Raw genomic sequence first — 57,671 nt, forward strand, 5'->3', positions numbered from 1 at the left:
CGCGCTGATTTGACCGCCGAGTGCGGTGGCAGCGCCGATAATGGCAACAGCAATCAGAGCCGCGATCAGGCCGTATTCAATTGCAGTGGCGCCAGATTCGTCTTTCAGAAAACGTGAGACTAAATTTTTCATTTCGTGTCCTCCAGGAATTACTAAGGGCCCAGGCGCACCGTCTTGTCCCGACCGCCTTGAACATGACGCTAATAAACACAAAGAAGCTTGAGAAGTCGTGAAAAGACATGATTAATTATTGATAACCATGCATATTTTTTCTATAGTTAATTTAAATAAAGATTTTTATTCTCTTAACACGAAATATTTACACTGCGTTAATGCTCTCCCATCTTATATATAAGGTGTAAAACCCTCGCCTTTACCCTTCATTCACCGCCCTAAGTCATGATAGCGCCAACCCATCTATTGAGGCAGGCTATGATCCGGCATTTCGCACTTGCAATTTTGACCCTCGTTTTATGCAGCGCAGGCGCTTTGGCCGCCCCGATTGAAGCGCCGATATATAAAACGACCCTGTTGCGCCTGCCTGAACCCGCCACCACCTTAGCGGTGGGCAATACCAGCATTGCCAGCATCGCCCTGCATGACGACCAAACCGTATTGATTACCGGACATCTCGCCGGCACAACCAATATGTTAGCGCTCAACGAAGCTGGCCAGGTGGTTTATGTGGCCGATATTCATGTCGCCGCGTCCGATGAAAACGCGCTTCGCGTCTTTCGCAATACCCGCCGGGAAAGCTATAATTGTGCACCAGACTGCGTCGCCAATCCAGAACCTGGTGATGACAAAGACTGGTTCGACGACATGAATGACGAAATCAATAAAGAACGCGTATCGCTGACACCGCGCAACTAAGTCTTAACCACTCGCTTTCACATCGCTTTAAGCACATGGCGCTAAAGTCACGTCTCAAATGACGAAGGGGCTGGCGCGGTGTTGAAACGGCTGAAATCCAAACTCGAAGGCTTCAAACACGCCCAATCGGGGGCCGCTGCGGTTGAGTTCGCGCTCATCGCACTGCCCTTCTTTGTGCTGTTATTTGCAATTCTAGAAACAGCTTTGATGTTTGCGACCAGTTCTATCGTTGAAAACGCGACCCAGATTGCCGCGCGCACCATTCGTACCGGTCAGGTGCAAAATGCCAATTCTCCCGACCCTGCCGGTGCGTTTCACAATACGATCTGTCGGCGTATCGAAGTCATTGCCGATTGTGCCCGGTTAAGTGTGGATGTGCGCCAACTCAATGGCTTTGGCGGCGGCGCGCCCGCTATCCCCATGGATTCCAGCGGCAATCTCGACACCGGTTCCATGCAATTTGATCCTGGTGATGCCGGTGAGGTTGTGCTGGTCCGGGTCTTTTATCGGTATAAATTCCATACCCCAAATGTTGGTCAAGGTTTGGCCAATCTGCCGGGCAATGAACATCTGATCATGTCGACCACCGCGTTCAAAAACGAACCGTTTAAGTAAGGGGAAGATGACCATGTTCACACGTCTTACCTCTCTACTCAAACGCTTCATTCGCGATCAAAAGGGCTTATCCGCGCTGGAATTTGCCTTGATTGCACCGGTCATGCTGGGGTTGTATCTGGGCTCGGTTCAAGCCACCTTGGCGCTCAATGCAGACCGTAAATTGGCCGCAGCGGCCAATACAGTCGGCGATCTGGTGACCCAGGATGACTTCATAACCACCAATGAAATGACGCAAGTCTTTCAGGCCGCTGATCTGATCTTTGCGCCCTATAGCACCGACAGCTTGGCCATGGTCGTGACCTCGGTCGTGCTGGATTCTGAAGGCGATCCGATTGTCCATTGGAGCTCTGCGCGCGGCACGAATGCGCTGCTTGTTGGCTCTGATGTGGACGCCCCGGCCAATTTAATTGATCCGGGCGGGTCCATCATCATGGTCAAAGCCGATTACGCCTATCACAATCTGATTGGCGGCAGTGAGCTGGATGATCTTCATATGCGCAAAACCGTCTATCTGCGCCCACGCATCTCGCGCATTGTGACCCGTATCCCTTAAAGCGCGCAGGTTAGCGCTAAGATCTGATCACGAAGCGGGCAGATTTGATCCAAAGCGCGCCCGTGATAGGACTGCGCCGCCATCATCCCGATCAAAGCATTGGTAAGCAGGATCGCGCTGGCCTGATCGAGCACGGCAGGCGCAAACGTGCCTTCTTCAATCTCCAGGCCCGCTTGCTGAAGAGCGGCCATCACCCGTGCGCGCATTGTTCCGGGCATCGCCCCGGTGGAAAGCGCCGGGGTATAAATCCGCTCATCGGTAATCCAGAACACATTCGCACAATCGGCTGAAGCGATATGGCCTTGAGGTGAACCGATGAGCGCCATGGTGCCGCCGCCCTGGCGGGCGAGATGCCGCGCGGCAATCATTTCGCCATAGCTGGTAGATTTAAACTGACTAAAGGCGCTGGCGCTATTGCGGCAAACATCCTTGACCCAGATCAGATGCGGGGCCTGCATTCGCGCCAAGGGGGCCATCTGCATCACCACCCGGCTGTCAGAGAAGGGCTCGACTGAGAGCCCTCGGCCCAAGCTGGCGCGTGTGACACTCAAACGAAGCACACCGGTCTGCCCCTTCAACGCTTCAGCCAGGCGCGGCAAAGCGCCCTGACAGGCCGTCCAATCGGGCGCATCCAGCCCCATCAGCGCCAAGCCGCGCCTCATGCGCGCTTGATGGTCCGGCCAATGGCGCGCCTCACCGCCCTGCCAGCGCAAGGTTTCAAAGACGCCATCACCCAACAGAAATCCGCGGTCGGTAAAGGTTAGGCCCGCCTCATCGGCAGGGTAAAATTCGCCATCGCAATAAATCTCGCTCATCACCCCTCCAGCGCCGCGCGGATCGCGGCCAGCTTGGCATGGGTTTCATCCAACTCGTGCTGGGGCTGAGAATCAATGGTAATCGCCCCGCCTGAGCGCGCTTCTAAAGTCCAATCCGCGCCATGACGCACACAGGATAAAGTGCGGATCATCACGTTTAAATCAGCAGAGCCTGCCCCATCCAGCCAGCCCATCGCGCCACAATAGGCCCCACGCGACACCCCTTCCAGCTCAGCGATAATCTCCATCGCGCGGCATTTGGGGGCCCCGGTGATCGAGCCCGGTGGAAAGCTGGCCGCCAGAAGATCATAAACATCGCGGCCCGGCTGTAACTGACCTTCGATGGTGGAGACCAGATGGTGGACATTGGCAAAGCTTTCAACTTTGAAAAGCTCCGGCACTTTTACCGATCCGGCCTGACAGACGCGCGCCAGATCATTGCGCATCAGATCGACAATCATCAGATTTTCTGCGCGGTCTTTAAGACTGGCTTCTAACGCTTCGCGCGCGCGTGCATCGGCTTCAGGCGTTTTCCCGCGTGCGCGCGTGCCTTTGATGGGCCGCGCCTCAACCCTTCCCGTCTCAAAGAATTTTAAAAACCGCTCCGGCGAATTGGTAACGATGACGCGGCGCTCATCCAGACAGAAATAGGCGGAAAACCCGGCTGCACTGGTCTGGGCTAAGCGTCGAAACACATCATAGGGCGCGGCCTCGCCTTTGATCGCGCCTTGAAAAGCGTGTGACAGATTGACCTGAAAAATATCACCCGCACGCACATAATCACGCGCACGCGCGGCGGCGTTCAAATACTGCCCATCACTCCAAACCTGATCAAGCTGGCCCGTGGCTGTGGGCGCGGGCAAGGCCGCCGCCCCCAAGGCATCGGCCAGACGGGCGCAGGCATCAGGGTCTACGCCGCGCACGATCAAGCTTTTCTCATCATGATCAAAGACCGCCACTGCGCCATACCAACCCATGGCGATTTTCGGCCAGGCGCTGATCCCATCGCTTAAACGCGGGACCGTTTCAAAGGCTTGACCCAGATCATAAGCCATCAGCCCGCAATAACCGCTGTGAAAGCCTTCACCCTGTCCCCTTAAAGGGCGCGCCTGTTCACGCAGGCGAGAAAAGCCGCGCGCAGCGTCTTCATCCTCAATCGTGAAGTCGGGAAAGGCACAAATATAGCTGAAACGCCCGCTCGCCTTGGCCCCACCGCCATATAAAAGCTGGCTATAGGCCACCCCCTTCAAGGGCGCGAAGGCCACCAAAGGACATCGCCAAGAAAGCTCGATCACACTCATGACCTGGCGATATAGGCTTAGCCCGCCTTGATCACCAGACGTTCGCGCAGCTTTGCCAGATCGGCCTCACTCACTCCGACCGCATCACGCCAGTATTCACTGGCATCTTTGATCTCATCAAAGGCGGCGTCCAGATATTCGCCCTCAACGCCCAAGAAGGCGCGCATCGCCTCATCACTCATCGTGCGATCAAACTCAGTTTTGATGCGCTGATGATAGCCCGGCATGATCACGTCGAAATCGACGGCGGTATTCGTCATCATATAATCATCGAGAATATCTTGATAGGAGACACCCAGCTCCGCCTTCAAGAAGGCACAAAACAGCCCCGTGCGATCCTTACCTGCCGCGCAATGGACGATGAAACCACTGTCGGCGGGCGAATGGGCCAAAGCCTCAATCGCGGATTTAAAAATCGCGATATTGCCCGCATCAAAGGGCAAGCGGCGATAGGTATCACGCATAAAGCGCTGAATATTCTCAACGCTGAGATTAGATTCGCGCAGAAACACAAAATGCGGCGGCTCTTTATCGCCGACATGATCGGAGGCGAGCACAGTGACGCCCGCCTTCTCGCCCCACCATGAAGGCTCAATCTCACGTTCTTTGGGCCGGCGCAAATCCGCCACCACGCCAATGCCCAGCGCCTCTAAAGTAGCGCGATCGGTTTGCGAGGCGCGCGAGAATTGGCCGGAGCGATAAAGCCCATCTACCAGCTGGCCATCCTGACAGGCATACCCGCCAAAGGTCCGAAAATTGTGAACACCCTCCAGGGGGGTATGGCGCGCGCTCATGGTCTCGCTCCTCATCGGGTCCGACATAAAGCCCTGCCTATAGGCCGCTTTGGTCAAACCCGCGAGCGATAAAATATGATGCTTTTTTAAAATTCCAAGGGTTCGCGAGGCTTAACGGAAGGGCGGCTCGTCAAAACTGCGCAATTTTCGCGAGTGCAGCGCGCCAGAACCTTCCTGCTTGAGAAGCTCAATCGTTTCAACCCCCGCGCGAAGATGCTCTGACACCGCGCGTTGATAAAAGAGGTTCGCCGCGCCCGGCAGCTTCAACTCCCCATGCAGCGGCTTATCCGAAACGCACAGCAAAGTCCCATAGGGCACACGCAGGCGGAAGCCATTGGCCGCAATGGTCGCCGATTCCATATCCACCGCGATGGCGCGTGATTGGTTGATGCGCCGGGCCTCTTGCTGGTAACGCAATTCCCAGTTGCGATCAGCATAGGTCACGACCGTGCCGGTGCGCATGCGCCGCTTCAAGGCCTCACCAGTATCCCCGGTGACTTTACGCACCGCGCTTTGCAAGGCGATTTGCAGTTCTGCGATGGGCGGGATCGGAATTTCGCGCGGCAGATCGCGGTCCAATACATGATCATAGCGCAGATACGCGTGCGCCAGCACATAATCGCCCAGGCGTTGGGAATGGCGCAGCCCCCCGCAATGGCCAACCATCAACCAACATTCCGGGCGCAACACCGCCAAGTGATCGGTGATGGTTTTGGCATTCGATGGTCCAACCCCGATATTGACCAGGGTGATCCCGCGCCCGCCCGGGGCCTTCAAATGATAGGCCGGCATCTGGAAACGCCGCCAGGGTGCATTGCTGACCTGGGTCACCGGATCTTCACTGGTGCCATCTACGCTGACAAAGCCGGCCGCGCTTAAGGCGTTATATTCATTGTCCGCGCCCAGTTGATCGACGGCCCAGGCGACGAATTCATCCACATAGCGATGATAATTGGTGAAGAGGATATATTGCTGAAAATCCTCAACCGGGGTGCCGGTATAATGCTGGAGCCGTTTGAGCGAATAATCGGTTCTGGCCGCATCAAACAGGGATAGCGCGCGCACTTGATCGGCATCAAACAGCTGCGCCCCATTGGGCAAGCTATCATCGACCAGGCTGAGATCGGCATACGGGAAATGGCGCACCAGATCGGCGACCTCCACCCCATCCAGATCTAAATCCGCCGCCCCATCCAGCACATAGGAGAAGGGGATTTCCTGGGTTGAGAGCCCGGTCTCAATCGCGATCGGATATTCCCCGGCCAATAACGCAATCTGCTCCGTCAAATAGGCCTGAAACAAGCGCGGCTGAGTGATGGATTGGGCATAGACCCCACTTTCGGAGAATTTCCCGAAGGCGCGGCTGACCGGCGGGACGGAGCCTTCCGGGCGATAGGTAATGCGCAGTTCTGGATAGGCAAAACCGCCTGAACGGCGCTGCGCGCCATCAGGCAGTTCACCATGATCGAGATAGGCCCGAAGGGCTTCACGCAAATGGGACACCGATTGATCAAACAATCGGATCAGCTCGCTGACCGCACTTTCAGCACTAAGGTGAGTGGTAAAACTCTTTGAGACATCGTGTGGTGCGACCGTGGCAATACCCATTTTTTCCTCGTTTTATTATCGGGTTAGCCTCCATGATTTTTGACGAAGGTGACACTGAATAACGGCTTACCCTCAAAGGCGGGAGCCGTTTTGCCATCTTCATCAATCATCTGGAAGGTAGAGGGCTCAATACGCCCTTCCATATGATAGCCCCTTTTTGCCATCTGTCCGCGGTGAAATTCAAGCGCGGCGGCAGAAAAAGTGTGGGCCAGATAGGTAATACGATGGGGTTCGTCGTTCATGGGGGATCTCCCTCCTTATGGATTGTTTTCCTCTAGGAGAGAGATCCTTCCAAATTCAACGCGTACTGAAAAGTCTAAAATTGTGAAATTATAGTCCTAGTGAAAGCTGGGGCAGCTTTGGCTCAGCAAGCTTTCCACCAAAGCGGCATCGCCATCGGTCTGCGCAGGCTCCAAGCCTAAGATACACGCAATCATCAGATAGACATTGACGTTTTCAAAGCTGTCCGGACGGGCACCCACCGGGAATGCCGGACCCTGGCCGATGAAGGTCGCATGCATATCTTTTTCGCGGTTATCATAGCCATGATTGCCAGGAATGGGCGTCGGCCATTGCGGCTCTGGCGCGCGCAAACGAATAGAGCGGCCCAGATCGGCTTCGACAAACAGATCCGCCCCGCGATCTGGATGGTTGAAATGATAGGTCTCTGGCAGAGCATCCCGGCGATAGACCTGCATGTGCGGGTTCACACCGTTCAACGCATCATAAACCGCATCCATATCCTGGCCATCGTGTTCGGCAAAGATCTGCACAAAGGGATGATAGCTATTGCCATAGCGCCCTTCCAGCTCGGGCACATAAATCCCGTCGAGCGAGACATAATCATCCAAATAGATGTAGTCGCTTTGCAGAGTATGGGTCATGCCGTGGTCAGAAACGATAATGATATTGGCCTGATCGCGAAGGCCCAAAGCCTCTAACCCGTCTAAGAAAGACGCGATGGTTTGATCGACCAGAGCAATCGCCTCACCTTCTTCTTCGCTTTCAGGGCCGAACCGGTGCGCGGCGGTGTCTACAGCCGACATGTAGAAGGCGACAAAGCCCGGACGCTCATCGCCTTCGCGCGCCAGCCAGCCGAGCACTTCTTCAACGCGCTCATCATAGGGTTTATTCTGATCAAAAGGACGCCATTCTGTGGGACGAACGCCCTTGATGGGCGCTTCTGAGCCCAGCCAGAACATCACACCCGTGCGCACATCTTGTTGCTCGGCGGTGACCCAGATCGGCTCTCCCCCCCACCAGCGCGCTTCGCCGGGGCTGGTCTGATTGACGAAGCCCTCACCGAAGGCGCGATCATAGGGCGCGTTGGTCACAATCCCGTGATGTTCAGGATAAAGCCCTGTGGCCAGAGAGTAGAAATTGACAAAGGTTTTGGTCGGCATCACCGGGATCATGCTCTCAGGACGCATGCCATTTTGCGCTAAGCTCTGCAAAGTTGGGGCATTATGGCGATCAATCGCATCCCAACGCAGACCATCCACGCCAATCATCACGACAAGCGGTGCCGCATTGGCGTGCATATCCGCCACACTCGCAGTGTCCTGACCATCTATCTCGTTTTGCGGTTCGTGAGCACAAGAGGCCACCACCAGAGAGAGAAAACTCAACAAAATCCGACGCATAACCACCTCCCAAAAGTTGTAGGACGCACCTTAGCGCTTCCACACGACAGGTCCATGACATGATGAAGCTTTTGCGCATGCGAAGACAACGCGCTAGGACAAGCCGCCCTTGGCCTTTTGCCCAGGGCTTAGTGTTTGAAGGAATGAAAAAGGATGACTACGCTGACTTCGCCTTGGATCGTCATGAAATTCGGTGGCACCTCTGTGGCCCAGCCGAAAACGTGGGGTCTGATTGCGGAGCTGGCGCGAAAACGGATCGAGGACAAGCGAAAGGTCCTCATCGTTCATTCCGCGCTGTCTGGCGTATCTAATCTTTTGGAAGCCTTGCCCGAACAGGCCCTGAAAGGCCATGGCGAGGCCAGCGTCAAAGCGATCAAGCTGCGCCATCTCGATTTTGCCCGCGATGCCAAGCTCGAGGGTCAGGCCTTGCTGGCCGAGCATTTTTCGCGCCTGGATCAGCTTGCCGCCGGGATTGCCCTGATCGGTGAGGCGAGCGCACGCGTACGCGCTGAACTGATGGCACTGGGTGAGCTGATGGCCTCGGCCCTGGGATTGGCCTGCCTCAAGGCCCATGGCCTCAAACCCTATGGTTTGGATAGCCGTAGCGTGATGAAAGCCGCTTTTGAGGGCGAAGATGCGCGCGCCTATCTCGATAACGCCGTTGAAGATGGCCCCGATAGCTATCTACAAACGCGCCTGGATGATTATCAGCTGGTGTTGGCCCAGGGCTTCATCGCCTCGAACGCGCACGATGAAACGGTGCTGTTGGGCCGCGGCGGGTCTGACACCTCGGCGAGCTATTATGCCGCCAAGTTAGAGGCACAAAGCGTTGAGATCTGGACCGATGTGCCAGGTCTCTTCTCCGCCGATCCTCGCCTCACCTCCGGCGCACGGCTTCTGTCCGCGCTCAGCTATGAGGAAGCCCAGGAAATCGCCACCATGGGCGGTAAAGTTCTTCATCCGCGCTCTATTGGCCCAGCCCGGCGTGCGGGCATTCCCATGGTCGTGCGTGACACCTTCCGCCCGGAATTACCCGGTACGACCATTACCGAAAAGCCCGGCGATGATGCCCCGGCCCTCAAAGCCGTTTCGGTTAAAACCGGCGTGCGCCTGGTGGTCATGGAAGGCTCCAGCATGTGGCGCCAAGCCGGCTTCCTGGCCGAGATTTTTGCCTGCTTCAAACACTGCGGCGTCTCGGTCGATCTGGTTTCAACCTCTGAAACCAATGTCACGGTCTCACTTGATCCCGATCCAGGTCTGGATGAAGCGCGTTTGCAGCGCTTGAAAACGGCGCTGGAGGCCTATTGCCGCGTTCAGATCGTGGAAAACACCGCCGCCGTCAGCCTGGTCGGTTATGGTGTGCGCCGGATCCTGCATAAACTCGCGCCCGCCCTGGAAGTCTTTCAAGATAAGCCAATCCGGCTCGTCTCTCAGGCGGCCAATGACCTCAATTTTACCGTTGTCGTGGATGAAGATGAGGGGCGCGCCCTGGCCGTACGCCTGCATGACGGCCTGATCGGGGATGCAGACGGCCCGGTCTTTGGCCCCAGCTGGGCGGAAATCACCGCGCCGGTCAAAGCCAAGCCCCAGCGCCCCGATCCCTGGTGGCGGGCCAAACGCGAGCAACTTTTGCAAAACGCCCCGCGTGAAGGCGGGCTTTATGTCTATGACCGCGAAACCGTTCATGCGCGCGCCCGCGCCATTGCCGGTTTGAAATCGGTCGACCGCGCCTGGTTCGCCATGAAGGCCAACCCTCATCCTGAGCTGCTGAAAACCGTTGAGACCACGGGCGTTGGCTTTGAATGCGTCTCCCTGGGAGAGGTCAATCGCGTGCGCGAGGTCCTGCCCGATCTGCCCATGGATCGGATCTTGTTCACGCCCAATTTTGCCGCGCGCAGTGAATATGAAGCCGCTCTGGCGCTAGGCACGCATCTGACTTTGGATAGCCTGCACCCGCTGCACCATTGGCCCGAATTGTTCAACGATAAAAACGTGATCGTGCGCCTTAATCCTGATCGCCCGCGTGGCCATCACCAGCACGTCAAAACGGCTGGACCCAAGGCCAAGTTCGGCATTCCGCTCGATCAGCTTGATGACTTAAAAGCTGCGGTGGCGAGCAGCGGGGTCAACGTCATTGGCTTCCATTGCCATGCGGGCTCCGGCGTGACCGAGCCAGATCACTGGAAAGAATTGGGCGCTATTCTCGCCAAGGCGGCCGAGCATTTCCCCGACATCCGCATTTTGAATGTGGGCGGGGGCCTGGGCATTCCAGAAAGCGCCGATGCGCCAATTTTGGATCTGGAACTGGTCGACCAAAATCTCGCAGATTTGCGTAAAGCCGTCCCCGATTACCAAATCTGGATGGAGCCGGGCCGCTATCTGGTGGCTGAAGCCGGCGTTCTGCTCACACCCGTCACCCAGATCAAAATGAGCTTCTCTACGCGCTTTATCGGTACTGGCACGGGGATGAACAGCCTTATTCGCCCTGCGCTTTATGGCGCGCGTCATGAGATTTATAATCTCTCCAAGCTGGATGAGGCCCCTTCCGGACTGGCCTCTATCGTCGGGCCGATCTGCGAAAGCGCCGACCTTTTGGGGGCCGACCGTCTGCTCCCCGAAACTGAAGAAGGCGATATCCTCATCATCACCGAAACCGGGGCCTATGGCCGGGTGATGAGCTCGCATTATAATCTGCGCGAACCCGCAGGCGAGCTGGTGATTTAATCACTCACGACTTCGCGTAAATGATCAAAGGCGGAAGGGGGCCCCTTCCGCCTTTTTTATGCTTTCAAAGCGCTATGACTTGGCGCGCGCCCTTTCGGGCACCGCATCATCCTTGATTATTCCTGCGGGCTTAGCGCGAAGACCGAGCCGTCTTCCTCCAACCATACCGGTTTTGACCATAATTGACCGCTAGGCCCGTTTTACGCTGACCCTCTCAGCGCGAAATGGAGCGCCCCCATGTCCTCTGACGCCTCACTTGAGCCCAAACCCATCACCCATGGCCAATTGTTTCGCCAAAATTGGCTGAAAATCACCGGCACCTTCGCCCTTCTCGCCTTCGAGAACCTCTTTACCTTGATAGAGCCTCTGGTCCTGGGCATCGCGATCAATGGCCTGATCGCCAAGGAATGGACGGGCTTTGCCCTCTTGTGTGCGGTCATGGCTGGTAGCCTCACCGTTGGCACTTTGCGCCGCGTGTATGATACACGGGTGTATGCAGGCATTTACGCCAAAGTCGGCGCGGATCTGGTCGAGCGTGAACAGGCCAAGGACGCCCCCCTCTCGCAGATCAGTGCGCGCGCCAATCTGATCCGCGAAGTCGTCGATTTCTTTGAAAACGAACTGCCCATTGCCTTGACCGCCGCAATTAGCCTCTTCGGGTCGGTGATCATGATCGCCTTCCTGAACGGGCGGGTATTCTGGGTGACACTTGGCGCATGCCTAGCTGTCACTGCGATTTTTGCCATCGCCAGCCCGCGCATTAAACGCCTGAACAAAGCGCTGAATGATGAAATAGAACAGCAAGTTGCCATCTTCGAAAGCCGTGAAAAGGCGCGCCAGCGCAGCCATTTCAAAACGCTCGCACGCTGGCGGATTTCTCTATCAGACCTAGAATCGCGCAATTTCGGCCTGACCTATCTCTTGATCATCCTGGCCATCCTCTTTGGGCTGTATGATGGCATTATGCGCCTTGAGGCTCCCGTCGGAACCGTCTTTGCCCTGATGACCTATCTGATGCAATTCGCCGAAGGCGTGGTGATCCTGCCTTATACCTATCAACAGCTCTTACGCACCCAGGACATAACTGGCCGGGTCAATGGGTAAGCCTGTTTAGGGCGCTAAACTGAAGTGGACGCTCCCTATGTCACCCCAAACTTGATTTGGGGGCCATGCCGAGCGGGTGGAGCACGCTCACGCCATGGATGCCAGATCACGTGTGGCATGACAGAGGGGTGTGCTCCTCTGTTTACGGGGGAGCTGTCAGCGAAGCTGACTGAGGGGGCATGACAACACAGACGCTTACACTCAAAGCATACCCATAGTGTCATCCCGGAGAAGCGTTAGCGCTCAAGTAGCCGAAAGGCGGTAGCGCACTCAAAGTCGCGAGCCGGGATCTATTGTGTATGCCGTCAAAGTACATAGATCCCCGATCAAGTCGGGGATGACAGTGTTACTTAATCTGCAAAGACATAAAAACGCCCCCTCCGGTCCTGACGGACCACCTCCCCCGCTTCGCAGGGGAGGACAGGGTCACATATGTCATCCAGAACTTGATTTGGGGTCCATGCCGCGCGGGTAGAGCAAGCTCACAGCATGGGTCCCGGCTCAAGGCCGCGATGACAAGCACTCAGACCTTACTCCGCGGGTACGTTCAAAGTCCGCTTAGCCGATTTCCACTTGTCAAAGTTTGACCAAACACCGGCATCGCCATGCCAATCGCCTTTGGTCGCGCCTTTGGAATATTCCGTGGCACGCGCTTCGAAGAAGTTGGCGTGCTCTACCCCGTTAAGGATTTCAGTCAGCCAGGGAATGGGATGTTCTTGAATGCCATAAATCGGATCAAGCTTGAGCTGTTTCATGCGCCAATCGGCGATATAGCGGATATAGTTTTTGATATCCTGCGCGGTCATGCCTTCGACCTCACCGGCCTCGAAGGCTAGCTCGATGAATTTATCTTCCAGCTTCACAACGGTCTGACAGCAATCAGCGATATTGTCTTTGACCGCCTTGGTCAGCGCCCCGGTTTCCGCAGCAAAGGTGTGGAACAGCTTGATCATGCCTTCGCAGTGCAAGCTCTCATCACGCACCGACCACGACACGATCTGGCCCATGCCCTTCATCTTGTTAAAGCGTGGGAAATTCATCAACATGGCGAAAGAGGCAAACAGCTGCAGCCCTTCGGTAAAGCCGCCAAATACGGCCATCGAGGTTAGGATATCCGCCTCTGTCTCGACGCCAAATTGACCTAGATAATCATGCTTGGCGGCCATTTCCTCATACTCCATAAAGGCGGAGAATTCAGAATCCGGCATGCCGATGGTTTCGAGCAAAAGCGCATAGGCCGCGATATGGACGGTTTCCATGTTGGAGAAGGCTGCCAACATCATGCGCACTTCAACCGGTTTGAAGAGCGGCATGTAGTTTTCCATATAGTTCGCGCCAACTTCGACATCCGACTGGGTAAAGAAGCGGAAAATCTGGGTCAGCAGATTACGCTCTTTATCGGTCAGCTTCACGGCCCAGTCTTTACAGTCCTCGCCCAAGGGCACCTCTTCCGGCATCCAGTGAACCTGTTGCTGGCGCTGCCAAAACTGATAGGCCCAAGGGTATTTGAACGGCTTGTAAGACAAGCTGGGCGCCATCAGGCCTGGAAGATCTGTAATAATTTTGCTCATCGCTAAACACCCTCACACGTCGCGCATCGCTCTATTCAGTTGAATTTAGACCCAATTGCGCAGAATCATAGTCTGTAAACTGTAACCTCAGTTTATCTACATATAGTATATCAGCACGTCTGAATACCGACGGGTAGTGGTTTTCCCGCAAAAAACCCACAATCGGGCGCATGCGTCGCACCGTGTAATTAAAAATCACTGGACCCCACATAAACATATCTTTATATCTTGGCTTGCGCCGATTTGAAGTCAGCTTGCGGGCGCGTAAAAAGTACGGCTAAAGCGATGCGTGAGCCTCCACCCATCCTTTGGTCCCCGTAAAACGGCGCAAGCGCAAAAAGACGTGGATGAAGAATGACGACAGCCTTGGCCTCTAACGTGATCACCGCCTTCACCCCAGCGCAGCCCGAGCGAAATACGGCCGCGATGGAGGCTCAACCGCTGCGCCGCGCCCTGCGCGCGACGGTGACCTTGGCCAATGGGCAACGCGTTCAGGCCCGGGGTCAGATCTTAGGGCCCCAAGGGGCTCCCGCCTACATCGTATTAGGCGGGGTTTCCGCCAATGACCAATTATGTCCCTGTTTTGACGATACCGGCTGGTGGCCCGGCATTGCGGGCATCGGTAAAGCGCTGTGTCCAAACGCCTATCAATTATTGTCGGTGTGTTTTTTGGGCGAAGAGGTTCGCCCCTTCCCCACCCTGGACGATCAAGCCCAAGCGATTATGGCTCTTGCCGATCAAGCCGGTCTCGATACTTTTGGCCTGATCGGAGCATCCTATGGCGGCACGATCGCCATGACGATTGCAGCCCACCATCCTGAGCGCGTCACCGCCTTAAAAGTATTAAGTGCTGCGGCCCGGCCCCATCCGATGATTACAGCCTGGCGCTCCATCCAGCGTGAAACCGTCAAAATGGCCCGCGATTTAGGCGCGCCGGAACAGGGCGTTGATCTTGCCCGCCGCCTGGCCATGACGACCTATCGCACCCCGGATGAATTTAAAGAGCGCTTCCTCGATCCAAAGCCCGGCAGCCGCGATGAAGCCGGGATTGAGGCCTATTTAGAGGCGCGCGGCAAAGCCTATGCCCAGAAAACCAGTGCGGAACGGTTTCTGGCCTTGTCCTATTCCATGGACAGCGCCAATGTCGCGGTAGAGCGCATCACCGCGCCTACGCAGTTTTTTGCCGTCGATGAAGATCGTCTGGCCCCGCCAGAAGATATTGCTGATACGGCCGCGCGCATGGCCCATGCGCGGATCACACGCCATTCCAGCCTCTATGGCCATGATGCATTTTTGAAAGATATTGAGGCGGTGACCCGCTTCTTGACGGAGTAAGCCATGACTGAAAAGCCCACCCCCACCGAACGCTTTGAAACGCGTGCGGCCCGGGCCGGTATTAACCGCGATCCAGGCTATAACTCCGTTGTTGCGCCAATTTGCGTGTCTGCGACCTTCATCCGTGAAGACGCCACAAAACCCGGCGGTTTTGATTATGCGCGCACCAACAACCCCACCCGCCAGGTCTTCGCCGATGCCGTCACGGCGTTGGAAGGCGGTGCGGGCACGGTCGCGACGACATCGGGCATGGCCGCCATTGATCTCTTGTTCAATGACCTTCCCATCGGGGCGCGCATTGTGGCCGCCCATGATTGCTATGGCGGCACCCACCGCCTGCTAGATGCGCGCGCCCAGGGCGGGCGCTTCAGTGTGGATTATGTCGATTGCACCGATTTAGCGGCCTTGGCTGCGGCATTAGAAAGCCCAGCTCACCTCCTGCTCTTAGAAACGCCGTCAAACCCCCGCATCCGCATCACCGATCTCGAAGCAGCCGCCAAACTAGGTAAGGCCGCCGGGGCCATCGTCGCGGTGGATAACACCGTGCTTTCGCCCGCCTTGCAGCGCCCGCTGGAGCTGGGCGCGGATGTGGTGGTCAGTTCTGCAACCAAGCTGATCAATGGTCATTCGGATATGATTGGCGGGGTTTTGACCGCGAAAGACCCCGATCACGCCGAACGGTATGCCTGGTGGGCGAATGCGGCGGGAACAGGCGCGGCGGCCTTTGACTGCTTCCTGGCGCTACGCGGTCTACGCACGCTGCCCTTGCGTGCCAAAGCGCAATCAGACACCGCGCTGAAAATTGCGCAGTTTCTCGATGCTCACCCGCATGTGTTGCATGTTGATTATCCTGGCCTTGCCAGCCACCCCGGTCATGAGATTGCCAAGCGCCAGCAATCGGCCTTCGGGCCTTTATTGGCCTTTGAGGTCAAAGGCGGACTGGACGGCGGGGCGAAAATCCTGCGCCAACTAAACCTCTTCACCCTGGCGCAATCTCTGGGCGGGGCGGAAAGCCTGATCAATGTGCCCGCCTTAATGACCCATAAGGCCATGACGCAAGAGGCCCGCGATAAAGCCGGGGTTAAAGATGGGCTATTGCGCATTTCTGCCGGTCTGGAGGCCGCAGAAGACCTGATCGCCGATCTCGATCAAGCTTTACAGGCCTTAGACTAAAACCGCCGTGTCAGGGCGATCGCACCAAACTGGTCGCTGCCGTCCTGACCAATAAATTGCTCGGTACGCACCACATAGGTGAAGGATGCCCGCCATGGCCCGCCATAAAGTGCGGCCCCGGCCTGAAGATCGCCGGTCACCCAACGCTTATCCACGCGTGGGCTATCGCGATAGGTATTGCCATCTAAAAACAGATCGCGGCCCACCAGATACCCCCCAACGCCAACAAACAGATAGCCACCCAGATTCTGCGTCGGCTTAAAAAGGCTCGACGGACCTAAAGCCGGGCGCAGGCGCGGCGGGGCAAATTCAGCGCCCAGATCGCGCCCGATGCGCACACTGCCGCCAGCAGAAACATCCGTACGTACCGTCCCCAAGGTGAGACCGCTATAGAGCACCACATCGGTTTCCAATGGCCCTAAGTCCGGCCCCGGATGACGGCGCATACGCTGCGCGGACAGGGCAAAAACCAGCTCATCATGCAGTTGATGATCCCAGCCACGTGGCTCTTGGCCATCAATCATTTTATGCCAGTTTTGCTGAACGAATTTTCCCCCGGCACTGGGCCCCACCAGGCCGATATTCAGCTGAACGGTATGTTGCTCATACTCACGACGCGCGGCGACAAAGAAACTGCCCGTGAGATAGCCCGCATAGGGCCGATCATCTTCAGGGGGATTGTCCAGGCTGATGTCACTCGGGGTATAAAGCACATGGGCAATCGCAACACCCTGGCGCAAATCAGCATCGCTGAGATCAATAAAGGGAATATTGCGCGCCAATCGATTGAGCAGGGGGTGGACATCATTGGCCGCCGACACAGCTTCCAAACGCACACCATTAGTGTAATTGCGATCGGTGCCACCAAAAAGATCATTCTCGATCAGCAGAGAAATCACCGGGCGATCGGAATATGCGGGCGGTGGAGGTGTGTCCGTCTGGCTCGATTGCGCCTGAGCCATCGCGCTCGACAGCATTGTGATCGTCGCTAAACCAAAAGCACAAAGCCCGGACTTAACGACGCCAGGTAAGCGTGAACGCCCCAAAGCCTTCACTGGTATCCCAAGAATGGTTTGGCAAAGAATAATTGGTTTCACGATGGATATAAGCCACAGATAAGTCAGCTTCACCAAAGCGCATCGCAAAACCAGCCTGGGCATCACCCACAATGGCTTGCGAATTCATCGAAAAAGCTGAGCGCATATTCAGTCCCTCAGAGACATCATACACCACTGTGGTTTGATCCGCACCTGCAAAGAAATACCAGGCCGGACGTTCGCCATCCTGATCGAAGTCTAAATACTGACCCAAACGCACGCTTGCACCGGCCTGCGTCGCGGTGCCGCCGTCGGCAATGGCCACACCCGCGCGCGGGGTCCAGCCATAATCCAGACCGCTCTCACCGCCGGGCGCATCTAAGGCCCATTCATAGCGCAGTCCCACCGCACTGAACGTGTCTTGACGGCGCCCTTCACTAAAGAGCCCTGCGTTCAAATCATCGTTGAACTGGCTTTGTGTCGCGTTCAACAAGGCCCCAGGCTTAGACGGATTAAATAAAGACAAGACGATACGCCGCCCATCCTCCGCCTCAGCCAATGTGGCCTCCTGGCCAAAGTCCACCAGGCGTGGGCTGCGGTAATCGTGCGCGATCTGCGCATCGAGATAGTGGCGCGTAAACCGCGCAGCCACAGGCTCCAACCGGACATCATCTTGATACGGAGGAAGGGATGTCGTTGTGAAGGCACTGGCCTGGCGGCTCTCAAAAGGGGCTAACACCAACTCGCTGGCAGACTGAGAAGCAATTTTTGCAGACAGCCCCTCTTGCAAAGCTTGCTCTTGCGCCCCACATGGACCTGAGAACAGGACGAAAGCCATACCACATGCGCCATTAAGGCCTTGGTATAGTATTCCCTTCGCCATTCCTGACTCTCCCATCTCCAAACATGCCCGCCGCTTCAAGGCGCATTGGACATGCTGTACCCAACTGACAGTATAACACCGTTTGCGATGTTTCGTTCCTAAAAATCGCCTCAATTGAGTAAATGGAGTGTTGACAACTTGTACGGATCTTAATCGTAATTTGCCCCTCATACGCTAAAAATAAAAACGCCCCAGACCCTTAGGTCTGAGGCGCTTCCATTGTGATCATTTTACGAAGTTTTATTGACAGGCAAGACACTCTTCATACTCGGTCGGCGCTGCGGCCTCCGCTGAAGCTTGAATGTCCGACTTCTCAGACGATCCGGCATAAGCGGCGCGCTGTACAGATTTCGAGCGGCAGTAATAGAGCGATTTGATGCCCTTCTCCCACGCGGTCCAGTGCAGCATGTGCAGATCCCATTTATCAACATCACCCGGCAGGAAGATGTTCAAAGACTGGGACTGACAAATATAAGGCGTACGATCTGCCCCATGTTCAATAATCCAACGCTGATCAATCTCAAACGCGGTCTTGAAGATGTCTTTCTCGTCCTGGCTCAGACACTCAAGATGCTGAACCGAGCCTTCATGCTCAAGAATACTCGCCCATACTGAAGGCGTGTTTTCACCCTTGGCTTCCAGAACCTCTTCCAGGAAAGGGTTCTTCACCGTGAAAGAGCCTGACAAGGTCTTGTGGGTGTAAACATTGGCCGGAATAGGCTCGATCCCTGCGGACGTCCCCCCGCAGATGATGGAAATCGAAGCGGTCGGCGCAATCGCGATCTTGTGCGAGAAGCGCGCTTTAACACCGCTTTCAGCGGCATCCGGGCAAGGCCCACGCTCTTCGGCGAGCTTCACAGACGCCTTATCGGCGGCCTGGCGCATATGCTTGAAGAGTTTGCGGTTCCAAGAACTGGCCATGGCCGATTCAAACGGAATGCCCAGCTTTTGCAGGAAGGAGTGGAAGCCCATCAGGCCCAGCCCCACCGAACGCTCACGCATTGCAGAATAAACCGCGCGCTCCATCTCCGCCGGTGCCCGGTCGATAAAGTCCTGAAGGACATTATCCAGGAAGCGGAAAATATCTTCGATGAATAGCTCATCATCTTTCCACTCTTCATACTTTTCAGCATTAAGAGAGGAGAGACAACATACCGCTGTGCGTTCCTGGCCATGATGATCAAGGCCCGTGGGCAACATGATCTCAGAGCATAGATTGGACTGATAGACTTTCAGGCCCAATTTACGCTGGTGCGCAGGCAGCGCCTTATTCACCGTATCAGAATAGATGATGTAAGGCTCACCGGTTTGCAGACGCAATTCCAGCACTTTTTGCCAAAGCTTACGCGCATTAATCATACGGATAACTTCACCGGTCTTGGGCGAGATGAGGCCATATTCCTCATCATTTTTGACCGCTTCCATGAAATCATCGGTAATATTGATACCGTGGTGGAGATTGAGAGATTTCCGGTTGAAATCGCCGGACGGCTTACGGATCTCCAGGAATTCTTCGATTTCCGGGTGGTGAATGTCGAGATAAACGGCGGCGGAACCGCGGCGCAGCGAGCCTTGGGAAATCGCCAAGGTCAACGAATCCATCACGCGAATGAAGGGGATAATCCCTGAGGTCTGACCATTTTGGCCAACCTTCTCACCGATAGAGCGCACCGCGCCCCAATAGGTGCCAATGCCGCCGCCATTAGAGGCCAGCCAGACATTCTCATTCCATGAGCCCAAAATCTCATCGAGCGAATCCCCGACAGAGTTCAAGAAGCAGGAAATGGGAAGGCCGCGCTCTGCCCCACCGTTCGAAAGAACGGGCGTGGCCGGCATGAACCACAGGCGTGACATATAATCATAAAGGCGCTGGGCGTGATCGGTGTCATCGGCATAGGCCACGGACACGCGCGCAAACATATCCTGATAGCTTTCACCCGGCAGCAGATACCGGTCGACAAGCGTTTTCTTGCCAAACTCGGTCAAGAGGTCATCACGCGTTGCGTCTGTCTTTACACCCTCAACGACAGACAGTTTTACGGCCTTAGGCTTACCGCGGCGCACACGGGGAGCGTTCTGCGCGTCGAGCTGTGCTGCGGCTACACGATTGGCCGAATCCAAAGGCGTCATCTTACCTTGCTCCAAAATCGTCCGGATGCGTCAGAAAATCAAAATGGACTGACCTGAACCCGGCGTAGAAACCATATATACAGTGAGGCCCCGACCTCACAACGCTACATATAGTGTATCGCTCAGCGTCCTACGTCAATCACCGATGCAAGGGCGAACAGGCTTTTTTAGTTAATAACCCACTAACCTGAACGCATTCAAGAGGCAGATTTTTAACGACTCCCTAGGGATTCGAGCCTCCGCACACTGTGGAAAAGTCGGGGTGTAAATCACCCCGACTTGCCCTGTCTTTTAGGTCAGATTGAGCAGTTCCGGATCCCCGCCCTGGGCCGAGATATTGATGGTCACGACCTGCTCTGCGGCGAAACGGAAAAGATAGTGTGGACCGCCCGCCTTAGGACCAGTACCCGACAATCCTTCACCGCCGAAGGGCTGCACGCCCACGACCGCACCGGTCATATTGCGGTTCACATAGACATTGCCCGCCGGTACGGCTTCACGAATCGTCTCCATGAAACGCTCGATTCGGCTATGCACACCCAAGGTGAGGCCATAGCGCTTTGCCGCCAGCGCTTCAGCCGTTTCTTTAAGCTTCGAGCGCTCATAGCGTACAACGTGCAGAATCGGGCCGAACTTCTCCTCATCCAACACATCAATGCTGGGAAGCTCGATCAAGGTCGGTGGGAAGAAATAGCCCTTGGCTTTGAGCTCATCGCTCAGCGGGTATTCCTTCAAGACCTTGGCTTCGGTGCGCATGCGCTCGACATGCTCACACAAGATCTTGTGGGCCTCTTCATCAATGACCGGGCCGAGGCTGGTTGAAGGCTGGGTCGGATCACCCACGACCAGCTCATCCATCGCGCCCATCAGACCTTCGATGAAGTCATCGGCAATATCGGTGGGCAGGAACAATACCCGGCACGCCGAACAGCGCTGCCCCGCAGACCCGAAGGCCGACAAGATCGCATCATCGACAACCTGTTCTTTCAGGGCCGACGTATCCACGAACATGCCATTGAGGCCCCCGGTTTCCGCGATCAGGGGCGCGATGGGGCCTTTACGATCAGCCAGAGTGCGGTTGATGATCTGGGCCACATGGGTTGAACCGGTAAAGCAAACGCCATCGGTGCGCTCATCCCGGGTCAGGACAGCGCCCACTTCCTCACCAGTCCCTGGCAGGTATTGCAAAGTGCCCTCAGGCAGACCATTGGCCAGGAACAGCTTCACCGCCTCATAGCCTGTCAGCGGGCTTTGTTCGGCAGGCTTCGCGATCACGGTGTTACCCGCCGCCAAGGCGGCCGCCCATTGACCGATGAAGATCGCCAGCGGGAAATTCCACGGGCTGATACAGACGAACACGCCGCGCCCCTTCAGGCGTAGATGGTTGGTTTCCCCGGCCGGCCCAGGCAAGCGCACAGGATCACCAAAATGCTCTTCGGCTTGCGCGGAATAATAGCGCAGGAAATCGACCGCTTCGCGCACTTCAGCAACGCCGTCTTCTAAAGTTTTACCGGTTTCACGTGCCATCAGGGCAATGAAACGGTCCATATCGGCTTCAAGAACATCACCGAGATGACGCAGGATCTTGGCGCGCTCAACCCCGCCTTTGGCGTCCCAGCTTTTGTGGGCGATATGGGCGATTTTGAAGGCTTCATCCACATCATGGCGCGTGGCCAAAGTCACATCGGCCACGTGGAAATTGCGATCGGCCGGGCTGTGGAAGGCTTGGGTTTCCCCCAAACGGCTTTCACCATTGATAATCGGACCGGCTTTATAAGGCGCTTTGGCATCAAATTGCGCCTGGGCAGCGGCCATGCGCTCACGGACTTCAGCTTGGGTCAAATCAGCCCCCTTGGAATTGACGCGGCCCTCACCGTAAAGGTCGCGCGGTAAAGCAATAGATGGATGGCGATCTAGATCCTTGGCGATGTCGAAGGGGCCTTTGGCCACATCTTCGGCAGGCACGCTAGGATCTAGGAAAGAGTGTACGAAAGAGGTGTTGGCCCCGTTTTCCAACAGGCGGCGCACCAGATAGGGCAGCAAGTCCTTATGCTCGCCCACCGGCGCGTAAATGCGCACCGGGCGAATATCGAAGGCCTCATAGGCGGCATCATACAGCGCATCACCCATGCCGTGCAGGCGCTGGAATTCATACTCCTGATTGCCCAATTCCTCTGCGATCGCACGCACTGCACACAGAGAGTGCGCATTGTGGGTCGCAAATTGGGGATAAATCTCCTCACGCGCGGCCAGCATTAAACGCGCCGTCGCCAGATAATTCATATCTGTAGAGGCTTTGGTCGTCCAAACGGGGAAGTCCTCATCCCCATCTTGTTGCGAGCGCTTAATTTCCGTATCCCAATAGGCCCCCTTCACCAAGCGCACCAGGAAGCGGCGCTGGGTCTGTTGGGCAAGCTCAATCAGCTTTTCGATCACGGCGCGCGAGCGTTTTTGATAGGCCTGGACCGCCAAACCCAATCCGCCCCATCCCGCCAGGGAAGGTTCGCGGGCCAAACGATCGAGCAATTTCAAGGAAATCACCAACCGGTCGGCCTCTTCGGCATCAAGACAGAAACCAATATTGCCCGCCTTTGCGGCTTGGGCCTGTTCTAACAAACGCGGATAGAGAACATTGAAGACCTTCTCTTCTTTTACCGCATAATAAGAGCCATGAAGCGCAGAGAGTTTGATCGAAATCCCATCGACCAACTCAATCGGGCCGTCACCGCGTTTCGCAGACACCCGCGCAATCGCCTTCAAATAGGCTTGGTGATAGCGCTCGGCATCTTCTTCATTACGCGCTGCCTCACCCAGCATATCAAAAGAGAATAAGGCCTTTTGCTTGGGCTTATCCCACTGACGTCCGCGCTTAAATGCCGCATCAATGCTTTGGCCTAGAACGAATTGTTCGCCCATAATCTTCATGGCCTGACGCACCGCGGCACGCACCACCGGCTCACCCAGGCGCGCAACAAGGCGCTTGAAATAAAGCGTCGGATTTTCCTTCGCCTTATCATCAACATCCATCAAAGATCCGGTCAGCATCAAGCCCATGGTGGAGACATTGACCAGCCAATTGTCTGACTTCCAGGCATGCTCGGCCCAGGCCCCCGATCCGATCTTTTCCGCGATCAATTGATCGGTGGTTTCAGAATCGGGCACCCGCAAGAGGGCTTCCGCCAGGCACATCAGCGCCAAACCCTCTTTATTGGACAGTCCAAACTCTTGAAGAAAAGATTCCATTAAGCCTGGATTAGGGTTAGAGGAGCGCGCGCGCTCGACCAAGTCGATCGCGGACTGCTCAACCATAGTCCGATCAGACGATTTTAGCCCCACCTGACTATCCAAGAGCCGAGCGACTGAGGTCTCATCACTAAACTTGAGCTTATCCAGCCCATCCCAATCTATATTGGGTAATACAATATTACGCATGTCTGCAGCGCTTTCCAACAGAGTATTGAGTCAAGTTGAGAGGGACAATGGTCTTTGAAGGCCCTTGATGCAACCCCTTTGGCGCCAGATCGCTTCGCGATTGGGGCAAAACGCGCTAAGAGGCAGAAAAGACGTATGCAAGGAGAGTTCGATGGACGATGGCGCGCCGCTTCGCATTATGCTGATCACCGATGCTTGGGAGCCCCAGGTCAACGGCGTGGTCCGCACCCTTACCCGGACCGCTCAGGAATGCCGCGAAATGGGCCATGAGGTGGAAGTCATCCACCCTGGCCTGGGCTATCGTACCATTCCGCTACCGACCTACCCCGAGATCAAATTGGCCCTGGGGGCTAAAAAAGACATCGAAGCGCGCTTCAAAGCCTTTGAACCTGAAGCGATCCATATCGCCACCGAAGGCACGCTGGGCCAGGCCGCGCGCAGCATCTGCCTGAAGTGGAAGCTGCCCTTCACGACCAGCTATCACACGAAATTCCCTGAATACGTCAACGCCCGCTTCCCCTTCATCCCCCTGTCGTTCGGGTATAGCTTCATGCGTCGTTTCCATAACTCCGGAAACCGCTTGATGGTTGCAACCCCTTCGATGCGTGATGATTTGGAAAAGCGCGGCTTTAACAATATCACACCCTGGGCGCGCGGGGTCGATACCGATCTTTTCCATCCTGATAAGCGCGGTATTGATGGCGGCGTTTACAAAGGCATGGAAGGCCCGATCTCGCTCTATGTCGGTCGGATCGCGGTTGAAAAAAACCTCGAAGCCTTCTTGAAGACCGACATCCCAGGCACCAAAGTTCTGGTCGGTCCAGGGCCACAATTTGATGAGTTAAAAGCGCGCTATCCTGAAGCGCATTTTGTCGGGTCCAAATCGGGCGAGGAATTGGCGCGGTATTTCGCCGATGCCGATATCTTCGTCTTCCCCAGCTTGACCGACACCTTTGGCCTGGTGATTTTGGAAGCCATGGCGACGGGAACCCCCGTTGCGGCCTTCCCCGCCCCCGGACCAAAAGACCTCATTCCCGGCTCCAATGCGGGCTGGGTGTCTGAAGACCTGCGCGAAGCCTGCCTCAAAGCGTTGGAGATGAAGCGCGAGGATTGCCGCACCTATGCCGAGGGCTTCTCGTGGCGTTCATGCGCAGAGGAATTTGTGCGCAATCTCAAACCGCAACCGCGCCCGGAACGTAAACGCTTCTGGCGCCGGTTACGCCGCCTGGGCCGCACCGGATAATATTTCCGCATAAAACAAAAAGCCCGGTCAAATGACCGGGCTTTTTATGCCATCGCGTGATCATCACATGTTATTCTTCGGGCGCATGCGCCATCGGGGCCAATGCGCGCGCCACTTCTGAGGCTTCAAACCGCTCCTCATCGGTCAGGGCAATCAAACCCCGTTCCGCCAGATACCCAAATGGCCCCCAGGCATCTTCCGAGGTAAAGTGCTCGATATATTCTTGAATACCCGGCACGATCCCGACATGCTGATTTTTTACATAGAGATAGAGTGAACGCGAAATCGGATAGTCACCGCCCGCAATCGCATCATAGGTCGGCTCAACGCCATCCACATGACCGCCATGGATCCGGTCAGCATTTTGTTCCAGATAAGAATAGCCAAAGACGCCAAAGGCACTGGGTGAGTTAATCAGGGTTTGAACGACGGTATTGTCATTTTCCCCTGCATCAATCCAGGCGCGATCCTCGCGGATTCGGCTGGCAATCTCCTCAAACCGGGCACGGTCTTGGGTATAAAGCTGATCCATACACGCAAAGCCGCGCGCGCCTTGTTGCAAACCCAACTCCACAAACGCATCGCGCGTGCCGGAGGTCGGCGGCGGGCCATACACCTCAATACGAGAGGTCGGCAAGTCAGCAGAAATATCTGACCAACGCTGAAAAGGATTTTTCACAAACGCCGCGCAGCTATAATCCGCGACATCTGAAAACGCATAGCCGGAGATAAACCGCCCCTCACCATCAACAATCGCTTCGCCATCATCATTGACCGGCTGGGGAATACGATCAGCCAGCGCCAAAAAGATGTCGTGCTTACTGATATCTAACGCTGCCGCCTCCAAGGAATTACCGATGACAATGCCATCATACCCGATCAGCACTTCGGTAATTTGCGAGACGCCACGCGTCTGACACAGATTAAACTCAGATGACTTCATCCGACGCGAGGCCGCCGTCATATCCGGATGCTCCACCCCAACCCCGGCGCAGAATAAATTCATCCCGCCGCCCGTACCTGTGGCCTCCACCACAGGGGTTGGAAACTCGGTGATGGCGCCAAAATTTTCTGCCGCTGCAGTCGTGAACGGGAAAACGGTCGACGAGCCGACAATGCGAATCGTCCCGCGTGTTTGCGCCTCTGCCCCGCCCATCAGCGCCAAAACGCAGATGACAGCACCCAGCCCATGCCTTGCTTTCATCACTTCCCCCTTTATCCGGCCCATCTTGAGCTTCAGCATCGAAATAGCCCTCAAAAAGCCCCCTCAAGCCCTTTGGATCAAACCACTTTTTTGCTGCCAGCGCAGATGATATACCATCGCCACAAAATTATTCGCAGTCAGTATAACCCCGAGCCCGCATTGAAGGCGACGTCTAAAGCCTTTTATTTTATGACCTTTCTGTGACAGCTAAATGTATCACGCCTGTGTATCCCCAACAACACTTGCAAAAAGCGCGGTTAATTTTCAAAAAAAAGCTTTACATGGCCGCGATTAAACCCTACATGCGCGGTCCCGGCGGAGGTAACGATGCCGGATTGGGTTAACTACCATCAGGGGGTCTCGTGAGTTGTACGAACACCATACTCCCCTGGACCTGGTCCGTTGTCGGCCTGTTGATGGCCCGGTCGTTTGTACCCGACCGGATCGCTTGGCTGTAGCGTCCCGCTGGTTCCAGGATCATTTTCCAGGTCACGTTCTTTTTGCTGTGAAGGCTAATCCTTCGGCATGGGTTATTGATGGCTTGTATCAGTCCGGCCTACGCTGGTTTGACGTGGCATCGCTGCCTGAAATCCAATTGATTTCTCAGCGCTGTCCCGCGGCCACGATGGCGTTCATGCACCCTGTGAAAGCGCGCGAAGCCATTCACCGGGCCTATTTTGAATTTGGCGTGCGGATCTTCGCGTTCGACTGCGAAGAAGAACTCGCTAAGATCGTTGAAGAAACCTGCTACGCCCAGGATTTGACATTGGTGGCCCGTTTAGCGGTCTCCAATGATGGGGCGACTTTGCCTTTGGCTGGAAAGTTTGGAGCCAATGTGTTCCAAGCCCCTGAGCTGATCCGCAAAGCGCGCTCTTACGCGCAGAAACTTGGCGTCAGCTTCCATGTCGGCTCTCAATGTATGTCGCCCAATGCTTACCGCATGGCGATGCGTGATTGCTCGAACATGATTGTGCGTGCGGCTGTGACGGTCGATATCGTGGATGTCGGTGGGGGTTTCCCAACGATTTATCCCGGTCTCGTACCCCCACCCATGCAAGACTACATCACCGCAATCTGCGAAGCCTTCGAGACCATGATGGTGTTGGAGAATGCCGAATTGTGGTGTGAGCCAGGTCGGGCATTGGTCGCTGAAGCGGCCTCTGTGCTGACCCGTGTTGAACTGCGTAAAGGCAACCAAATCCACCTCAATGATGGGGCGTTTGGCTGTCTCTATGACGCGGTTTACGCCAAATGGCCTTTCCCGGTGCGCGTCCATCGCAAATCCGGCGAGGCCAGCACCCAGACCCAAAGCTATCAGCTGTTCGGTCCAACCTGCGATTCTATGGACACTTGGCCTTATGAGGTTGAGTTGCCCGTCGATCTGCAAGAAGGCGATGTGCTGGAGTTCGGCAATCTGGGCTCATACGGCGAGACGATGGCCACCCGTTTCAACGGCTTTGGTCAAGTCCAACACGCGCGTGTCCAAGACATGCCATTCCCGTCCGTTTTCTCAGAGTCGGCAGAAGCTGTCGGCGTTGGCCAGCGTACGTAAGGGATCGCTTCATGTTCATGACGGGCCACACACACGCGCAAACACCTCAGGGGGCGCGCCCCCTGAGCGCTTTTCGTTTTTCGGCTGTCTCCTGTGAGCAGCCCTATCTTCTCACTCTTGTATAAGGGAGCTCTGTAGTCGAATGGACGCTCTTTCCTACGCTGCAAACACTGTCCTCGATGAGGATACCGATTTCATCATTGATCCCGTACCCGCCAATGACGACGCTGCGGATCATTTTATTAAGCATAATGGCGTGATGATTGCCGGTCATCACATCATTATTGACCTATTTGGTGCTAAACACCTGGACAATAATGAACGCATCCAAGCGGCTATGAAAAAATGTGTAAAAGAATGTGGCGCAACCTTGCTGCACATTCACACGCATGTTTTTGAGCCCAATGGCGGCATTTCAGGCGTTGCGGTGTTGGCGGAAAGCCACATCTCGACCCACACCTGGCCTGAGCGTGGCTATGCGGCGTTTGACGTCTTTATGTGCGGCGATGCACAGCCTAAAAAGGCCGTGAAGATTCTCGCCCAGGCTTTCGAAGCTGCGGACGTTAAAGTGACCGAATTAGCCCGTGGAGAAGGTGCGTGACCTTAAAGGACTGCCCGAAATACTGCCAAGAACACAATGGTGAAATGTGGTTTCGCGAAGCGCTGGCCGGCCCCGTCGGTAACAGCCTTCGCGTAGACCAGGTGATCTATCATGATGCCTCTGAGCATCAAGATTTGCTGGTCTTCGAAAACGAAACCTATGGCCGCGTTCTGGTTTTAAACGGCATTGTCCAGGTCACCACGGCCGATGAATTCATCTATCATGAGATGATGGCCCATGTGCCTTTGCTCGCCCACGGTCAGGCCAAAAAGGTCTTGATCATTGGCGGGGGCGATGGCGGTGTCGGCCGCGAAGTCCTTAAACACAAAGGCGTTGAAAAGCTCACCTTGGTTGAGATCGACGCCGATGTTGTGAAATTCTCCAAAGAATGGCTCCCCACCGTGTCCGATGGGGCGTTCGAGGATCCGCGTTTTGAGGTGATCATCACCGATGGCGTGGAATTCATGCGTGATAGCCAAGAACACTTTGATGTCATCATCGTGGACTCCACCGATCCGGTTGGCCCCGGTGAAGTGCTGTTCACGCGCGAATTCTACACCGATTGCCAAAAACGCCTGAACCCCGGCGGCATTCTGGTCACCCAGAACGGCGCGCCTTTCTTGCAGCCGCAAGAACTGACCAATTCCTATCGCAGTTTTGATCTCTTGTTCAAACACGCGACCTTTTACGCCATTACCGTGCCGACCTATCCCGGCGGCGTCATGACCCTTGGCTTTGCCACCGATAATACTGAGGCGCTGAGCATTGATGTTGAGACGCTGAAAACGCGCTTCGAAGCCCTCAACACGCCCACGCGCTATTACACGCCGGAGCTTCATAAGGGGGCGTTTCAACTGCCCGCCTATGTCCGCGCCTGTATGACCCCAGAATAACCCCCCTCAAAGCGAAGGCTCCTCCCTGCGAGGAGCCTTTTCTTTTAGAGCGGATAGCGCATCGCCACATCACATCGGCGAAAAATGACGCCCTTTTCTGCCAAAACCTCTGCATCATCATAAAAGCCCGCCTTTTTATAAAGGTGGATCGCCGCCTCACATTTTGAATTGGTCAACAGGAAAAGGTCTTTGACGCCCATGGCCTTGGCCTCAGCGATTATGGCGGTCAGCAAAAATTCGCCCGCCTTACGCCCGCGCGCTTCTTTTTTGACGCCCATCTTGGTCAGCTCAAATCGGCCCGGTTCATGCGGGTTCAATGCGGCGGCCCCGACAAGGCCCAGCTCAGGGTCTTTAACAAAGAAAATCTTGCCGCCTTTGTCGAGAATATGAGTTTTGGGATCGCCCAATTGCTCTTTATCCTTAGGCTCCAGGGAGAACATCTCCTCCACCCAGGGGGCATTGATGTCATAAAAATCTTGAGCCAACTCATCTCGAAAGGGAACAATTTCAAAACCAGTCATGGGCATCGTCCTCATATTCGGTGCGCTTAGCGCGAGGCCTTGGCGTTTGGCCTCGGCCATAATGCGATCATAATGGCTGGTCTGCGCGATCGCATCTTCCATCCCGGTAATCGCCTCCAAAATATCCGTGCCGCTTTGGGCGATCAGGGTACGCGCCGCGCCCTCAACCACCGGCCACATCCGCACGCGCATATCCGCGACCATCGCTGCGCCCTCAGGAGTTAAGGTAATGCATTTGGTGCGCAGATCTTGATCACAGGCCTTCATCGCGATCAGGCCCAACTTGGTGAGCGCCGCCGTCATGCGGGTAATGCCCGGCTGAGCCACACCCAAGGCCTCAGCGGCTTCATTGACATAAAGCGGACCATAGCGTTCCAACGCGGCGAGCAAGGGAAAATGACTAGGCTGTGTGGGATAGCCAAAGGCTTTATGCACGACCAAGGCATCGGCTTGCAGGCGCTCCGTCAGGCGCTTTAAGCGACTGCCCAAAGCCAAAGGACCAAGCTCGGCCAAAATATCGCGGGTTTGGGTCATGCTCGCGCCTTAGGAGAGTTGATCCGCAATGGATTTTGTGCGCTCGGTGATCACATCCCCGGTATGCTTGGTTGCCACCGGCTCGATCAAGGCTACCCAGCACTCTTCTTCTGCCACCGGATTGTGCAGGGTATTGCGCGGCACGATATGGAAATCGCCCGCGTTCAAATTCACCTCTCCCGCCTCATACTCGATGCGCAAAGCGCCTTTGACGATGTAGAACATCTCGTCCTCACCCTCATGCTTATGCCAGACGAATTCACCTTTCAGCTTGGCCACTTTGACATATTGGCCATTGATCTGACCGATGATTTTCGGCGACCAATAGTCTGTGATCGTATTCAAGCTTGCTTCAAAATTGCCAATCGCCAACATAGCGCTCTCCTTCGTCCGAAGCTTTCATGCCATGTTATATAACATGTTATGAAAATGCAGCGATGGCAAGCGAGAAATTCGTCTAGAGGCGGCGGCGGAGGATAGACGGGGACAATAATCAAACTAAAAATCAGACGCGCATCGGCAATGAGACAGTATCTCACAGCCTGTCACCCCGGACGAATGATAATGAGATCCGGGATCTATTGAGATTGCTCTTGAGGCCCATGGATCCCGGCTCAAGGCCGGAATGACAGCTCCTTATTTAACCTTCGCGTCGGAGTGGAGCGAAATTGTCAAAGATGGATCCCGGCTCAAGGCCGGGAACCCGGTAGGCATTTTATCATCATCGCGGCCCCGGACTTGATCCGGGGACAATAATCAAACTAAAAATCAGACGCGCATCGGCAATGAGACAGTATCTCACAGCCTGTCATCCCGGACGAATGATAATGAGATCCGGGATCTATTGAGATTGCCCTTTAGGACCATAGATCCCGGCTCAAGGCCGGAATGACAGTATTCATTGAAAAGCTAAAAGCCCGCCCCTCCGGCCGTTCCGGCCACCCCCCCCCGCTTCGCAGGGGAGGATAAATCGGGCGACAGCCCGCAAGGCCAAAGGCCGCCCGCAGCGAAGCGAGGATGCTTTATAAAAAATCGCGGCCCCGGACTTGATCCGGGGTCCATAGACTGGGATGCCCCCTCCGGTCCGACCGGCCCACCTCCCTCGTAAATAGGGAAGGACATATCGAGCCAACGCCGCGGATGCCATATCAAGTCTGGCATGACACACGCTATCGAACCCCTTAGCACAGTGAAACACAGTGCGCCCCGTCCTCAAACCTACCTTCAGCTATGCTTTAACGCATGACAGCTTTTTGACATAGAAGCCTCGCCAAGGGTGACATTGAGTGATAGGGCTAGGCTTTGTTTCGACTTTCTAACATCTATGGAGTATGGGATGGGTGCCATTGATTGGTCCTTGCTGGCGGCATCATTTGTGACCTTTTTCGTGGTGATCGACCCGGTCGGGGTGGCCCCGATTTTCGCCTCCTTGACCGAAGGGGCCCCCGCTTCACACCGCCGTAACATGGCGATTAAATCCGTACTGATAGCGACCTGTATCCTGGTGGGCTTTGCCTATGTCGGGGAATGGCTGCTGGGCGCCTTACATGTCAGCCTGGATGCTTTTCGCGCCGCTGGCGGGGTGCTTCTGTTCATGATCGCGCTCGACATGATTTTTGAAAAGCGCACGGAACGACGCGAAGAACGCGCCGCCGAGCTTAATCACGATGATGAAAGCATTCCGGGCACCCATGAAGACATCTCAGTCTTTCCCATGGCCATTCCGATGCTGGCGGGGCCGGGCGCCATCGCCTCCATCATGCTGTTCATGTCTGAAGTGGGCGATCATGTGGGCAATCAAATGCTGGTACTCGCCGGGATGGGGGCCAATCTGGCCTTCTGTTTCATCATCTTCCTGGCGGTGGGCTTTATCATGCGCTTGATGGGCGAGACTTTGGCAGCCATGATCACCCGCATTCTGGGCGTTATTCTGGCCGCGCTGGCGGCGCAATTCATCCTCGATGGGATTGCGGGCGTTCTTAATTTAAGCGGCGCAGCCCACTAAAGTCGTAGAAAAACACGCCCGCGCGCAACCCTTTTTTAGCCACTTTATGTCAGTATGGGTCTTATCATCTTTTCAAATGATGGAGAGGCCCATGCGGTATTACACCCTTGCGGCCAGTGCACTGATCACCACCATCGGGATCGGGATCGGTGTTGCCAATTTAACGATTGGCCTGGTCGATCAAGCGATAGCCTTTTCTTGGCCGGTCCTCAGCCTGGGCGTCATCATGGCGATGATCACGCCCGAGCTGAAAAGGACGAAGTATCAAGAGATGGACCTAGAATAGAGCGGTCCTAAACGAGGGTATCGTACAAATCCGGACGGCGATCGCGGAATACGCCCCAGCTGGCCCGCGCGCGATCAATCGCCTGACGATCAAACTCCGCGACCAGAACGCCGGTTTCTTCGCGGTCCAGATCACACACCACTTCACCGGTATGATCACTGATGAAGGACGTACCATAGAAGACCTGACCGTCTTCATTGCCAACCCGGTTGGCGGCAACGACCGGGATCACATTGGCCACGCCATGGCCTTGCATACACCGACGCCAGCGCGCGGCGGTATCCAGACCTGAATCTTGCGGCTCAGAGCCGATCGCGGTGGGATACATCAAAACCTCCGCGCCCATCAGCGCCATGGAGCGTGCGCATTCTGGGAACCATTGATCCCAGCAAATCCCAACGCCAATGCGGCCATAGCGCGTATGCCACACCCGAAAGCCGGTATCACCCGGCTTGAAGTAGAACTTCTCTTGATAGCCTGGGCCATCTGGGATGTGGCTTTTGCGATAAACGCCCAGCACAGAGCCATCCGCGTCCAGCATCACAACCGAGTTATAATATTCAGGGCCATCCTTTTCATAGATGGACACCGGGATCGCGACTTCCAATTCTTCGGCCAAAGGCTGAAGCGCGGTAACGCAAGGATGCTCAAACGCGGGATAAGCGCGATCAAAATGCGCCGCGATTTGGGTTTTGCAGAAATATTCGCCCTGAAACAATTCAGGCGGCAAAATCACCTGCGCGCCCTTACCCGCGGCCTCGCGGATCAGGGTCTTCACGGTGTCGATATTGGCCGCCATATCCGGGCCAAACGCAGCCTGCAACAGGCCAACTTTAAGGGTCTGTGACATGTCCCTAATCCTCTTCAATCTGGTCAAGCCAATCACCAGGACCATCCCCGGTGCGTAAATCCATCACCGTCGGCCACAAGGCCCACGGATAGCGTGTGTCCGAATTCCATAAGCCGACAAAGGCAAAACCGCTCGCCGGTTCAAACACGATCTGCGCGCCATAGCCCGACAGCGAGCCGGAATGGGCGATCAGCTCGCGATCCCCCCACTGATAAATGCGCCAGCCCAGCCCATAGGCCGTGTCGCTGACACGGCCCTGATATCGGCGCGAGAAGCGACGCGTTTCGCGCAAACTATCAATATAAGGCGTGCGTAGGCGCGTGCGCACGGCCTCAGAAAGCCCCGTTTCTTCATCCAATTGCACTTGCGCCCATTTGATCAAATCCATCAAGCTAAGATTGATCCCGGCTGCGGACGGCAAGTCGTCATAAGGACTGTCGGGATTACCCGGGCGATCATGAAGGCGTCGCCAGCCCGAATGGGGCCTCGCCCAGCTGGGGGCACGTTTCAAGCTTTCCACCCCAATACTGGCATTGGGCAAGTTATAGCGGGCGAAAATATGGCTTTCGATCAGGTCTTGATAGCGTTCGCCCGTTGCGGCCTCAATCACCGGCTCAACCGCGCTGAATGCAACATTTTGGTAGGTATAACAGCCACCGAGCGAACACATCAAATCGACTTCAGCCAAGCGTTCACGCGCATGTAGCCCGGTTCGCCCCGCCTCAATCAGATTGTCATAGGCATTGGGCGGCAAGCCGGTTTGATGGCTCAATATCTCCAGCACACTCGGCTGACGGCTGCCTTTTAAGGTCAGAACGCTGGCGGGTACCGCTTGGCCCAGATCCAGACGCCCCTCCTCCTCCAGCATCGCGGCCAAGGTCCCGGTGAAGGTCTTGGTGAGGGATGCGGCACGGAATACCGTGCTCGGCGTAATGGGCTCACCGGTCCCGGCGGCCGTTTCACCGCTGGTGAAGATCAGGACCGGGCGGCCTTCCTCCAACACCGCGACGGCCATGCCGACAACCTTGTCGCTCTCTGCAGCTTGCTGGAAACGCGCCATCGCCGTTTCCAGATAAGGATAGCGCGCATAGAGCGCGTCGCGATCGGGATCAGTAACCGGTGGGCGCGGCTGGGCATGGGCGGATACGCCGCCCATCGACGGTATCAGCGCGAAGAGCCCTAACACAGCCCAGAGCGCGCGGCACACGTTTTGACCGCCAAGGCGGCTCCACCCAAATCCCATTCGTCCCTCTGGCCTTACACGGCTGGCTGGTTACAGGTCACACAGTGGAAAGCCCCACCGCCCATTAAGATATGCTTGGCTGACTTTCCGACAACCTCATACTCAGGAAAAATATCCTGCATCGCGCGCACAGCGGCCTGGGCGGCATCGGTATAGACCGGCATCACCAGATGACGCGTCCCGATAACCCAATTCATGTGCGAGGCGGGGAAGATCTCGCCTTCTGCGTTGGTGAACAGGCCAGGTGAGGGAATGCGGCGCACTTCTAATTTACGCCCTTTGGCGTCAGTCGCTTCGGACAGGACGCGGGCCACCTCTTCATGACGGTCACGATTGGGGTCATTGGTGCCCCACGGGGCCTGACAAACCACAACCCCCGGACGGGCAAAGCGCGCAACGTTATCGATGTGACCATCGGTGTGGTCGGCGTGCAGGCCATCATCCAGCCAGATGACTTTTTCGATGCCCAACGCCTCTTTGAAGATGGCTTCGGCCTCTTCCTGCGAGGGGTGATCTTGGCGATTGGTGTTGAGAATGGAGTGACGGGTCGCGATCATCGTGCCCTCGCCATCAAATTCCAGCGCGCCGCCTTCGGTGGTGAAATGCTTGAACAGGCGCTCTTTGGCACCGGCTTGCTTGATGATTTCCCCACCAATGGTTTGATCTTCGGGATAGTTGAATTTGCCGCCCCAGCCATTGAAGCCAAAGCGCACGCCGACCAGCTCGCCATTCTCGCGCACAAAGACCGGGCCGGTATCGCGCGCCCAGACATCCCCATATTCGGCGCGCACGAATTGCGCGGTTTTAGGCAGGCGTTTGCGCGCAGAGGCTTCGGCCTCATCATTGGCGCAATAGACCACCAAGCGCACGGCATGACCGCGATCATTGGCGGTTCCCAGCGCGGTTAAAAACGCGCCAAATTCCTCTTGCGCGCCCTCATAATACTCCCCCCAAATCTTGGCCGAATGCGGCCAACAGGTATGGATGGCACGCTGCGGTGATGTTTCGTGGCTCGGTTGCAAGGGTAAGCTCATATCAGGCCCCATAAATCGGCTGGGGCGCGGGGGGAAGCCCGCGCGAGAATAAAATTCGAAGGCGGCTCATTATCGAATGTTTCGCCCTTTGACGCTTGCTCTTTTTACACGCTTGCTATGCAAAAAAGGAGGCCTTTGCGCCTCCTTTTTCACTTGCCCGAGATGAAATTTTCTGCCCTCGGTTAACCCTTGGCTTTCAAAGCGCGATATTCACGCACTTGCAGCCCGCCACATCCCCAATTGTCCAAATCCACCTCTTCAATGACCACAAAGGTCTTCGCCGGGTCTTTGCCCAGAACATCGTGAAGCACGCCGGTCACACCCTTGATCAGGGCCGCTTTTTCTTCCTTGCTGGGACCGGTTCCATCCGGCCCCCCTTCTTTAGTCACTTGAATATTGACGTAGGGCATTTAGGCCTCCAAGGGCTGATGGGTAAAAATCTTGGCAATGATCTGCCAGGTTTCATCGGTACGAATAAAAGTCAGATAGTCAAGATAGGCGAGCCCCACCATCTCCATCCTGGCGGTGATGAAGGCCATATCCCCCTCACACCGCACGCTGATCACCTGATCCTTTCGCGCATCCCCCGTATGTGCGGGCGGCGTGCGCGCCTTAACCCGCGCGAGATAATCGGGCAGGCTGAGCGCGACATAATGGCCCGCGCTGGCGTTCACATAGCGCGCATCGCGGTGAAAAACCGGACCCAGCACGTCTATATCCGCTTGATAAAGGCCTTCGAAATACTGGGCCATAACGCCCATCAACGCCGTCATGTCGCGCTCAACCCCTGCCATTAGATCAACCCTTCTGATTTCAGGGTTTTCTGCACGGCTGGACGTGCGCCAACTTTGTCCTGGAAGGCTTTGAGATGAGGATAAATGCTCAAATCATAATCAATATGCGCCGACCAATTCGACACGACGAACAGATAAGCATCCGCAATCGTGAAGGTTTCACCGGTCAGATACGGCCCATGCGCGCTCAGCTCACCCTCAACATAGCTATAAAGGACATCCAAGCGTTCACGCGCTGCGGCCTTTTCGCTATCGCTGCCGCCCTTAAAAAACGGCCCATGGGCTTTATGCAGCTCACTGCCGACAAAATTGAGATAGCCAATAACCTTGGCGCGCTCCACCGAACCCAGCGGCCCTACCAAGTTAAGCTCAGGCTTTTGATCGCCCAGATATTGCAAAATCGCCGGGCCTTCGGTGATCACAACGCCACTATCAAGCTCTAACGCCGGCACATAACCCATCTTGTTGACTTTGCGGTAGTCATCGCCATTTTGGGTCGTCTTCGCGACCAGATCGACCAGATCCAATTCGTAGTTTTGATTGGTTTCATTAAGGATGATGTGGCTCGCCATCGAGCAGACACCGGTTTTGTAATAGAGCTTCATCAACGCACTCCTTGTCTGATGATGCACGCACGCTAGCCACACCCTCGATTATAAGATAATATCGAGTTTTCATGATCACGATCATGATTTTCGATCATCTGGATACGCCCATGACCCTGGATCAATTGATGGCGCTCGACGCCATTGTGCAAACCGGAACCTTCCGCGCGGCAGCCGAGCATTTACACAAATCGCAATCCGCCATCAGTCACATGATCAAGGTGTTAGAGGATGAGGCGGGGGCTAAACTCCTCTCACGCGAGGATTATCGCCCTACCCTGACCGCTGAGGGGCGCCAATTCTACGCCCAAGCCAGCCGCGTTCTACACCATGCACGCGCGCTGAAATCCACCGCCCACAGCCTGGCCGCCGATGAGGAAACCGAGATTGGCATCGCCTATTCCGAAACCATCCCCTCTGAAGCCCTCGTCGCCGCCATCGAACAGGTTCACCAGCGCTTTCCCGCAACCCATATCCGACTTTACAAGGAAATGATGGGCGGGGCGCTGGCCCGATTAATGGAAGAAAAAGCGCAGATCATTCTGTCCAGCATGGCCGGCATTGAAAGCGATCAGGTCGAAGCCATTCCCTATCGCGCGACGACCATCCTGCCCGTGGCACATCCTGATTTTGAGCCCGCGCGTATTGATAGCCTGAAAACCATCGGCGATATGTATAGCTATACCCAGATCGTGGTTGCCGACACCAGTGAGGGACGCTTCACCCAATCGCGCGATGTACTCTCAGGCAGTTACCGCATGACGGTCTCGGACTTTGCGATGAAGAAGGCTTTGATCGTGAGCAAGCAAGGCTGGGGCGGCTTGCCCTGCTATCTGGTCAGGGATGATGTCGCCGCCGGGCGGCTGAAAATCCTCGCCATTGATGGATTCCCGCCCCGGCGCACCCGCGTTTATAAAATCCGCCGCCGCGACCGTGCCATCGGCAAGGTCGCAGCCGCGCTTTGGCAAGCCCTGGGGACGTATGAAGATCAGGCACTCATCGAGACGGGGCCAGGCTGCCCGGCTTCAATGACGAATTTAGCCTGATTGCGCACGGTGTTACCATCACGGCGCGTGACATCTTCCACCACGCGCAAGGACACCTCGGCACGATCATCAAACAGCTCCAGCAAGCCATAGCCGCGCTCACGCCCATCAAAATGCTTGATGTGGGGGAAGTTTGGTACATTCGCGGCCATCACATCTTGATAGCCATGGCCTGAGGTGATCGAGGTTGTGACAAACTCACTGCCCACCGTGGCGGAGTTGGGGTTGAGATAATCAGCCTTAATGTCTGACACCCAATTACAATGGGTATCCCCGCCCAACAAGATCGGGTTAGCCCCTTCGCGCGAGGCCATCAGATCGACCAAGCGTTGACGCGCCGCTGGATACCCGCCCCAGCCATCCGACCAAACCAATGATCCGCCATCCGGCGTTGGATAGGTAAAGTCTGAGAACAAGGTGGGCTGAACGATAATGTTCCATCGCGCCCCGGTACGGCCAAACTGGCTGCGCAGCCAGCCTTCCTGGCCCGAGCCCAGATAGGTGCGGCTGTCATCCGCCAAATCTTCGCACGTGGTTGGAATGACTTGTCCCCCGCGATCATCGGGTGTCGGACAGGCCAACGGCGAGCGATATTGACGCCCATCAGTCATATACACGCTGGCGAGCGCCCCAAATGTCGATTGTGACCAGATGCGCATTTCACCATGGGCACGGTCCAACATGGCCTTACGGCGCAAGGGCATGTTTTCCCAATAGGCCTGATAAGCCGCCAAACGACGCGCACGGAAGGCTTCAACGCTAACCTCAGGGGTTTCAGCGATATCGCCCGCATAATCATTGTCCACCTCATGATCGTCCCAGACCATGACCCAAGGTGCAACCGCGGCGGCCGCCTGAAGATCCGGGTCCAAACGATAAAGCGCATGGGTGCGGCGATAATCACCCAGAGTGAAGGGCTCTGGCGTCACATGGCGACGGATTTGATTACCCCAGCTGGATTCATAAATATGATCGCCCGTATGCACGATCAAATCAGGCGTCTGCGCCACGACATCTTGATAGGCATGAAAGAAGCCTTGCTCATAATGCGAACAAGACACCCAAGCGATCGTCATGCGATCACGCGCCTCACCATAGGCGGGCGCAGTGTGGGCCCGGCCCACCGGGCTCGCCACCCCTGCGGCATGGAAACGATAGAAGTAAGAGCGCCCGGCCGGCAAACCATAAACTTCAGCATGGATGGCATGGCCCCAACCGGGTACAGCGCGCTCAACACCCGTCCGCACAATACGGGTAAAGCCTTCATCTTCAGCGACTTCATAGGCCACATCAACGATTTGATCGCCCATGCCGCCATCTTCGTCCAAAGGATTAGGGGCCAGACGGGTCCATAAAACAAAGCCATCCACCGTGGGATCACCCGAAGCAACGCCCAGCGCGAACGGATAACTTTGAAAGGCGGGCTTACCCGCCGTATCGCCGACTTTACACGCGCTCGCCAAAGCCGCGACGGCCCCCGCGCCTGCAACACGCAAAATTGTACGACGCGATAAGCTATCTAATAGACGGTAATCCATACCCCACCCCTATAAAACTCACATGCGCCCAAAGATCTGAGCACCCTTATCCAAGCTATGGCCAGTATAGCGCCGTGTGATGACGGTTTTAAAACGTCAATCGCCGCATCAGGATTAAGTTGTCAGCGAAATCGCGCACGGCATGAAAGGCCATGACCATCCCTCTAGTCTGGCACGTCACCCGTCCAGACATAAAAAGGGGTGAGCCCTTGCCTGAAGCGCGCGCTCCTCCCGTTCGATCGGTCTTAAAGGCAAGCCGCCAAAAGAAAAGGGCCGCGGCGAACCGCGACCCCCTTCCAAGTCAATCTACATGGATCAGATTACGAATTAGAATTCGTAACGCAGACCTACGCGGATAGAGTAGACAGAATTGTCGTCGTCTTGTGAGCTCGGTTTACCACCATTGAAGCCATTGAAACGGTACAAGCAATCGCCAGCGGCCTGACAAACCAAACGTGGATCTTGGCTTGCATCATAGACAACAGTATCACGGCCATTGACCTGAACGGTTTGACGCGCATCCAAGGCCGCTGCGTTAATGGCACCATTTGCTTCAACGTCAGCTGCGGACACTAGGTCAGCAGAAACAAGAGCAATAGTGTCATAACCTTGACCATTGTACATGGTGCCCCAGTCGTCATTTAACAAGTTCGCAACATTTTTGATGTCGAGAACAAATTTCAGACGATTGTCGCCAACAAATCGCTCAGCACCCCAGATGCCTGGGAGCTCTTGTTGGAAGCGGAAATCCCAACGCTGGTTCCAAGCCGAAGTTGCACCATTGCGCTCAAAGATACCACCTTGCTTCAAGCCATGCTCAGCAACGTAGTCAAAGAAGCCGTCTTTATCGAACGGTGTCACAACACCCTGTCTATCAACAACCTGACCGAAGACGACACTTGGGTCGTTGGCAGTTGGCACATAGAGCAGGTCATTAGCATAAGGAGATTCACCGTTACCCGCACGACCAAACATTGGGCTAGAGCGATCAACACCAAAGGTGTAGCTGAAAGGCTCACCTGATGTGATTTCACCAAACAAGTCAAAGCGAGAGGTCAAATCGGTGATGAACTCGCGCTCATAAGACAGAGCGATCTTGAAGGAATGTTCAACTTCGTACGGCGCACGACCCAGATGTGGGTTGTTACGGTCAACACCGATCAAGCTACGCCAGTTAGAGATACCGCGAGAGGATGAACCTGGAGTACGGCTTTCAACATCTTGGTGAGCGTAAGATACGTTGAAACCAAAGCCGTAATCGTAGGTTTTGGCCAAAGACACAGAGTAAACATGACCTTCACCACCTGAGTAATTGCTCAGCTCGGTCAAGTTGTTAATGCGTTGTGCGTCTAAGTCAGCATAGATTGGGCGACCATCTGGTGCGACACCCAAAGTGCTGGTTGCGGCCAGCTCAGTTTGAGCCAGGTTGTTCCAAGTAAAGCCGTTTTTAGTTTTGGTGTAGAGGTATTGAACGGTGAAGAGGTAGTCATCACCCAGGTCAAAACCACCGAAATTAATGTCGAATTCCTGATCCAAGCGAATAGACGCTTTCCAATCAGAAGGCATCTCGAAATCTTCAGCAATCACATCCGTGATGATCGGCGTGCCATTAGAAACACTATCGATCAATGCTTGCGGAATGACGTTTACATCAACATTCGCAACATTTTTTAGGCTTGCGTCAACATAAGGTGTTGCGAACGCATTAGATGTCCAAACTTTTGGATCACCGCCAGCGAACAGACCGAAACCACCTGTGATCGTGGTGCGATCAAAAGGTGTATAACGGAAAGAAGCGCGAGGCATGATCAGGTCGATGCCATCAAGATTTGCCCGAGTATCGAGACCATAAACGTTCCCGATCGCTTCGTTACCCGCTGGAGCATCGCTTTGATCATAGCGCTCATAACGCAGACCCAAGTTCAACTCGAGGTCATGACGCACTTGCCATGTGTCTTGAGCGAACAAGGTGAACTTTTTGAAACCCCAATCAGACGCTGCATCACTAGCAACGTTGGTGGTCGAGTTACGATACAGAACTTGGTTTGCTGTACCGCTTTCAATTTGCGCAACGGTGTCAAAGATAAAGACGCCTTTTGAACGCTCTAGGAAGAGGTTATAAAGGTCGAACTTTTCATATTCACCGCCAACGGTGAAAACGTGATCACCCCAAGTGTAATCTGCAGATGCGAAAATTTGCAGACGCTCATCATTGTAATCGTTGGCGTGACGGTAACGGTCACAACCGCCATATAACGTAATATCGTCACCCGCAGTGATCAGGCCATCAAGCACAGTTCCCGCAACGTCAGCTGCTTTTAGCTTGAACTCCAAAGCCCCAACATCACCTGCACGGCAGTTTTGACCACGATCAAACTTCTTCAAGTTGGCGCGGAAAGTGGTCGACAGGTTCGGCGTCCAGTTAGAAAACACTTGTAAAGTGTAAGCGTCCAACTTTACTGGCAAGTCATACCAAGATGAAGTGAAGCTTGTTGCACTGGCAGAAGAACCCGTTTCTTCAGCGCGCTGATAGGTGAAAGACGCACGATGGTCATCATTGATGTTCCAATCGAGTTTACCCAACCAACGCTCAGACGTTTCAGGGTTAGCTGCTGTATTCGGACGGCCACCCATGTCATAGTTCAAAGAATCGCGAACCAAAGTATTCAGAGCCGCGAACAAAGCAGTGTCAACTTTATTTTCTTCATCCTTAGACAAGAAATTGCTGCCAACGCCAGTGTTCTCATACTTATCGTAAGAGCCGAAGAAGAATAGACGGTCTTTGATGATTGGACCACCTAAAGTGATACCGTATTCTTTTTCATCAAAAGCAGGCTTATCGATGTTTTTATCGAAAGCATTTTCACCGAAATAGTTTTCGTCTTGGTAATAGTAGAACAAGCTACCATCGAATTCATTGGTACCAGACTTGGTGACCAAGTTTACCAGACCACCGGTGAAACCAGAAGCGGTCACAGAATAATCGGTCGCAACCAAAGACGCAGACTCTACAGCATCCAAGTTGATTGGAGAGCGAGATGTTGCGTAAGTACCGGAAGACAGACCCAAATCGTCCTGCTGCAGCGCACCATCAATGGCCAGACCGTTGAAGCGTGGGTTAACACCCGCAACAGACAGGTTACCTTCGCCGAAAGAGCTTGCGAGCGGGTCGCGCGCCAAAGTCGCGATCACATCACGACGACCAGCAGGCTGGTTTGCAATGTCATTGGCAGAGAAGTTAGAGCCAACACCGTTGTTCAGGTCCAAGGTGTTGATCGCTTCGCCGCGAACAACGATGACTTCAGTGTCAGCCGTGTTCAGCGTGAATTGCAGTGGAGATTGTGCACCTGGACGCAGGTTCAAATCGGTCAGAGCGTCGCCAGAGAAACCAGCAGCAGCCACTGTTACGGTGTAAGGGCCGCCAACGCGCAGACCAGACTGGAAGAACTGACCAGACGTACCTGTAACCGTAACAGACGCCGTACCGGTTGGTACGTGAATGATGGTGACAGACGCGTTAGAGATCGGCTGACCAGAAGCGTCGACGACAGAGCCGCGCAGCTGAGCAGAGGTAGTTTGAGCGTAAAGCGCTGCAGGAGCAGCAACAGCAACCAGAGCGGCTGCGGAAGCGCCATAAGCGAGCTTCTTAAAGAATGCCATTGGGTGGTCCCCCTGATTAATCGACCTAATGTGCGGGCAGTTGCCCACATGACGTGAGGCCATAGAAGCCATTTCCTACGCTTGAGTGACATGATTGTGAACCTTTCGTGACACGCATCACAGTGATGCATTCAGAACACGGATGATTTTTTTATGCTGCACACGCTCACATCCCCAATTATATCTATAAAACCAGCGAGCGTTATAAATTCGTCACGTAAAATCTTCATCCAGCACCATGATTAATGCTCTGCTCACACCTTTGGGAATGTGACCTGAAAAACACAGACTGTGACCCTGTAAATTTCTGTTTTGACAAATCAGCTCAGGCAAGAGACTAAGAGCGTATGACCCATGTGCGCACTTATAACCTGCCGATTCCCAAGCCCCTTCTCCTGATAGGCGTGCTTATGGGGTCACTTTTCTTTCTTAGGGTGTTCACGCTCTTGCTGGACCCCAACAGTCTCTATGCCGATGAGACCCAATATTGGGTTTGGTCGCGCACGCTGGATTGGGGTTATTTCTCAAAGCCCCCAATGATCGCCTGGATCATTGCCACCACGACAGCGCTCTTTGGCAATGCCGACTGGGCGGTACGCATCAGCGCGCCCTTACTTCATACGGGTACGGCAATTTGGTTAGGCCTCGCCGGGGCTCGCTTGTTTAATCGGGGGGTCGGGGCGTGGAGTGCGCTGACCTACTTCACCATCCCTGCGGTTTGGCTATCGTCCAGCATTATTTCAACCGATGCAGTTTTGCTCTTCTTTTGGAGTGGGGCGCTGTATGCCCTTGCGCGCCTTCGCCAAAATGGCCGTTGGGTCAGCGCCTTTGGCCTGGGCCTGGCTCTGGGATGCGCCTTCCTTTCAAAATACGCCGCAATCTATCTTTTGATCGGTATGGCCCTCGCGATCGCTGTAGATGCGCCCAGCCGCAAAGCCCTGATCTCTATAAAAGGGGCGGTGGCGGCCCTCATTTTTGGCTTCGTCCTTTTTCCCAACATTCTTTGGAATGCCGCCCATGAGTTCGCAACCGTGTCGCACACGGCGGCCAATGCCAATTGGGGCTCAGATAAGTATAACTTTGATGAGCTGGCGCAATTTGTCACCGATCAATTAGGCGTCTTTGGGCCCGCGCTCTTTATCACTTTAATTGCAGGCACCATCTTTACCTTTAAAGAGGGCTTGTCCTTCACGGGTGCCCATCCTCGTCGCCTCCTGATTGGCTTTTTCTTACCAGCTCTCTTGGTGGTGACCACCCAGGCCTTTATCAGCCGCGCCCACGCCAATTGGGCGGCATCGGCCTATGCGGCAGGATCAATTTTCGTGGTTGTCTTCCTCTTGCGCGGACAGCCCTGGCGGCGTTGGATTTTGATCGGGTCCATCACCCTTCACAGCCTGATTGGCTTGTTTGGTATAGCCATGGCGTTAAATCCGGCTTTGGCAGAAAGCGCGGGGCTGGGTAATGCCTTCAAACGCGTGCGCATGTGGCCCGAAACCGCCAGTGCGCTCACCGAATACATCAATCAAGGCCAGTATAGCGCGCTAGCCTTTGACAATCGCAATGATTTCCACCAGATGCAGCGCTATGGGACGGATATCGACACGCCACTAACGATGTGGCTACGCTACAGCCACGCCCAAAACCATGCCGAGGCCGGATGGCCGCTAAGCGAGGACATTACCGGGCCAGTTCTGATCGTATCAGAGCGCCCAGAAGAAGTGCCGGTGATTGCACGCGACTTTGACCAGTTTGAACCTGTGGGTGAGATCCGCTTGCCCATTGGTGCAGGGCGAGAGCGCCATTATCAGCTCTTCCGGGCTGAGGGCTATCACCGGATCGAGCGCACGCGCGAGTATGAAGCCGAGATCCAGGCTGAGCGCGACGCGCTAGAGGCGTTAAAGGCGCAAAACCAGCCTTAGGAAAGGCCGGTTTGCTCGGGTAGGTTAAGGCTGAGCGCGAGATTTTGCACCGCCTGAACGGCTGCGCCCTTTAAAAGATTATCCAGCGCACTGACCACGACCGCGCGGCGGCCATCTTTGCTCAACGCGAAGCCACCCACAACGACGCCGGGTCTAAACGCCCCATCGCGAATTTCCGGAATTTGATCGGGCAGGATCTCGATCAAGGCCTCTTCGCCATAGGCCGCCTGATAGCGCGCCAACAGATCTTCCTGTGTCAGCGCAGCCTTAAACTCCAACTGGGCGGTCATGGTGATCCCGCGAAAGAAGGCCGCCACATGCGGGCTGAAACGCACATCCACACCCAGATGCCGGCTCATCTCGCCTTCATGAATATGGCCCAGCAAGGCATAGGGCATCAAATTATCGGCCAGTGCCTCAGGATCGTTCTTGCGCGAGGGCGTGGTTCCGGCCCCGGAATAGCCCGACACACCAAACAGATGCGCCGGTCCGCTCAACAGATCACGCACGGGATAGACGCAAACCTGACCGGCCGTGGCATAACAGCCTGGATTGGAGATGCGCTGGGCTCCTAAAATCGCCTCACGTCCATAAAGCTCCGGCAGGCCATAAACCCAGCGATCATCAAAGCGATAATCGGCGGACAAATCCACCAGATGGATATGGGGGGCCTGCGCCTCAATCGCGCTGACATAATCGCGCGCCGCACCATTGGGCATGGCCAGAATGATGGCATCGACATCGCGCGCAGCCACTTCGCTGGGGCTAAGCGCCTCAAACATCAAGCCCTCAGGCGCTTCGGGGGCCAGGTCGCGCACCGCTTCCCCGGCGAGCGCGCGCGAGACCGCAAAGCTCAACGCCATGTCTTCGCGCGCGGCTAATAAACGGATCAATTCGCGCCCGGTATGCCCGCGCGCGCCGATTAAACCGATTTTTTTCATGACTAACCCTCCAAAGTGGGGGGAAGAGCGGCAATCTTCGCCACCATATCCGGGATCCGCGTCAGATCGGTTTCACCGCGCCAAAACACCGTCCACTTGCCTTGTTTGATGGCCCCATCACATTCGGCAAAATAGAAATCATTGACCGGATTATCCCGGCGTGAGCGCCAATAGAGGCGATCGGCATAATCGACCAAACGTCGCCAGACGGCCTTGCCCAGGCCTTCACCGCGCGCATCTTCCAGAACGGCGAACTTATCGAGATAGACCGCCCCTTCCAGGCGCATGGTGATCGCCGCCGCGCGATAACTTTGCGAGACAATAACGCGGTCCATCTCCAGATCATCCCAATAGGTCGCAACGGGCTGACGGCCAAAGGCTTTTGCGATCAACTCTCCGGCGCGCGCCTTATCCAGGCCCTCACCGCCATCCAGCTCCATCACCCGCTCGCCCTTGCGCACCAAAGTGCCAGACCCGGCATGGGTGAACAACTCTTTAGCCAGCTGTGACGGCGAGGTGATCGAGGCCGAGCTCGACAGCGGCAGATCATTCAACAGACGTGAAATCTCTTCCATCTTCAGGCGCATCCCGCCTTGAACCCAGTCTGCGCGCATCAAATCATCAAAATCCGTCGCCAGATTGATCGCGGAAATCACTTCGCCCTGGGCGTTCAAAAGCCCCCCCGTTCCGGTGAGGAAAATCACCTTGAAGGGTTGCAGCGCATGGACCAGCGCGCGCACGGCGGCATCGGCATTGACATTGACCAGACGCCCATCGGGGGTATCGCCCAGACAGGTGAGGATCGGGGCCTGCCCCGCGCGTGCGGCGGCGGCCACCTGCTCCAGACGCACCCGGCTCGGCTCGCCCACCCGGCCAAACTTGGCTTCATCAATCAGCTCGGCCTCAAAGACGCCTTGGGTGATCGAGGCCGCGCGCCCGCCGCATTCACGGATCGCATGCACCAGATCCAGATTGGTTTGCGTCAAGGTCTCGCGAATGACGGCAATCGCCTCAGGCGGGGTTACCCGCAAACCGTCGATGCGCGGGGTTTCAATCCCGGCATCTTGCAAGGCGCTATCCAATTGCGGACCCGCCCCATGGACCACGACCGGGGCCAGGCCCACCGATTGCAGGAAAGCCAGCGCAGCGGCCAGACCTTCCAAGTCGTTTTGCATCACCGCACCGCCGACTTTGACCACGGCGAAGCGCTCCTGATCCAGACGGCTGAAACGGGTCAAATATTCACGAATTTCCTTGCCATCGCGCATATGGGACAGCAATTGCACAATGGTGGAGCGCACACCGGCGTGCGCCTTGGTCACTTCTGTCATGACGATTATGCGCTCTTCTGGTTCTCGGGGTGAGTGATCAGGGCTTCCATCATGGCTTTTTGGACATGGAGACGGTTTTCCGCCTCGTTCAAGCCAATAAAGCGATCGGAATCGACAACGCTGTCAGCAATTTTCACATTACGGCGCATGGGTAGGCAATGGCTGACATAGGCATTATCGGTCATCGCCATTTTCGCATCGTCAATCATGAAGCCCGCGCCCTTGGCGCGCACATCGCCTTCATTCTCCCACTGACCATAGAAGGGCAACGCCCCCCAGCTTTTCGCATAGACCATCTGGGCCCCTTCATAGGCGGCCTTCACATCCGTGGTGTAGCCAAAGCTGGCCCCAGCGGCTTCGCAGAAACCGCGCGCACCCTCTGTGTAGCGCGCATCAAGCTGATAAGCCTCGTCCGGGATCAGAACCTTGACATTCATGCCCATTTTAGACGCCATCAAAATTGCAGAATTGGCCACGGCGGTATTGAGCGGCTTAGGATGGGGCACCCAGGTCAGGAGGAAATTCTTACCCGCAACATCCCCCATCTTGTCCTGCATTGCCATCATCATGGCCAGTTCCTGACACGGGTGAACAATCGTTTCCATATTGATGACGGGAACGGTGGCGTATTTGGCATAGGCCTCGATCAGCGGATCTTCACGCTCGCTCTGCCAGTTTTCAAACTTGGGAAAACACCGGATCGCAATCAGATCCACATAAGACGACAAGACGCGGGCGGCTTCCTTGACATGTTCTTCCGGTCCACCATCCATCACGACGCCATCGGTCATTTCCACCGGCCAGGTTGAGCCCTTCGCGTCCAGGACAATGGCATGCCCGCCCAATTGGTACGCGCCCAGATCAAATGAGGTCCGCGTGCGCAAAGAGGGATTGAAGAATAACAGCGCAATGGATTTACCGCGCAGCGCATCGCCCATGGGACTTGATCGGTAGGCGCGCGCACGCTCGATCATGGCTTGCAACTCTTCACGAGACCAGGATTGGGTGCTGAGGAAATGGCGCATCTATGCCTCCCGAAATGATCAAAGTATCGGATTTAGCGCTGCAGCGCGACAAATGCAATTGGTGAGCGCGTTACAAAGGCCCTACGCGTCAGTCCTCAGAGCCCATGTCAAGCGCATCCGCGTGGGGCATATCCGGCAAGACATCCGGCGCAGCGTTAAGGCCTTCGGCCTCTAATAATTGCGTCTGGCTAACCAGGTCGGTCGCGTCTTCGTCTGACGCGATCACTTCACCCTTCAAGGCGGCGATCAACAAAGCATCACGGCTATAGACATCATGAATGAAGCGCACCGCGCCAAAACGATCGGGTACGGCGGTAAAATAAAGGATATGGACCGGCAGGCGCTCGCTCAGATAAACCCGGCGCGTCTCACCTGATGCGATCACCTGATCAATACGCGGGCGGTCCCAATCGGGTTCTTCAGACAAGACCCACCAGGCCAGATCAATGGGATTTTGCACCCGCACACAGCCTGAACTGTCATCACGGCGCACATTGGCGAACAATTCGCGATGCGGGGTGTCGTGAATGTAGACATTGTGCCGATTGGGGAAAATGAATTTGGCCTGACCCATCGCATTGGTCGGCCCGGGGCGTTGTTGAATACGATAGCGCCCATTGACCCAATCCGCCTCATAGGGCGACACCACGCGGCCGCGGCTGACATCCACCAACTGATAGCCCTGCGACAGGGCATAGGCGGGGTTTTGGCGCATCACACGCAACCAATAGGCCCCCAATCCCGGCGGGGTATGCCAATAGGGGTTCAGCTCTACATACTGCATATTTTCCGAGAAGATCGGCGTGGAGCTATAAAGCTTACCAATCATCGTTTCATGGACGCGCTCAAGCTCGCCCTCGCGCCACGCCTCCAGGCGGTAATCAGCAATGTTGACCCGGATATGACGCCGGCCCAGATCTTGAGGCAACCAGCGCCAGCGCTCTAAATTCGCGCGCAATTGATCAATGCGGTGGCGCGGATCAACGTTAAGCTCGGTAAAGGTCGTGGCCCCCACTTCGCCATCGGAGGCAAGGTTATGGCGCGCCTGAAAGCGCATCACGGCGCTTTCCAAACGCCGATCAAAGGCGAGCCCCACCGGCCCGGTCTCGTCAAGAACCCCTTCTTGCACCAAACGCGCGCGTAACAGATCCACATCATGGCCGTGATCGCCGCGCTTTAAAATCCGCCCGTCCGGCACGCGAATACGCTGGGCGCGAAAGGCGGTTCTGACGATCAAATCCTGGCGCAAAGCCTGATAATCAGGGTTTTGCGGGGCGAGCGCCTGTAAGCGCTCATAAATCTCACCGCTTTCAAGGGCAGTATGAAGCGCCGCGTTCAAATCCTGATCGCGCACTGACATCGTCCAATCTGGCTCAATCGTGCGTGGATCTATGCGACCAAAAGCGAGATCATGGGCCAGCGCCAAAAACGCCGCATCGGCGTCAAGGTCGCGCTCGGCCCCGGCGCTCAACGTATCTAGGCGCTCCGGATCGGCATAATCATCAGGGCTTAGACCATGGGTCCAAACCTCGCGCAGCGCCAGGCTCAGCTCCGCAATTGCGCCATCATCCCAGCGCACATCATCTTGCGCAAACGCAGGCGTCACCAGCAGCGCCCACACACTGATCATCACCGCAGTGAGCTTTACCCCCCAAGCGCGCACACCCATCCCCCATGGCCTATACCTTCCCCCTCGATAGCAGGCTTAGACCAGCGCGCCTATAGCCGATGCGCCACACTTAAAGGGTCGTCGGTCTTATTCAGCCGGTTCTGAGACCTTTTTTGCCGCTTCCTGGCGCTGAGCCCAGCGGGCCTTGATCATTTTCGAGGTTTCCCGGCTGCCATCAGGCGTCCAGCCCGGTGGGCCCAGCCAAAAGCCCAACGCCTCACGCAAGGACTTGGCCCCAGCCATATCTTTAATCATCCCCCACCATTCATGAAAACTGATCAGGAAGGGGTTATCGCTGCCGAGATTTTTGACGATGCCATAGCGGCAAGGCTCCTGCGCCAATTCAGGCTGGAAAGTTCCGAACATCTTGTCCCAAATAATAAAAACACCGGCGTAATTCTTATCGAGATACTGCGGATTTGTGGCGTGATGAACCCGGTGATGCGACGGCGTATTCATGATCGCTTCAAACCAGGCCGGGGTTTTATGAATGACTTCGGTATGGATCCAGAATTGATAGATCAAATTGATCGCCCCCGCCAAAGCCACCATGGCCGGGGGGAAACCCATCAGCACCAGCCATGAGCCAAAAAAGATGAATTTCAACGTCATCGGGCTGATCCAGGGCTGGCGTAGCGCCGTGGTCAGATTGTAATGCTGAGAGGAATGGTGGACGACATGATCGGCCCACCACCAGCGCACCGTATGGGCAAAGCGATGGGCGAAATAATAGACGAAATCATCCAGCACAAAGCATAGGGCGAACACCCCCCAGCCCCAGCCGATATCGAATAGGGCATAAGGTTCAATCAGGGTGAACCACGCAACCGCGATAAAGCCCAGCGCCACTTTAGAGACCACATTGCCAAGCCCCATCAAGAGGCTTGCCAGCGTATCGCCCGGTTCATAGCGCGCGCGGCCCGTTGTCCGCGCATAGATCATTTCTGCCACGATCAACGCCACAAAGACCGGGATCGCGATCAGGATGGGATCAGGAATATCAGGCATTTTGCCCCCCTGGATCTGCAGATGCGACAAAGGGCTGTAAGCGCCTCTCTAGAGCCTCTAACCCGAAGGACGCAACGCCATCATCGTGCAAAGGCAGAACGATTTTTGCCAACGCCCAATCACCGGTCAAGATGATGAGCGCGCGCGAGGTTTGCTTCAGGCCTTTTAAGTCGCCAGGGCCAAAGCTGCGCAGAACAAACACATCCCCGCGCGCCACTACGATGCCCAAACGCGCGCCATCACGTTCAAAAACCAGGGCGATACGGCCATCCTGAGTGACAAAACCCGTCTCAGCGCGAAAGCCCATCAGATCTTCATCCAACAGGCGGGCCGCATGGGACCAGTCGCTGAGACGCGCCGCATCCCAGCCCCCGATCAAACGATTAAGGAGATAAACAGCGAAAATCGCGAGCGTTGAGCCGCCCAACACAACCGCCAAAATTAAAGGATCATCCATGGTCGTCTTAACGCAAAAGGGGTAGAGCCTGGCCCTACCCCCTTATCGCATATCCTTAGACCTAGAAGTTCAACCGCAAGGTCAAACCATAGGTCCGGGGGTCCCCCACATAGGCATTCATGCTGCCGGGCTGACCGACAGAGGAGAAGGTGCCTTGGAGGTAGTCTTTATTGGCCAGGTTGCGCACCCAGGCCTGCAAGGCCCAGTTAGACTCAGGATGGGCAATTTGCGCGGACGCATTAAACAGCCAGAACTCGTCTTGAACTTTACGTGGATCCAGATCAGAGCCCATATTGTAGGCAGAACGATAATAGGCTTCACCACGAATGTAGCCATCAAGCCCCATCACGGTGAAGAAACGCATACCGGTTACAGACCCGACCAACTTAGACGACGCACTCAAACGGCGCCCCGTAAGGTCTTGGGTATTGGTCAATAAACACGCCGCACTGACATTTAGATCATCACACGGGGCATTTTTATACTCTGAATACTCATTATCGAGCAGATAGGTAAAGCCGCCGGTAAATGTCCAATCTTCGTTCGGCACCCAGACATTTTCCACTTCCAGGCCCCGCACCATCACTTCACCGGCGTTATCGAGCACGAAAGACGTCCCGGTAAAGGTATTGGCTTGGAAGTCTTTCAGCTTGGTATCAAACAGCGCGGTATTGACCTGCAAAGTCTCATTAAAGAGGCGGGTCTTAAGGCCCAGCTCAATCGTGTCAGCAACCTCTGGATCAAACTCAACCGCATCGTTGACGACAGCAAAGGCCGAGACGTTAAAGCCACCGGCTTTATACCCGCGCGAGTAAGACGCATAGACATTGGTCAGAGGGTTCACATCATAGCTGAGCTTGAGGGTGCCAGAGACGTTATCCTCGCTACGGCTGCGCGCATAATCACTCGCCGGTGGGTTAAACTGCAACGGACGCAGACCCAACAGCGCATTCACTTGCGGATTTTCTTTGTTCGCAGCAGCATAAGCCGTCGCACCTGCATAAGCCTGAGGAGCCAAGGCAATATTGGCCGGTGTTAAAGGCAGACCCGTCGCCTGGAAGAAGGCCGCCGCCGCGATTTGTTGTTCACCGATGGCAACAAAGTTCAAGGCCGAGAAAGGATCATTGATATCAACCTTGGCGTCGATATCTTTTTCTTCTTTCGAATAGCGAAGACCCGCCGTCAGGGTCAGGCGATCATTGATATACCAATCGCCTTGACCAAAGACCGACCAAGAGCGGGTATCCACCGCATAATTCTCATTGGTGAGGCCTTGCTTCACACCGCCTAGCTCACCGGCGAGGAAAGTCCCCGTAGGCACATTCAGCGCGCTTTCCAGCTGTGCAATGGCACCGCCCGTGGCCAAGTCCATAAACGGACGCAGCATCGCGCCATAAGGGACCTGCGAATCATAGGTCAAATCTTGGGAATAGTAATAAACCCCGGCCAGCCAATCAAAATTGCCGCCATTATTGTCGGCAATGCGCAATTCCTGGGTGAAGGTTTTATATCCGGTGTCGATATAGCGGCTGCCGGTTAGGGCCAGATCGGTAAAGTCGGCATCAATACGCGAGGTATCATCATAGCCGCGCCATGCGGTGATCGAGGTCAGCTCCAACTCACCAAAATCGTGATTGACCTCAGCGGACAGGCCGCGGGTCTTAATCTCGGTATTGACCGCGCCATCAAAGGCGACTTCACGCCGGAAGGGGTCGGCGCGAACAATGGTCGCGCCGAGAAATTGCAAAGCGGCGAGGTTTTGCGGGCGATGATATGAGAAGGGTGCTGCACAGCAATCTTCATCCATCACGCCATAATCACCAATGAAGCGTACAGACGTATTATCTGAAATGTCCCAGAGCAATTGTCCGCGCACGTCGTAACGATCACGATTATTGACATCATCGCCCGTGGCAACATTCTTCAAGAAGCCATCGCGCGAATGGCGCACAGCATCCAAGCGGAAGGCCAAAGTGTCCTCAACAATCGGCCCGGTGATGGTGCCTTTGGCGACTAATAGCGCATTATTGCCGACGGTGAGTTCTGCCGCCCCGCCCGCTTCATATTCAGGCTTGGCCGTATGGAAAGCGATCACACCGGCAGGGGTGTTTTTACCAAAAAGGGTGGATTGCGGCCCGCGCAGAACCTCAACCCGCTCCAACGATAAGAAGTCATTGATCGCCGCACCGGAACGCGAGCGATAAACGCCATCGACGAAAACGCCCACGGAAGGCTCAAGACCGATATTATCGCCCGACGTCGCAATGCCGCGAATACCAAATTCGGTCACGCCCGGACGCGAAAACTGAGCGATGGTTAAAGACGGGACGAGGGTTTGCAGGTCGCGCACATCTTTAATGCCCGATTCTTCAATTTGATCGGCGCTCACCGCTGTCACCGCAACGGGTGTTTCCAGCAAGGTCTGTTCGCGCTTTTGCGCGGTGACGGTAATCACTTCAACCTGGGCCATCGCCGCCGTTGAAATCAAACCGGTGCCAAGCGCCGTCACGCCCAGCGCAATCGCTTTAGAAAAACGTTTCATACTTTCCTCCCCTTATGGGTTTTGGCGGTTGTTTTGTTATATCCGCCATTTATCCCCCCGCCTTTTGTACGGGTCCTGGTCATCATATAACCTTCATTTTTTATCCGTGTCATCGCACGACTGTCACAAAGATATCATTTCGTATACCGGACATTTCCTCCTGTGGCGTTAACCACACGGTCAGGAGCGTAAAACGCCCTGTTTTTGTAACGCGACTGTCACGAAAGCCCTAGCCAGCGCCGCAATAACAGTGTTCACTCCCCCTAAAGACAAAAAAGCCAAGGCTTAAATCGGGGAAAACATCATGAAAAAACTGCTTCTAGCCGGGATCGGTCTGGTTGCCATTGGCGCAGGCGTTATGGCCGGATGGTATTATCGACCCTGGTCACCCTATTCACCGGCGCGCATTGCCGAACTGGATAACGAAGATCGTTATTTTGAGCTCTTCCAGGAAATGGATGAAGTTCTGCCCTCGCGCCCGATCGCAGCCGCTAACCCAGAGCCCTTTGCGCGCGATTTACGCCCCCTCATTGTTAATTATGACTGGCAAGGCGGGCAAAAGCCTTTGGAAGCCTATCTCGATGAAGCCCATGTCATGGGCCTGAGCGTCTTGAAAGACGGCGTTGTCATTCATCAGACCTTCCGCCTGGGCGCGGATGAAAATACGCGCATGACCTCCTGGTCGGTGGCGAAAAGCTTTGTTGCGACTTTAATCGCCGAAGCTATGACCGAAGGCAAGATCGGCTCGCTGGACGATCTGGCGCAGACCTATGCCCCGCAATATCAGGGTACGGATTATGGCAATACCAGCCTGCGTCACCTACTAATGATGTCGGCGGGGATGGACTTCATTGAAGACTATACCGATGACGCGCCGCGCAGTGATATTCGCCCGCTCTTCTTCAACGCCTTTATCATGGGCAAAAATGTTGATGAGATGATTGGCGCGATCAAGCGCAACCGCGAGCCGGGCCAGGATCTGCATTATACTTCGCCCAATTCCCATGTCCTGGCCGCCGTTGTGCGCGGGGTGTATGGCAAAAGCCTGCCAGACATTGTCGAGGATAAGCTTTGGGCCCCCTTGGGCATGGAAAGCGATGCGACCTGGCTGACCAATCGCAATGATGATCAGGGCCTGGCCATCGGCTATTGCTGCCTTCAAGCGACCAGCGCGGACTTTGCCCGCTTTGGCCAGCTCTATTTGCAAGATGGGGTATGGAACGGCCAGCGCCTTCTGCCTGAAGGCTGGGTCGATCAGGCCACCCGCGCCAATGCCCCTTTCCAGGCCGCTGGCCCCGATGCCGTCTATGCCCCGCGTGGCTATGGCCTGCACTTCTGGTTCCCGCCTGAAGCTGACCAGGAATTCTCCGCCGAGGGGGTTTTCGGCCAATATATCTGGGTGGATCAACGCCGCGGCGTTGTCATTGCCATCAATGCTGGCGATCCGGATTATTGGAACCGCAAGGATGAAACCATCGCGGTTATGCGCGCCATCGTCAGCGCCGTTGCCCCTGAACAGGTTGAGGATGAGGGGGATATCGAAAGTCCGGCCCCATGACGTCTTCGCCGCTTCGCTTTGATTATGTGATTGTCGGGGCCGGTTCGGCGGGCTGTGTGCTCGCCAACCGGCTCAGCCAGGACCGCGATGTCAGTGTGTGTGTGATCGAGGCCGGTGGCCATGATCAACGCTGGGTGATCCGCACCCCCATGCTGTTGCAATTTGCCGTGACCCATAAGGGGCTCAATTGGGGCTATGAAACCACGCCCCAAGCCCATCTGAAAGATCGCCGCCTGGTCTGGCCGCGCGGCAAAACCCTGGGCGGGTCCTCCTCCATCAATGCCATGCATTATATGCGCGGGGCCTATGAGAATTATGACGAATGGGAGCGTGAATTTGGCGCGACCGGGTGGGGGGCAAAGGCGGCGCTCGAAGCCTTCAAGCGCATTGAGAGCAATGAAAACCATGGCGCACCCTATCATGGCGATCATGGCCCCCTGAACGTCAAGGACATTTACCCGGTTAATCCCTTGACAGAGCTTTATTATCAAGCCTGTAAAGATCTCGGCTATGCTCACAATCCCGACTTTAATGGCAAGAGCCAATCGGGCTATGGCGTCTATCAAGTGACCCAATGCGGGGGCCGGCGCTGCTCTGCGGCTGCGGCTTTCCTGCATCCGATTTTGGAGCGCCCCAACCTCACCCTGCTGACGCACACTCTGGTGCGCAAAGTTCTGATCAGCGAGGGCAAGGCGCACGGGGTTGAGATTGAAACGCCGACGGGACCGCAACATATTCTTTCCACCCGTGATGTCCTGTTATCCGGCGGGGCCATCAATTCACCTCAGCTCTTGATGCTGTCCGGCGTGGGGCCTGGTGATCACCTGCGCAGCCATGGGATCAGCGTTGAAAAGGATCTGCCCGGTGTGGGATCCAACCTGCAAGACCATCTCGATATTCTGGCACGCATTCGCACCAAAAGCGCGCGCTCCATCGGTTATTCCCTGCGCTCTGCCCCGCGGATGAGCTTGGACATTCTCCAATGGCTCTTCTCCGGCGATGGGCGCTTTACGGTTAATCCGGTACAGGGCTGTGGCTTTATCCATTCGCGCCGCGCCAAAACCTTGCCTGATCTGCAATTGGTCTTCATCCCGGCACGCGCGGCCCCCCATGGGCGCGATTTCCTGTGGGGGCATGGGGCCAGCCTTCACGCCACCCATCTTTATCCCAAATCGCGCGGCACCATCCGTCTGGCGAGCGCCAATCCCAAAGACGCGCCCTTAATTGATCCCAATTATCTCAGCCATGACCACGATCTCGACGCCCTGACCGATGGGTTGGAAATTGTGCGGTCCCTGTTAAATTCGCGCGCCTTCGCCAAGGAATTCAACGGTGAAGAATTGCCCGCCCGCACGCTCTCCTCTCGGTCCGATCTGATGGACGATGTTCGCGCGCGTGCCGAAACCCTCTATCATCCCACCTCAAGCTGTGCGATGGGCAAGGATGAAATGAGCGTGGTCGGTCCCGATTTAAAAGTCCATGGCATTGAAAACCTTCGGGTAATCGACGCTTCGGTCATGCCGCGCCTCATCGGGGGCAATACCAATGCCCCCACACTGATGATTGCCACACGCGGGGCGGATATCCTTCAGTCCGAAATCCCGTTATAAGGTATTCCCAAGACCGCTATTGCACTGTCGAACAAGGGATTTGTCATGACTGAGACCGCTATCAGCGCTTTACACGCGGCCTTTGCCCGCCAACGTGCGGCCTTTGCGGCTGAACCGCGTCGCACCCTGTCTCAAAGGCTGAAAGATCTCTTCGCGCTGCAAACCGCGCTGAAAAAGCATGAGACCGCAATCGCTGAAGTGATCTCCGCTGATTTTGGCCATCGTGCCCCAGCCGAAACCCAATTGGCGGAGGTAAGCTTCCTGCTGGCCGATCTTCGCCATACCCGCCGCCATCTGGCACGCTGGGCCGACACCAGACCGGTCCCGGTTGAAATGACGCTCAAACCCGGCAAGGCTTATATCCGGCGCGAGCCGAAGGGCGTGGTGGGCATTATCAGTCCATGGAAT

General features: G+C 55.6%; 48 protein-coding genes (2 of these 48 cut by a window edge). 18 read left to right on the forward strand and 30 right to left on the reverse strand.

Annotated elements, in window-relative coordinates; genetic code table 11:
- Nucleotides 1-132: the 5' portion of a Flp family type IVb pilin gene (locus H151_RS0102195; protein ID WP_019959989.1), read on the reverse strand. It extends 69 nt beyond the left edge of the window; only the first 132 of its 201 coding nucleotides appear in the window; the start codon lies at nucleotides 130-132; its stop codon lies beyond the left edge, outside the window.
- A gap of 300 nt (nucleotides 133-432) precedes the next feature.
- Here H151_RS0102195 and H151_RS15220 point away from each other — a divergent pair, with 300 nt between their 5' ends.
- The 3 genes from H151_RS15220 (at nucleotide 433) to H151_RS0102210 (ending at nucleotide 2,044) form a co-directional block, all read left to right on the forward strand.
- On the forward strand, nucleotides 433-873 hold the full coding sequence (locus tag H151_RS15220) for a pilus assembly protein N-terminal domain-containing protein (RefSeq protein WP_019959990.1): 441 nt from the start codon (nucleotides 433-435) through the stop codon (nucleotides 871-873).
- A gap of 78 nt (nucleotides 874-951) precedes the next feature.
- A complete protein-coding gene (locus H151_RS0102205; protein ID WP_019959991.1) occupies nucleotides 952-1,488 on the forward strand; it encodes a TadE/TadG family type IV pilus assembly protein in 537 nt (178 codons plus the stop codon).
- A gap of 13 nt (nucleotides 1,489-1,501) precedes the next feature.
- Entirely contained in the window at nucleotides 1,502-2,044 is a 543-nt protein-coding gene (locus H151_RS0102210) for a TadE/TadG family type IV pilus assembly protein (protein WP_019959992.1), read from the forward strand.
- Here H151_RS0102210 and H151_RS0102215 read toward each other — a convergent pair.
- The 6 genes from H151_RS0102215 to H151_RS0102240 all read right to left on the reverse strand — a co-directional run bounded on the left by H151_RS0102215 (nucleotide 2,041) and on the right by H151_RS0102240 (nucleotide 8,205).
- A complete protein-coding gene (locus H151_RS0102215) occupies nucleotides 2,041-2,859 on the reverse strand; it encodes an aminotransferase class IV (RefSeq protein ID WP_019959993.1) in 819 nt (272 codons plus the stop codon). The two genes, H151_RS0102210 and H151_RS0102215, sit on opposite strands and share 4 nt — an antisense overlap.
- Nucleotides 2,859-4,160 carry an anthranilate synthase component I family protein gene (locus H151_RS0102220; RefSeq protein WP_019959994.1) on the reverse strand — a complete coding sequence of 434 codons (1,302 nt, stop codon included), beginning with the start codon at nucleotides 4,158-4,160 and terminating at the stop codon, nucleotides 2,859-2,861. Before H151_RS0102220 ends, H151_RS0102215 begins: the two co-directional genes overlap by 1 nt.
- 17 nt (nucleotides 4,161-4,177) lie before the next feature.
- On the reverse strand, nucleotides 4,178-4,954 hold the full coding sequence (locus H151_RS0102225) for a tyrosine-protein phosphatase (RefSeq protein ID WP_019959995.1): 777 nt from the start codon (nucleotides 4,952-4,954) through the stop codon (nucleotides 4,178-4,180).
- A 111-nt stretch (nucleotides 4,955-5,065) separates the two neighbouring features.
- The gene (locus tag H151_RS0102230; RefSeq protein ID WP_019959996.1) at nucleotides 5,066-6,562 is read right to left on the reverse strand and encodes an AMP nucleosidase; all 1,497 of its coding nucleotides are present in this window, start codon (nucleotides 6,560-6,562) and stop codon (nucleotides 5,066-5,068) included.
- 23 nt (nucleotides 6,563-6,585) lie between these two features.
- Entirely contained in the window at nucleotides 6,586-6,804 is a 219-nt protein-coding gene (locus H151_RS0102235; protein WP_019959997.1) for a hypothetical protein, read from the reverse strand.
- Nucleotides 6,805-6,900: 96 nt separating this feature from the next.
- Nucleotides 6,901-8,205 (reverse strand): alkaline phosphatase family protein, encoded by a 1,305-nt coding sequence (locus tag H151_RS0102240; RefSeq protein WP_019959998.1) that lies wholly within the window; start codon nucleotides 8,203-8,205, stop codon nucleotides 6,901-6,903.
- A gap of 153 nt (nucleotides 8,206-8,358) precedes the next feature.
- Between H151_RS0102240 and H151_RS0102245 the strand changes: the two genes are divergently transcribed.
- Nucleotides 8,359-10,929, forward strand: a complete 2,571-nt coding sequence (locus H151_RS0102245; RefSeq protein ID WP_040758290.1) for a bifunctional aspartate kinase/diaminopimelate decarboxylase — start codon at nucleotides 8,359-8,361, stop codon at nucleotides 10,927-10,929.
- A gap of 237 nt (nucleotides 10,930-11,166) precedes the next feature.
- Nucleotides 11,167-12,033 carry an ABC transporter six-transmembrane domain-containing protein gene (locus H151_RS0102250; protein WP_019960000.1) on the forward strand — a complete coding sequence of 289 codons (867 nt, stop codon included), beginning with the start codon at nucleotides 11,167-11,169 and terminating at the stop codon, nucleotides 12,031-12,033.
- A gap of 530 nt (nucleotides 12,034-12,563) precedes the next feature.
- Here H151_RS0102250 and H151_RS0102255 read toward each other — a convergent pair.
- Nucleotides 12,564-13,604, reverse strand: a complete 1,041-nt coding sequence (locus H151_RS0102255) for a ribonucleotide-diphosphate reductase subunit beta (protein WP_019960001.1) — start codon at nucleotides 13,602-13,604, stop codon at nucleotides 12,564-12,566.
- A 354-nt stretch (nucleotides 13,605-13,958) separates the two neighbouring features.
- On the opposite strand from H151_RS0102255, the gene H151_RS15225 reads away from it, so the two are divergent.
- Together H151_RS15225 and H151_RS0102265 are read left to right on the forward strand one after the other, a co-directional pair.
- Nucleotides 13,959-14,939 carry an alpha/beta fold hydrolase gene (locus H151_RS15225; RefSeq protein WP_019960002.1) on the forward strand — a complete coding sequence of 327 codons (981 nt, stop codon included), beginning with the start codon at nucleotides 13,959-13,961 and terminating at the stop codon, nucleotides 14,937-14,939.
- A gap of 3 nt (nucleotides 14,940-14,942) precedes the next feature.
- The gene (locus tag H151_RS0102265; RefSeq protein ID WP_019960003.1) at nucleotides 14,943-16,112 is read left to right on the forward strand and encodes a trans-sulfuration enzyme family protein; all 1,170 of its coding nucleotides are present in this window, start codon (nucleotides 14,943-14,945) and stop codon (nucleotides 16,110-16,112) included.
- Here the strand turns inward: H151_RS0102265 and H151_RS0102270 are convergent.
- From H151_RS0102270 to putA, 4 genes are all read right to left on the reverse strand, one after another.
- Complete coding sequence (locus H151_RS0102270; RefSeq protein WP_019960004.1) at nucleotides 16,109-17,089, reverse strand: lipid A deacylase LpxR family protein; 981 nt, start codon at nucleotides 17,087-17,089, stop codon at nucleotides 16,109-16,111. The genes H151_RS0102265 and H151_RS0102270 overlap by 4 nt on opposite strands.
- A 37-nt stretch (nucleotides 17,090-17,126) precedes the next feature.
- A complete protein-coding gene (locus H151_RS0102275) occupies nucleotides 17,127-18,032 on the reverse strand; it encodes a lipid A-modifier LpxR family protein (RefSeq protein WP_169336693.1) in 906 nt (301 codons plus the stop codon).
- 240 nt (nucleotides 18,033-18,272) lie between these two features.
- Nucleotides 18,273-20,162 carry a ribonucleoside-diphosphate reductase subunit alpha gene (locus H151_RS0102280; RefSeq protein ID WP_019960006.1) on the reverse strand — a complete coding sequence of 630 codons (1,890 nt, stop codon included), beginning with the start codon at nucleotides 20,160-20,162 and terminating at the stop codon, nucleotides 18,273-18,275.
- 291 nt (nucleotides 20,163-20,453) lie between these two features.
- Entirely contained in the window at nucleotides 20,454-23,594 is a 3,141-nt protein-coding gene (putA, locus tag H151_RS0102285; protein WP_019960007.1) for a bifunctional proline dehydrogenase/L-glutamate gamma-semialdehyde dehydrogenase PutA, read from the reverse strand.
- Nucleotides 23,595-23,745: 151 nt separating this feature from the next.
- Here putA and H151_RS0102290 point away from each other — a divergent pair, with 151 nt between their 5' ends.
- On the forward strand, nucleotides 23,746-24,837 hold the full coding sequence (locus H151_RS0102290; RefSeq protein WP_019960008.1) for a glycosyltransferase family 4 protein: 1,092 nt from the start codon (nucleotides 23,746-23,748) through the stop codon (nucleotides 24,835-24,837).
- Between the two features lie 70 nt (nucleotides 24,838-24,907).
- On the opposite strand, the gene H151_RS0102295 is transcribed toward H151_RS0102290, so the two are convergent.
- Entirely contained in the window at nucleotides 24,908-26,041 is a 1,134-nt protein-coding gene (locus H151_RS0102295) for a substrate-binding domain-containing protein (RefSeq protein ID WP_040758538.1), read from the reverse strand.
- Between the two features lie 448 nt (nucleotides 26,042-26,489).
- On the opposite strand from H151_RS0102295, the gene H151_RS15230 reads away from it, so the two are divergent.
- From H151_RS15230 to speE, 3 genes are all read left to right on the forward strand, one after another.
- Nucleotides 26,490-27,593, forward strand: a complete 1,104-nt coding sequence (locus H151_RS15230; RefSeq protein ID WP_233354479.1) for a type III PLP-dependent enzyme — start codon at nucleotides 26,490-26,492, stop codon at nucleotides 27,591-27,593.
- Nucleotides 27,594-27,735: 142 nt separating this feature from the next.
- A complete protein-coding gene (speD, locus tag H151_RS0102310) occupies nucleotides 27,736-28,194 on the forward strand; it encodes an adenosylmethionine decarboxylase (protein WP_019960012.1) in 459 nt (152 codons plus the stop codon).
- Between the two features lie 44 nt (nucleotides 28,195-28,238).
- The gene (speE, locus tag H151_RS0102315; protein WP_019960013.1) at nucleotides 28,239-29,087 is read left to right on the forward strand and encodes a polyamine aminopropyltransferase; all 849 of its coding nucleotides are present in this window, start codon (nucleotides 28,239-28,241) and stop codon (nucleotides 29,085-29,087) included.
- A gap of 44 nt (nucleotides 29,088-29,131) precedes the next feature.
- Here the strand turns inward: speE and H151_RS0102320 are convergent, their stop codons facing one another.
- Both H151_RS0102320 and H151_RS0102325 read right to left on the reverse strand, forming a co-directional pair.
- Nucleotides 29,132-30,142 carry a bifunctional helix-turn-helix transcriptional regulator/GNAT family N-acetyltransferase gene (locus H151_RS0102320; protein ID WP_019960014.1) on the reverse strand — a complete coding sequence of 337 codons (1,011 nt, stop codon included), beginning with the start codon at nucleotides 30,140-30,142 and terminating at the stop codon, nucleotides 29,132-29,134.
- Between the two features lie 9 nt (nucleotides 30,143-30,151).
- Nucleotides 30,152-30,517 carry a cupin domain-containing protein gene (locus H151_RS0102325; protein ID WP_019960015.1) on the reverse strand — a complete coding sequence of 122 codons (366 nt, stop codon included), beginning with the start codon at nucleotides 30,515-30,517 and terminating at the stop codon, nucleotides 30,152-30,154.
- A 961-nt stretch (nucleotides 30,518-31,478) separates the two neighbouring features.
- Here H151_RS0102325 and H151_RS0102330 point away from each other — a divergent pair.
- Both H151_RS0102330 and H151_RS0102335 read left to right on the forward strand, forming a co-directional pair.
- Nucleotides 31,479-32,147: a MarC family protein gene (locus tag H151_RS0102330; protein WP_019960016.1), complete on the forward strand. Its 669-nt coding sequence runs from the start codon at nucleotides 31,479-31,481 to the stop codon at nucleotides 32,145-32,147.
- A gap of 91 nt (nucleotides 32,148-32,238) precedes the next feature.
- Entirely contained in the window at nucleotides 32,239-32,433 is a 195-nt protein-coding gene (locus H151_RS0102335; protein WP_019960017.1) for a hypothetical protein, read from the forward strand.
- A gap of 7 nt (nucleotides 32,434-32,440) precedes the next feature.
- On the opposite strand, the gene aguB is transcribed toward H151_RS0102335, so the two are convergent.
- From aguB to gstA, 6 genes are all read right to left on the reverse strand, one after another.
- Nucleotides 32,441-33,283 carry an N-carbamoylputrescine amidase gene (aguB, locus tag H151_RS0102340; protein ID WP_019960018.1) on the reverse strand — a complete coding sequence of 281 codons (843 nt, stop codon included), beginning with the start codon at nucleotides 33,281-33,283 and terminating at the stop codon, nucleotides 32,441-32,443.
- A gap of 4 nt (nucleotides 33,284-33,287) precedes the next feature.
- Nucleotides 33,288-34,439 (reverse strand): serine hydrolase domain-containing protein, encoded by a 1,152-nt coding sequence (locus H151_RS0102345; RefSeq protein WP_169336694.1) that lies wholly within the window; start codon nucleotides 34,437-34,439, stop codon nucleotides 33,288-33,290.
- Between the two features lie 101 nt (nucleotides 34,440-34,540).
- Complete coding sequence (locus H151_RS0102350; RefSeq protein WP_019960020.1) at nucleotides 34,541-35,560, reverse strand: agmatine deiminase family protein; 1,020 nt, start codon at nucleotides 35,558-35,560, stop codon at nucleotides 34,541-34,543.
- Between the two features lie 182 nt (nucleotides 35,561-35,742).
- The gene (locus tag H151_RS0102355; RefSeq protein WP_019960021.1) at nucleotides 35,743-35,970 is read right to left on the reverse strand and encodes a tautomerase family protein; all 228 of its coding nucleotides are present in this window, start codon (nucleotides 35,968-35,970) and stop codon (nucleotides 35,743-35,745) included.
- Nucleotides 35,971-36,354 carry a nuclear transport factor 2 family protein gene (locus H151_RS0102360; RefSeq protein ID WP_019960022.1) on the reverse strand — a complete coding sequence of 128 codons (384 nt, stop codon included), beginning with the start codon at nucleotides 36,352-36,354 and terminating at the stop codon, nucleotides 35,971-35,973.
- A complete protein-coding gene (gene gstA, locus H151_RS0102365; RefSeq protein WP_019960023.1) occupies nucleotides 36,354-36,959 on the reverse strand; it encodes a glutathione transferase GstA in 606 nt (201 codons plus the stop codon). Before gstA ends, H151_RS0102360 begins: the two co-directional genes overlap by 1 nt.
- A 71-nt stretch (nucleotides 36,960-37,030) precedes the next feature.
- Here gstA and H151_RS15235 point away from each other — a divergent pair, with 71 nt between their 5' ends.
- Nucleotides 37,031-38,005: a LysR family transcriptional regulator gene (locus H151_RS15235; protein WP_019960024.1), complete on the forward strand. Its 975-nt coding sequence runs from the start codon at nucleotides 37,031-37,033 to the stop codon at nucleotides 38,003-38,005.
- Here the strand turns inward: H151_RS15235 and H151_RS0102375 are convergent.
- Both H151_RS0102375 and H151_RS0102380 read right to left on the reverse strand, forming a co-directional pair.
- Entirely contained in the window at nucleotides 37,948-39,543 is a 1,596-nt protein-coding gene (locus H151_RS0102375) for an alkaline phosphatase D family protein (RefSeq protein ID WP_019960025.1), read from the reverse strand. The genes H151_RS15235 and H151_RS0102375 overlap by 58 nt on opposite strands.
- Before the next feature lie 327 nt (nucleotides 39,544-39,870).
- The gene (locus tag H151_RS0102380; RefSeq protein WP_019960026.1) at nucleotides 39,871-43,203 is read right to left on the reverse strand and encodes a TonB-dependent receptor; all 3,333 of its coding nucleotides are present in this window, start codon (nucleotides 43,201-43,203) and stop codon (nucleotides 39,871-39,873) included.
- A 410-nt stretch (nucleotides 43,204-43,613) separates the two neighbouring features.
- Here H151_RS0102380 and H151_RS0102385 point away from each other — a divergent pair, with 410 nt between their 5' ends.
- Nucleotides 43,614-45,122: an ArnT family glycosyltransferase gene (locus tag H151_RS0102385; RefSeq protein WP_169336695.1), complete on the forward strand. Its 1,509-nt coding sequence runs from the start codon at nucleotides 43,614-43,616 to the stop codon at nucleotides 45,120-45,122.
- Here the strand turns inward: H151_RS0102385 and argC are convergent.
- The 7 genes from argC to H151_RS0102420 all read right to left on the reverse strand — a co-directional run bounded on the left by argC (nucleotide 45,119) and on the right by H151_RS0102420 (nucleotide 54,095).
- The gene (gene argC / locus H151_RS0102390) at nucleotides 45,119-46,063 is read right to left on the reverse strand and encodes an N-acetyl-gamma-glutamyl-phosphate reductase (protein ID WP_019960028.1); all 945 of its coding nucleotides are present in this window, start codon (nucleotides 46,061-46,063) and stop codon (nucleotides 45,119-45,121) included. The genes H151_RS0102385 and argC overlap by 4 nt on opposite strands.
- Before the next feature lie 2 nt (nucleotides 46,064-46,065).
- Nucleotides 46,066-47,394: an acetylglutamate kinase gene (locus H151_RS0102395; protein WP_019960029.1), complete on the reverse strand. Its 1,329-nt coding sequence runs from the start codon at nucleotides 47,392-47,394 to the stop codon at nucleotides 46,066-46,068.
- A gap of 5 nt (nucleotides 47,395-47,399) precedes the next feature.
- Nucleotides 47,400-48,419, reverse strand: a complete 1,020-nt coding sequence (locus H151_RS0102400; protein WP_019960030.1) for an N-acetylornithine carbamoyltransferase — start codon at nucleotides 48,417-48,419, stop codon at nucleotides 47,400-47,402.
- An 88-nt stretch (nucleotides 48,420-48,507) separates the two neighbouring features.
- Nucleotides 48,508-50,088, reverse strand: a complete 1,581-nt coding sequence (locus H151_RS0102405) for a L,D-transpeptidase family protein (RefSeq protein ID WP_019960031.1) — start codon at nucleotides 50,086-50,088, stop codon at nucleotides 48,508-48,510.
- A gap of 87 nt (nucleotides 50,089-50,175) precedes the next feature.
- On the reverse strand, nucleotides 50,176-51,096 hold the full coding sequence (locus tag H151_RS0102410; protein ID WP_019960032.1) for a sterol desaturase family protein: 921 nt from the start codon (nucleotides 51,094-51,096) through the stop codon (nucleotides 50,176-50,178).
- Nucleotides 51,089-51,553, reverse strand: coding sequence for a hypothetical protein (locus tag H151_RS0102415; RefSeq protein WP_019960033.1), 465 nt, complete (start codon nucleotides 51,551-51,553; stop codon nucleotides 51,089-51,091). The genes H151_RS0102410 and H151_RS0102415 overlap by 8 nt, the downstream gene beginning before the upstream one ends.
- 61 nt (nucleotides 51,554-51,614) lie before the next feature.
- Entirely contained in the window at nucleotides 51,615-54,095 is a 2,481-nt protein-coding gene (locus tag H151_RS0102420) for a TonB-dependent receptor (protein ID WP_019960034.1), read from the reverse strand.
- A 304-nt stretch (nucleotides 54,096-54,399) separates the two neighbouring features.
- Between H151_RS0102420 and H151_RS0102425 the strand changes: the two genes are divergently transcribed.
- The 3 genes in view from H151_RS0102425 to H151_RS0102435 are tightly spaced (at most 45 nt apart) and all read left to right on the forward strand, a layout consistent with a single transcriptional unit that may run on beyond the window.
- Nucleotides 54,400-55,653 (forward strand): serine hydrolase domain-containing protein, encoded by a 1,254-nt coding sequence (locus H151_RS0102425; RefSeq protein ID WP_019960035.1) that lies wholly within the window; start codon nucleotides 54,400-54,402, stop codon nucleotides 55,651-55,653.
- Nucleotides 55,650-57,263 (forward strand): GMC family oxidoreductase, encoded by a 1,614-nt coding sequence (locus H151_RS0102430; RefSeq protein WP_019960036.1) that lies wholly within the window; start codon nucleotides 55,650-55,652, stop codon nucleotides 57,261-57,263. The genes H151_RS0102425 and H151_RS0102430 overlap by 4 nt, the downstream gene beginning before the upstream one ends.
- Nucleotides 57,264-57,308: 45 nt before the next feature.
- On the forward strand, nucleotides 57,309-57,671 hold the beginning of the coding sequence (locus H151_RS0102435) for an aldehyde dehydrogenase family protein (protein ID WP_019960037.1). The gene runs 1,047 nt beyond the window's last position; only the first 363 of its 1,410 coding nucleotides appear in the window; it begins with the start codon at nucleotides 57,309-57,311; its stop codon lies beyond the right edge, outside the window.

This window comes from Woodsholea maritima DSM 17123, from assembly GCF_000382325.1.
In the GTDB taxonomy this organism is placed as follows: domain Bacteria; phylum Pseudomonadota; class Alphaproteobacteria; order Caulobacterales; family Maricaulaceae; genus Woodsholea; species Woodsholea maritima.

Excerpts from the sequence above, each read along its gene's own strand:
- H151_RS15220 (WP_019959990.1), top strand. The coding sequence starts at position 433 with ATGATCCGGCATTTCGCACTTGCAATTTTGACCCTCGTTTTATGCAGC.
- H151_RS0102210 (WP_019959992.1), top strand. The coding sequence starts at position 1,502 with ATGTTCACACGTCTTACCTCTCTACTCAAACGCTTCATTCGCGATCAA.
- H151_RS0102215 (WP_019959993.1), bottom strand. The coding sequence starts at position 2,859 with ATGAGCGAGATTTATTGCGATGGCGAATTTTACCCTGCCGATGAGGCG.
- H151_RS0102220 (WP_019959994.1), bottom strand. The coding sequence starts at position 4,160 with ATGAGTGTGATCGAGCTTTCTTGGCGATGTCCTTTGGTGGCCTTCGCG.
- H151_RS0102225 (WP_019959995.1), bottom strand. The coding sequence starts at position 4,954 with ATGAGCGCGCGCCATACCCCCCTGGAGGGTGTTCACAATTTTCGGACC.
- H151_RS0102230 (WP_019959996.1), bottom strand. The coding sequence starts at position 6,562 with ATGGGTATTGCCACGGTCGCACCACACGATGTCTCAAAGAGTTTTACC.
- H151_RS0102235 (WP_019959997.1), bottom strand. The coding sequence starts at position 6,804 with ATGAACGACGAACCCCATCGTATTACCTATCTGGCCCACACTTTTTCT.
- H151_RS0102240 (WP_019959998.1), bottom strand. The coding sequence starts at position 8,205 with ATGCGTCGGATTTTGTTGAGTTTTCTCTCTCTGGTGGTGGCCTCTTGT.
- H151_RS0102245 (WP_040758290.1), top strand. The coding sequence starts at position 8,359 with ATGACTACGCTGACTTCGCCTTGGATCGTCATGAAATTCGGTGGCACC.
- H151_RS0102250 (WP_019960000.1), top strand. The coding sequence starts at position 11,167 with ATGTCCTCTGACGCCTCACTTGAGCCCAAACCCATCACCCATGGCCAA.
- H151_RS0102255 (WP_019960001.1), bottom strand. The coding sequence starts at position 13,604 with ATGAGCAAAATTATTACAGATCTTCCAGGCCTGATGGCGCCCAGCTTG.
- H151_RS15225 (WP_019960002.1), top strand. The coding sequence starts at position 13,959 with ATGACGACAGCCTTGGCCTCTAACGTGATCACCGCCTTCACCCCAGCG.
- H151_RS0102265 (WP_019960003.1), top strand. The coding sequence starts at position 14,943 with ATGACTGAAAAGCCCACCCCCACCGAACGCTTTGAAACGCGTGCGGCC.
- H151_RS0102270 (WP_019960004.1), bottom strand. The coding sequence starts at position 17,089 with ATGCTGTCGAGCGCGATGGCTCAGGCGCAATCGAGCCAGACGGACACA.
- H151_RS0102275 (WP_169336693.1), bottom strand. The coding sequence starts at position 18,032 with ATGGCGAAGGGAATACTATACCAAGGCCTTAATGGCGCATGTGGTATG.
- H151_RS0102280 (WP_019960006.1), bottom strand. The coding sequence starts at position 20,162 with ATGACGCCTTTGGATTCGGCCAATCGTGTAGCCGCAGCACAGCTCGAC.
- putA (WP_019960007.1), bottom strand. The coding sequence starts at position 23,594 with ATGCGTAATATTGTATTACCCAATATAGATTGGGATGGGCTGGATAAG.
- H151_RS0102290 (WP_019960008.1), top strand. The coding sequence starts at position 23,746 with ATGGACGATGGCGCGCCGCTTCGCATTATGCTGATCACCGATGCTTGG.
- H151_RS0102295 (WP_040758538.1), bottom strand. The coding sequence starts at position 26,041 with ATGAAAGCAAGGCATGGGCTGGGTGCTGTCATCTGCGTTTTGGCGCTG.
- speD (WP_019960012.1), top strand. The coding sequence starts at position 27,736 with ATGGACGCTCTTTCCTACGCTGCAAACACTGTCCTCGATGAGGATACC.
- speE (WP_019960013.1), top strand. The coding sequence starts at position 28,239 with ATGTGGTTTCGCGAAGCGCTGGCCGGCCCCGTCGGTAACAGCCTTCGC.
- H151_RS0102320 (WP_019960014.1), bottom strand. The coding sequence starts at position 30,142 with ATGACCCAAACCCGCGATATTTTGGCCGAGCTTGGTCCTTTGGCTTTG.
- H151_RS0102325 (WP_019960015.1), bottom strand. The coding sequence starts at position 30,517 with ATGTTGGCGATTGGCAATTTTGAAGCAAGCTTGAATACGATCACAGAC.
- H151_RS0102330 (WP_019960016.1), top strand. The coding sequence starts at position 31,479 with ATGGGTGCCATTGATTGGTCCTTGCTGGCGGCATCATTTGTGACCTTT.
- H151_RS0102335 (WP_019960017.1), top strand. The coding sequence starts at position 32,239 with ATGCGGTATTACACCCTTGCGGCCAGTGCACTGATCACCACCATCGGG.
- aguB (WP_019960018.1), bottom strand. The coding sequence starts at position 33,283 with ATGTCACAGACCCTTAAAGTTGGCCTGTTGCAGGCTGCGTTTGGCCCG.
- H151_RS0102345 (WP_169336694.1), bottom strand. The coding sequence starts at position 34,439 with ATGGGCGGCGTATCCGCCCATGCCCAGCCGCGCCCACCGGTTACTGAT.
- H151_RS0102350 (WP_019960020.1), bottom strand. The coding sequence starts at position 35,560 with ATGAGCTTACCCTTGCAACCGAGCCACGAAACATCACCGCAGCGTGCC.
- H151_RS0102355 (WP_019960021.1), bottom strand. The coding sequence starts at position 35,970 with ATGCCCTACGTCAATATTCAAGTGACTAAAGAAGGGGGGCCGGATGGA.
- H151_RS0102360 (WP_019960022.1), bottom strand. The coding sequence starts at position 36,354 with ATGGCAGGGGTTGAGCGCGACATGACGGCGTTGATGGGCGTTATGGCC.
- gstA (WP_019960023.1), bottom strand. The coding sequence starts at position 36,959 with ATGAAGCTCTATTACAAAACCGGTGTCTGCTCGATGGCGAGCCACATC.
- H151_RS15235 (WP_019960024.1), top strand. The coding sequence starts at position 37,031 with ATGATCACGATCATGATTTTCGATCATCTGGATACGCCCATGACCCTG.
- H151_RS0102375 (WP_019960025.1), bottom strand. The coding sequence starts at position 39,543 with ATGGATTACCGTCTATTAGATAGCTTATCGCGTCGTACAATTTTGCGT.
- H151_RS0102380 (WP_019960026.1), bottom strand. The coding sequence starts at position 43,203 with ATGGCATTCTTTAAGAAGCTCGCTTATGGCGCTTCCGCAGCCGCTCTG.
- H151_RS0102385 (WP_169336695.1), top strand. The coding sequence starts at position 43,614 with ATGGGGTCACTTTTCTTTCTTAGGGTGTTCACGCTCTTGCTGGACCCC.
- argC (WP_019960028.1), bottom strand. The coding sequence starts at position 46,063 with ATGAAAAAAATCGGTTTAATCGGCGCGCGCGGGCATACCGGGCGCGAA.
- H151_RS0102395 (WP_019960029.1), bottom strand. The coding sequence starts at position 47,394 with ATGACAGAAGTGACCAAGGCGCACGCCGGTGTGCGCTCCACCATTGTG.
- H151_RS0102400 (WP_019960030.1), bottom strand. The coding sequence starts at position 48,419 with ATGCGCCATTTCCTCAGCACCCAATCCTGGTCTCGTGAAGAGTTGCAA.
- H151_RS0102405 (WP_019960031.1), bottom strand. The coding sequence starts at position 50,088 with ATGGGTGTGCGCGCTTGGGGGGTAAAGCTCACTGCGGTGATGATCAGT.
- H151_RS0102410 (WP_019960032.1), bottom strand. The coding sequence starts at position 51,096 with ATGCCTGATATTCCTGATCCCATCCTGATCGCGATCCCGGTCTTTGTG.
- H151_RS0102415 (WP_019960033.1), bottom strand. The coding sequence starts at position 51,553 with ATGGATGATCCTTTAATTTTGGCGGTTGTGTTGGGCGGCTCAACGCTC.
- H151_RS0102420 (WP_019960034.1), bottom strand. The coding sequence starts at position 54,095 with ATGAAACGTTTTTCTAAAGCGATTGCGCTGGGCGTGACGGCGCTTGGC.
- H151_RS0102425 (WP_019960035.1), top strand. The coding sequence starts at position 54,400 with ATGAAAAAACTGCTTCTAGCCGGGATCGGTCTGGTTGCCATTGGCGCA.
- H151_RS0102430 (WP_019960036.1), top strand. The coding sequence starts at position 55,650 with ATGACGTCTTCGCCGCTTCGCTTTGATTATGTGATTGTCGGGGCCGGT.